Annotated in this window: 52 protein-coding genes, 1 pseudogene and 3 other annotated features (1 of these 56 only partly in view); of the genes and pseudogenes, 45 read left to right on the forward strand and 8 right to left on the reverse strand. The window is 36.0% G+C overall.

What is annotated here, in order from left to right; all coding sequences use genetic code 11:
* Positions 1-228: 228 nt before the first annotated feature.
* Entirely contained in the window at positions 229-1,323 is a 1,095-nt protein-coding gene (locus tag ABDZ63_RS04460) for a M24 family metallopeptidase (protein ID WP_343782056.1), read from the reverse strand.
* Positions 1,324-1,443: 120 nt separating this feature from the next.
* Between ABDZ63_RS04460 and ABDZ63_RS04465 the strand changes: the two genes are divergently transcribed.
* Positions 1,444-2,124, forward strand: a complete 681-nt coding sequence (locus tag ABDZ63_RS04465; protein WP_343782057.1) for a metal-dependent hydrolase — start codon at positions 1,444-1,446, stop codon at positions 2,122-2,124.
* A gap of 210 nt (positions 2,125-2,334) precedes the next feature.
* Positions 2,335-3,639, forward strand: coding sequence for a DRTGG domain-containing protein (locus tag ABDZ63_RS04470; protein ID WP_343782058.1), 1,305 nt, complete (start codon positions 2,335-2,337; stop codon positions 3,637-3,639).
* On the opposite strand, the gene ABDZ63_RS04475 is transcribed toward ABDZ63_RS04470, so the two are convergent.
* Positions 3,636-3,941, reverse strand: coding sequence for a YtpI family protein (locus tag ABDZ63_RS04475; protein WP_343782059.1), 306 nt, complete (start codon positions 3,939-3,941; stop codon positions 3,636-3,638). The genes ABDZ63_RS04470 and ABDZ63_RS04475 overlap by 4 nt on opposite strands.
* Before the next feature lie 93 nt (positions 3,942-4,034).
* On the opposite strand from ABDZ63_RS04475, the gene ABDZ63_RS04480 reads away from it, so the two are divergent.
* Positions 4,035-4,988 (forward strand): DHH family phosphoesterase, encoded by a 954-nt coding sequence (locus ABDZ63_RS04480; protein ID WP_343782060.1) that lies wholly within the window; start codon positions 4,035-4,037, stop codon positions 4,986-4,988.
* 145 nt (positions 4,989-5,133) lie between these two features.
* On the opposite strand, the gene ABDZ63_RS04485 is transcribed toward ABDZ63_RS04480, so the two are convergent.
* From ABDZ63_RS04485 to ytrH, 3 genes are all read right to left on the reverse strand, one after another.
* Positions 5,134-5,316, reverse strand: a complete 183-nt coding sequence (locus ABDZ63_RS04485; RefSeq protein ID WP_343782061.1) for a YtzJ family protein — start codon at positions 5,314-5,316, stop codon at positions 5,134-5,136.
* Between the two features lie 136 nt (positions 5,317-5,452).
* Positions 5,453-5,959: a sporulation membrane protein YtrI gene (gene ytrI / locus ABDZ63_RS04490; RefSeq protein WP_343782062.1), complete on the reverse strand. Its 507-nt coding sequence runs from the start codon at positions 5,957-5,959 to the stop codon at positions 5,453-5,455.
* Between the two features lies 1 nt (position 5,960).
* Complete coding sequence (gene ytrH / locus ABDZ63_RS04495) at positions 5,961-6,290, reverse strand: sporulation membrane protein YtrH (protein WP_343782063.1); 330 nt, start codon at positions 6,288-6,290, stop codon at positions 5,961-5,963.
* 148 nt (positions 6,291-6,438) lie between these two features.
* Between ytrH and dnaE the strand changes: the two genes are divergently transcribed.
* From dnaE to ABDZ63_RS04535, 8 genes are all read left to right on the forward strand, one after another.
* Positions 6,439-9,786 carry a DNA polymerase III subunit alpha gene (gene dnaE / locus ABDZ63_RS04500; protein ID WP_343782064.1) on the forward strand — a complete coding sequence of 1,116 codons (3,348 nt, stop codon included), beginning with the start codon at positions 6,439-6,441 and terminating at the stop codon, positions 9,784-9,786.
* Positions 9,787-9,908: 122 nt separating this feature from the next.
* Positions 9,909-11,147 (forward strand): NADP-dependent malic enzyme, encoded by a 1,239-nt coding sequence (gene ystJ, locus ABDZ63_RS04505; protein ID WP_343782066.1) that lies wholly within the window; start codon positions 9,909-9,911, stop codon positions 11,145-11,147.
* 26 nt (positions 11,148-11,173) lie between these two features.
* Entirely contained in the window at positions 11,174-11,779 is a 606-nt protein-coding gene (locus ABDZ63_RS04510) for a FadR/GntR family transcriptional regulator (protein WP_343782067.1), read from the forward strand.
* 91 nt (positions 11,780-11,870) lie between these two features.
* A complete protein-coding gene (gene accD / locus ABDZ63_RS04515; RefSeq protein WP_343782068.1) occupies positions 11,871-12,731 on the forward strand; it encodes an acetyl-CoA carboxylase, carboxyltransferase subunit beta in 861 nt (286 codons plus the stop codon).
* Positions 12,728-13,693, forward strand: a complete 966-nt coding sequence (accA, locus tag ABDZ63_RS04520; RefSeq protein ID WP_343782069.1) for an acetyl-CoA carboxylase carboxyl transferase subunit alpha — start codon at positions 12,728-12,730, stop codon at positions 13,691-13,693. The genes accD and accA overlap by 4 nt, the downstream gene beginning before the upstream one ends.
* Positions 13,694-14,730: 1,037 nt before the next feature.
* Positions 14,731-15,690: a 6-phosphofructokinase gene (pfkA, locus tag ABDZ63_RS04525; protein ID WP_343782070.1), complete on the forward strand. Its 960-nt coding sequence runs from the start codon at positions 14,731-14,733 to the stop codon at positions 15,688-15,690.
* 38 nt (positions 15,691-15,728) lie between these two features.
* Entirely contained in the window at positions 15,729-17,489 is a 1,761-nt protein-coding gene (gene pyk / locus ABDZ63_RS04530) for a pyruvate kinase (RefSeq protein WP_343782071.1), read from the forward strand.
* Between the two features lie 40 nt (positions 17,490-17,529).
* The gene (locus ABDZ63_RS04535; RefSeq protein WP_343782072.1) at positions 17,530-17,922 is read left to right on the forward strand and encodes an FxsA family protein; all 393 of its coding nucleotides are present in this window, start codon (positions 17,530-17,532) and stop codon (positions 17,920-17,922) included.
* A gap of 45 nt (positions 17,923-17,967) precedes the next feature.
* Here ABDZ63_RS04535 and ytvI read toward each other — a convergent pair whose 3' ends face one another.
* Positions 17,968-19,068 carry a sporulation integral membrane protein YtvI gene (gene ytvI / locus ABDZ63_RS04540; protein WP_343782073.1) on the reverse strand — a complete coding sequence of 367 codons (1,101 nt, stop codon included), beginning with the start codon at positions 19,066-19,068 and terminating at the stop codon, positions 17,968-17,970.
* Between the two features lie 54 nt (positions 19,069-19,122).
* Here ytvI and ABDZ63_RS04545 point away from each other — a divergent pair, with 54 nt between their 5' ends.
* The 25 genes and pseudogenes from ABDZ63_RS04545 to ABDZ63_RS04665 all read left to right on the forward strand — a co-directional run bounded on the left by ABDZ63_RS04545 (position 19,123) and on the right by ABDZ63_RS04665 (position 43,726).
* Complete coding sequence (locus ABDZ63_RS04545) at positions 19,123-19,596, forward strand: DUF441 domain-containing protein (protein ID WP_343782074.1); 474 nt, start codon at positions 19,123-19,125, stop codon at positions 19,594-19,596.
* A gap of 213 nt (positions 19,597-19,809) precedes the next feature.
* Positions 19,810-20,925, forward strand: a complete 1,116-nt coding sequence (gene citZ / locus ABDZ63_RS04550) for a citrate synthase (protein ID WP_343782075.1) — start codon at positions 19,810-19,812, stop codon at positions 20,923-20,925.
* Between the two features lie 87 nt (positions 20,926-21,012).
* A complete protein-coding gene (gene icd / locus ABDZ63_RS04555; RefSeq protein WP_343782076.1) occupies positions 21,013-22,284 on the forward strand; it encodes an NADP-dependent isocitrate dehydrogenase in 1,272 nt (423 codons plus the stop codon).
* 38 nt (positions 22,285-22,322) lie between these two features.
* Positions 22,323-23,273, forward strand: a complete 951-nt coding sequence (gene mdh / locus ABDZ63_RS04560; RefSeq protein WP_343782077.1) for a malate dehydrogenase — start codon at positions 22,323-22,325, stop codon at positions 23,271-23,273.
* A gap of 689 nt (positions 23,274-23,962) precedes the next feature.
* Positions 23,963-24,220: a transcriptional regulator SplA domain-containing protein gene (locus ABDZ63_RS04565; RefSeq protein WP_343782078.1), complete on the forward strand. Its 258-nt coding sequence runs from the start codon at positions 23,963-23,965 to the stop codon at positions 24,218-24,220.
* Positions 24,221-24,295: 75 nt separating this feature from the next.
* Positions 24,296-24,478, forward strand: a pseudogene (locus ABDZ63_RS04570) (spore photoproduct lyase family protein); the annotation flags it as partial.
* 339 nt (positions 24,479-24,817) lie between these two features.
* Positions 24,818-25,504, forward strand: coding sequence for a response regulator transcription factor (locus ABDZ63_RS04575; RefSeq protein ID WP_343782080.1), 687 nt, complete (start codon positions 24,818-24,820; stop codon positions 25,502-25,504).
* Positions 25,501-27,210 carry a two-component system histidine kinase PnpS gene (pnpS, locus tag ABDZ63_RS04580; RefSeq protein ID WP_343782082.1) on the forward strand — a complete coding sequence of 570 codons (1,710 nt, stop codon included), beginning with the start codon at positions 25,501-25,503 and terminating at the stop codon, positions 27,208-27,210. The genes ABDZ63_RS04575 and pnpS overlap by 4 nt, the downstream gene beginning before the upstream one ends.
* Positions 27,211-27,262: 52 nt before the next feature.
* On the forward strand, positions 27,263-29,887 hold the full coding sequence (gene polA, locus ABDZ63_RS04585; protein ID WP_343782083.1) for a DNA polymerase I: 2,625 nt from the start codon (positions 27,263-27,265) through the stop codon (positions 29,885-29,887).
* Positions 29,888-29,902: 15 nt separating this feature from the next.
* On the forward strand, positions 29,903-30,736 hold the full coding sequence (gene mutM, locus ABDZ63_RS04590) for a DNA-formamidopyrimidine glycosylase (RefSeq protein WP_343782084.1): 834 nt from the start codon (positions 29,903-29,905) through the stop codon (positions 30,734-30,736).
* A 61-nt stretch (positions 30,737-30,797) separates the two neighbouring features.
* On the forward strand, positions 30,798-31,430 hold the full coding sequence (gene ytaF, locus ABDZ63_RS04595) for a sporulation membrane protein YtaF (RefSeq protein ID WP_343782085.1): 633 nt from the start codon (positions 30,798-30,800) through the stop codon (positions 31,428-31,430).
* Between the two features lie 10 nt (positions 31,431-31,440).
* The gene (coaE, locus tag ABDZ63_RS04600; RefSeq protein WP_343782087.1) at positions 31,441-32,043 is read left to right on the forward strand and encodes a dephospho-CoA kinase; all 603 of its coding nucleotides are present in this window, start codon (positions 31,441-31,443) and stop codon (positions 32,041-32,043) included.
* 115 nt (positions 32,044-32,158) lie between these two features.
* Positions 32,159-33,178 carry a glyceraldehyde-3-phosphate dehydrogenase gene (locus ABDZ63_RS04605; RefSeq protein WP_343782088.1) on the forward strand — a complete coding sequence of 340 codons (1,020 nt, stop codon included), beginning with the start codon at positions 32,159-32,161 and terminating at the stop codon, positions 33,176-33,178.
* A gap of 286 nt (positions 33,179-33,464) precedes the next feature.
* Positions 33,465-33,929: a transcriptional regulator NrdR gene (nrdR, locus tag ABDZ63_RS04610; RefSeq protein ID WP_343782090.1), complete on the forward strand. Its 465-nt coding sequence runs from the start codon at positions 33,465-33,467 to the stop codon at positions 33,927-33,929.
* A 20-nt stretch (positions 33,930-33,949) separates the two neighbouring features.
* Positions 33,950-35,335: a replication initiation and membrane attachment family protein gene (locus tag ABDZ63_RS04615; protein ID WP_343782092.1), complete on the forward strand. Its 1,386-nt coding sequence runs from the start codon at positions 33,950-33,952 to the stop codon at positions 35,333-35,335.
* A 16-nt stretch (positions 35,336-35,351) separates the two neighbouring features.
* Positions 35,352-36,284, forward strand: a complete 933-nt coding sequence (gene dnaI, locus ABDZ63_RS04620; protein ID WP_343782093.1) for a primosomal protein DnaI — start codon at positions 35,352-35,354, stop codon at positions 36,282-36,284.
* Between the two features lie 78 nt (positions 36,285-36,362).
* Positions 36,363-37,178, forward strand: a complete 816-nt coding sequence (ytxC, locus tag ABDZ63_RS04625) for a sporulation protein YtxC (protein WP_343782096.1) — start codon at positions 36,363-36,365, stop codon at positions 37,176-37,178.
* A gap of 71 nt (positions 37,179-37,249) precedes the next feature.
* Positions 37,250-37,478 (forward strand) — a binding site (T-box leader).
* Between the two features lie 93 nt (positions 37,479-37,571).
* On the forward strand, positions 37,572-39,512 hold the full coding sequence (gene thrS / locus ABDZ63_RS04630; protein WP_343782097.1) for a threonine--tRNA ligase: 1,941 nt from the start codon (positions 37,572-37,574) through the stop codon (positions 39,510-39,512).
* A gap of 99 nt (positions 39,513-39,611) precedes the next feature.
* Positions 39,612-39,761, forward strand: a sequence feature (ribosomal protein L20 leader region).
* A gap of 73 nt (positions 39,762-39,834) precedes the next feature.
* Entirely contained in the window at positions 39,835-40,338 is a 504-nt protein-coding gene (gene infC / locus ABDZ63_RS04635) for a translation initiation factor IF-3 (RefSeq protein WP_343782098.1), read from the forward strand.
* Positions 40,339-40,373: 35 nt separating this feature from the next.
* Positions 40,374-40,571, forward strand: coding sequence for a 50S ribosomal protein L35 (gene rpmI / locus ABDZ63_RS04640; RefSeq protein WP_343782099.1), 198 nt, complete (start codon positions 40,374-40,376; stop codon positions 40,569-40,571).
* 44 nt (positions 40,572-40,615) lie between these two features.
* Entirely contained in the window at positions 40,616-40,972 is a 357-nt protein-coding gene (gene rplT, locus ABDZ63_RS04645; protein ID WP_343782100.1) for a 50S ribosomal protein L20, read from the forward strand.
* Between the two features lie 143 nt (positions 40,973-41,115).
* Positions 41,116-41,370 (forward strand): DUF1294 domain-containing protein, encoded by a 255-nt coding sequence (locus ABDZ63_RS04650; RefSeq protein ID WP_343782101.1) that lies wholly within the window; start codon positions 41,116-41,118, stop codon positions 41,368-41,370.
* A 72-nt stretch (positions 41,371-41,442) separates the two neighbouring features.
* Entirely contained in the window at positions 41,443-42,021 is a 579-nt protein-coding gene (locus ABDZ63_RS04655) for a TVP38/TMEM64 family protein (protein ID WP_343782102.1), read from the forward strand.
* 39 nt (positions 42,022-42,060) lie between these two features.
* The gene (locus tag ABDZ63_RS04660) at positions 42,061-42,549 is read left to right on the forward strand and encodes a dUTP diphosphatase (RefSeq protein ID WP_343782104.1); all 489 of its coding nucleotides are present in this window, start codon (positions 42,061-42,063) and stop codon (positions 42,547-42,549) included.
* A gap of 91 nt (positions 42,550-42,640) precedes the next feature.
* On the forward strand, positions 42,641-43,726 hold the full coding sequence (locus tag ABDZ63_RS04665; protein WP_343782105.1) for a M42 family metallopeptidase: 1,086 nt from the start codon (positions 42,641-42,643) through the stop codon (positions 43,724-43,726).
* A gap of 63 nt (positions 43,727-43,789) precedes the next feature.
* Here ABDZ63_RS04665 and sspI read toward each other — a convergent pair whose 3' ends face one another.
* Positions 43,790-44,002, reverse strand: a complete 213-nt coding sequence (sspI, locus tag ABDZ63_RS04670) for a small acid-soluble spore protein SspI (protein WP_343782107.1) — start codon at positions 44,000-44,002, stop codon at positions 43,790-43,792.
* 93 nt (positions 44,003-44,095) lie between these two features.
* Here sspI and ABDZ63_RS04675 point away from each other — a divergent pair, with 93 nt between their 5' ends.
* The 3 genes from ABDZ63_RS04675 to pheT all read left to right on the forward strand — a co-directional run bounded on the left by ABDZ63_RS04675 (position 44,096) and on the right by pheT (position 48,688).
* Positions 44,096-44,848, forward strand: coding sequence for a TrmH family RNA methyltransferase (locus ABDZ63_RS04675; protein WP_343782108.1), 753 nt, complete (start codon positions 44,096-44,098; stop codon positions 44,846-44,848).
* Between the two features lie 47 nt (positions 44,849-44,895).
* Positions 44,896-45,135: a binding site (T-box leader), on the forward strand.
* A 74-nt stretch (positions 45,136-45,209) separates the two neighbouring features.
* Positions 45,210-46,244, forward strand: a complete 1,035-nt coding sequence (pheS, locus tag ABDZ63_RS04680) for a phenylalanine--tRNA ligase subunit alpha (protein WP_343782110.1) — start codon at positions 45,210-45,212, stop codon at positions 46,242-46,244.
* A gap of 14 nt (positions 46,245-46,258) precedes the next feature.
* Entirely contained in the window at positions 46,259-48,688 is a 2,430-nt protein-coding gene (gene pheT, locus ABDZ63_RS04685; RefSeq protein ID WP_343782111.1) for a phenylalanine--tRNA ligase subunit beta, read from the forward strand.
* Positions 48,689-48,952: 264 nt separating this feature from the next.
* On the opposite strand, the gene rnhC is transcribed toward pheT, so the two are convergent.
* Positions 48,953-49,867: a ribonuclease HIII gene (rnhC, locus tag ABDZ63_RS04690; protein ID WP_343782112.1), complete on the reverse strand. Its 915-nt coding sequence runs from the start codon at positions 49,865-49,867 to the stop codon at positions 48,953-48,955.
* 138 nt (positions 49,868-50,005) lie between these two features.
* Between rnhC and zapA the strand changes: the two genes are divergently transcribed.
* From zapA to fadR, 6 genes are all read left to right on the forward strand, one after another.
* Positions 50,006-50,269, forward strand: coding sequence for a cell division protein ZapA (gene zapA, locus ABDZ63_RS04695; RefSeq protein WP_343782113.1), 264 nt, complete (start codon positions 50,006-50,008; stop codon positions 50,267-50,269).
* Positions 50,270-50,271: 2 nt separating this feature from the next.
* The gene (locus ABDZ63_RS04700) at positions 50,272-50,805 is read left to right on the forward strand and encodes a CvpA family protein (RefSeq protein WP_343782114.1); all 534 of its coding nucleotides are present in this window, start codon (positions 50,272-50,274) and stop codon (positions 50,803-50,805) included.
* Between the two features lie 77 nt (positions 50,806-50,882).
* Positions 50,883-52,604 carry a DNA polymerase/3'-5' exonuclease PolX gene (gene polX, locus ABDZ63_RS04705; RefSeq protein ID WP_343782115.1) on the forward strand — a complete coding sequence of 574 codons (1,722 nt, stop codon included), beginning with the start codon at positions 50,883-50,885 and terminating at the stop codon, positions 52,602-52,604.
* Entirely contained in the window at positions 52,597-54,954 is a 2,358-nt protein-coding gene (locus tag ABDZ63_RS04710; RefSeq protein ID WP_343782116.1) for an endonuclease MutS2, read from the forward strand. The genes polX and ABDZ63_RS04710 overlap by 8 nt, the downstream gene beginning before the upstream one ends.
* A gap of 352 nt (positions 54,955-55,306) precedes the next feature.
* Entirely contained in the window at positions 55,307-57,007 is a 1,701-nt protein-coding gene (locus ABDZ63_RS04715; RefSeq protein ID WP_343782117.1) for a long-chain-fatty-acid--CoA ligase, read from the forward strand.
* Between the two features lie 105 nt (positions 57,008-57,112).
* Positions 57,113-57,671: the 5' portion of a fatty acid metabolism transcriptional regulator FadR gene (gene fadR, locus ABDZ63_RS04720; protein ID WP_343782118.1), read on the forward strand. The gene runs 32 nt beyond the window's last position; only the first 559 of its 591 coding nucleotides appear in the window; the start codon lies at positions 57,113-57,115; the stop codon falls past the right edge of the window.

Genomic DNA, 57,671 nt, shown 5'->3' on the forward strand with positions numbered 1-57,671 from the left:
ATGCTTTTTAGACGAACCGGATTTCTCTAGTGTAGATGTAGACCAACAAAAGCAGATTTGAAGTGGATCTGTTTAATAGAGCCAATTATTTATAAACTGAGGATGGGATATAAACTTAAAGGAGTATAAAGACGAACGATTTACTAATTTTCAATGGTTGCTTAGCATTCATCAAATTTTAGTAGTTCGGATTTTATACCGATCCTTTTGTCCCATCCTCGTTGTTAATTAAAGCATTTTTAACTGTTTTGGATATTGAGTAAGCCTCCTTGGACCATCTTCAGTCATTAACACATCATCTTCAATTCTAACTCCACCAACTCCTGGTACGTATATTCCAGGTTCAATAGTAAAGGCCATTCCAACTTGTAGTGGGGCTTCATTATTAGAAGCCATTGACGGGAATTCATGAACGTCAATTCCAATACCGTGTCCAACCCGGTGTGTAAAGTATTCCCCGTAGCCAGCATCTTCAATCACTCGACGGCAAGCTTGGTCAATATGGCCGAGTGGTGTACCTACTTCACATACTTCAAGTGCCTTTTCTTGCGCTTTTAAAACAGTTTCATAAATTTCTTTATATTTATAATCGATGTTGCCGACAGCTACAGTACGTGTAATGTCTGAGCAGTAACCATTATAAACAACGCCGAGGTCCATTAAAACAAAGTCACCGTCTTCAATCACTTTAGTGCTTGGTGTACCATGTGGTGCTGAAGTTTTAGCACCTGATAAAACAAGAGTCGAGAATGACATATGTCTGATTCCTTTTTCTTTTAATGCGTATTCGACTTCAGCAATGATTTCTAGTTCTGTTTTACCAGGTTTAATATGGCTGAAAGCTGTCTCAATACCAAAGTCCGCAAAACGAGCCGCTTCTTCCAAAATTTTAGCTTCTTCCTCATCTTTGATGACTCTTAATTCATTTAATAGCTTCTGAGCGTGTACGACTTGTCCACTTCCCATTAAACTTTGAATCTGTTTAAAGCGTTCAACATTTAAATGGTCTTCTTCAACGGCGATGTTAAGAGGAATTCCATTGGCATCTTCTAACCATGTTCCAATTTTTACCCAAGGGTTTTCGTGATCAAAATAAGTAATCGTCTCATCTGTCCAACCAGCATTTTTAATATCTTCTAATTCTAAAGCAGGAGCAATAATTACCTTCCTTCCATGAACATCTATGTATAAAGCAATCAAACGTTCATGCGCTTCAGCATAGAGATTACTAAAGTAAAATACATTAGCTTTTGAAGTAATAAAAATCCCTTCAAAATCATTTTCCTTTAACCTTTCAATCAATCGATTAATTCTATTCTCCATAATTTTCACCCCTAAAAAGTTTATCCTATATGTGTTATCTTAACGGATAAAGGGAAATAAATGAATGATAGAGAAGTAATTACTTAAGAAAAATTTTAAAAATTCAGGAGGTTGATTGTGATGAAAGTATCTTTTCATGGCCATTCAGTAGTAAAAGTCGAAACACCGAACCATACGATTTTAATTGATCCATTTATTTCTGGAAATGATTCTTGTGATTTAGAGGTTGAGGGCTTAAAAGCTGATGTCATCTTATTAACTCACGGACATAATGACCACGTAGGTGATACAGAACAAATTGCTAAAAAGAACGATGCTCTAGTGGTTGCACCATTTGAATTAGCTACTTACTTAGGAAATAAAGGGTTAAATACTCACCCAATGCATATTGGAGGAGGTCATCAATTTGACTTCGGTCATGTGAAATTAACACAAGCTTTCCATGGCTCATCTTATGATGAAGAAGATGGTACTATCGTGTATACAGGTATGCCAGCTGGTATTCTATTAACTATTGAAGATAAAACAATATACCATGCCGGTGACACCGCATTATTCTCTGATATGAGATTAATTGGTGACTTAAATGAGATTAATTTAGCGTTCCTACCAATAGGAGACAACTTTACAATGGGTCCAGAAGATGCGAAATTAGCAGCTGATTGGATTAAAGCTGATAAAGTGGTACCCGTTCACTACAACACGTTCCCGTTAATAGACCAAGATGGTGAAGCGTTTGTTCATTCATTACAATCTGGTGTTGGTCATGTCATGAAGCCTGGTGATGAATTAGAGTTATAATACTTAGCCCATCTTTAAATTGAAGAATAAAACCGTTCGTGATGGTTTAACGTCGCGAATGGTTTTATTAATGAGGTTGGCTGTATCTACTCCATTATTGTTGTTTTCTTATTAATTTTTTTATCGTATAACAAAGGGAAATTGCTCAACTATATAACAGAAGGTATAATAGTAGCTATATATGAATGCGGAAGAAATTGGGTGATTCGGATGAGTACAAAGCATGAACAAATTTTGAATTACATAGAATCGCTGCCAGTTGGGATGAAAATCTCAGTCAGAGCAGTTGCAAAAGAGTTAGATGTTAGTGAAGGTACTGCTTACCGTGCGATTAAAGAAGCAGAGAATATTGGCTATGTTAGTACGATTGAGCGTGTAGGGACGATTCGAATTGAACAAAAACGAAAAGAAAACATTGAGAAACTTACTTTCGCTGAAGTGGTAAATATCATTGACGGCCAAGTATTAGGTGGAAGAAGCGGTTTGCATAAAACGTTAAATAAATTCGTCATTGGTGCTATGAAGCTAGAAGCAATGATGAAATATACCGAAAAAAGCTCGCTATTAATCGTTGGTAACCGTGTTAAGGCGCAAGAGAAAGCGTTAAATGCCGGAGCTGCAATATTAATTACAGGTGGTTTTGATACAACAGATTATGTCAAAGGCTTAGCCGATCGCTACGAATTACCGGTGATTTCTTGTTCATATGATACGTTTACAGTCGCTGCCATGATTAACCGGGCTATTTATGACCAATTAATCAAAAAAGAAATAGTGATCATTGATGACATTTATACACCAATTGATGAGACTCATGTCTTGTATGAAGATGATTTAGTTTCAACATGGCATGCATTAAACGACCAAACGAAACATAGCCGGTATCCTGTTGTCAATAAACAAAACCAGGTTGTGGGAGTTGTGACATCGAAGGATATCATTAATAAACGAATTGATTTGAAGATAGAAAAAGTTATGACAAAAAAGCCTATTGTTACTAAAGTAACGACTTCTTTAGCAAGTGCTGCGCATACTATGGTATGGCAAGGCATTGAAATGATGCCAGTAGTTGATGAGGGTTATACATTCCAAGGGGTAATTAGTCGCCAAGATGTCATTAAAGGTCTACAAAGTAGTCAACGCCAACCGCAAATTGGGGAAACAATTGATGATTTAATTCATAAGCAGCTATACTCTCATGGAGATCTAAATGAATTCTCAACCGAAATAACACCTCAAATGACAAATCAATTAGGAACATTGTCATATGGTGTTTTTGCCTCGTTAGTAACAGAGGCTTGTAATCAAACGATGAAAAAAGAAAAAACAGGTGACATGGTGATTGAAAACTTATCAATCTTCTTCATGAAACCTGTCCAAATTGGAAGTCAATTAAGTGTATTGCCAGAGATACTGGAACATGGTCGAAAGTTTGCTAAGATCGATGTTCAAGTATTGTCTGATAACGAATTGGTTGGAAAAGCAATGGTAATGACTCAGTTTATTAATCGTTAGCCTAGGTCACCTGCTGCCTCAGCTTTTAAAATTTCTTGACGATAATGTTTGAATATTTTATACCCATATACAATTTGAGCTACACCTAACGCTAAAAATATAATGGTAATAAATAGAGCAAATTGAGATTGATAATGAGCATATTGATTCATTCCAAAAGTAGAAATAAACAGCCCTAAGGCAATGCGTGCTTTACCATTGGTGTAGTGCATATATAATGGATTTTTATAATTTAAAATTCTTACTTTGAAATATAAATATAAAACAATGGATACGACAAAGATGCTAATTAATATTGGCAAAGTTAACTCTCCTTTATTGTTCTTCAGCTCGAATCTATTGTAACGATTTTTTATTTAAAATGCTAGTGTATTGCGATAGAAAGGATGCTTACTGTGAAAGAAAAAATTATCAATTCGATCAATCAATATCATACCATTATTATCCATAGACATGTTAGACCTGACCCAGATGCTTACGGTTCCCAAGTCGGGTTAGCTAAAATGATCGAAGCGACTTACCCAAATAAAAAGGTATACGTTGTTGGTGAAGAGGATCCTTCTTTAAATTACTTGGCACGTTTGGATGAAATGCCAGATGAGAAATACGAAGGTGCTCTTGTTATTGTTTGTGATACAGCCAATGAAGAAAGAATATGTGATCAACGTTATACACAAGGAGACAAATTAATTAAAATTGATCATCACCCAAACCGTGAACCGTATGGAGATTTAATGTGGGTGGATACAGAAGCTTCTTCAACAAGTGAAATGATTTATGAGTTATATTTAGAAGGTAAATCTGATGGATGGAAATTAAATAAAGAAGTAGCGAGGCTTTTATATGCGGGCATTGTTGGAGATACTGGCCGGTTTTTATTCCCAAGTACGACTGAGCGTACCTTTAATGCCGCACAAGAGTTAGTAACGTACAATTTTGATCGTAAAGCGTTGTATGACAATATGTATCAAGTATCTTTAAACATTGCTAAGTTTAAGGGTGAATTACTTAGTTCAATAGAGCCACGTGAAAGTGGTTTAGCTGTTTTTAAGTTACCCAAAGATTTACTTGATCGATATGAGGTTTCAGCAGATGAAACACATACTTTTGTCAGTATTGCTGGTGATATAAAAGGTATTCATGCGTGGGTGTTCTTCGTTGAGGAAGAAGGTGTAATTAGAGTCAGGTTAAGATCAAAAGGCCCTGTAATTAACGAGGTCGCGGCAAAGTTTAATGGCGGTGGTCACCCCATGGCCTCAGGTGCCAAAGTATTTAGTTGGGAAGAAGCGGATGAGATGGTTAAGGCTTTAGACCAAGTTTGCTTAAATTTTGAAAATAACCCTTCATGAAGGTTTTAATAAGTCCTCACTGAACGTGGCCAAAAGCAATGAACTTGATTAAAATAAGCATCCTATCTTAAGCTCTAAATTGTGTTGTGTTAGAGCTCAAAAACGAAGACACCACGCCTATGTGTGGTGTCTCCAATAAGTATTATTAGTTTCGTGGAATAAACCAGCAACCAATATCAGTTTGATCTTCATAAATATCTAGATTGTTAGAATAAATTCTGCGCTTCACTAATCGGATGAGTTCTTCAGTTTCTGCATAAGCAGAGTAGCCGTTCAAAAGTCGATCAACCTTCTCGTTTGCAACACGTGTTTTACAAACAACAAACATATAACACTCACCTCTTTTGTAAATCACCCACAAAAAAGTTAAATGGGTCTAACTATATTGTAACCCAATACTTTAGAAATATAGCTTTTTTGACAAAACTTTCATAAATACGTCAAAATATGTTGCTGAAATGTCGTTATGATCCTGTAATATGGGTATCAATTGTAATGATGAGTGTAGGAGAGATCGTGATATGCCTTACTTCTAATTCATATTGAATGTCTCTAATATCATAAACTTTGTTTTCGATTGTCCTCATTAATAACTCTCTTTGTTCAGATACTGACTCAATGTTTCTTCCCATTATAGTTTGTAGTTCTTGTAGGACGTTTTCATTTAATTCGTGTAAGGTGAAACGGTCGAGGTCAATTTCATCAGAGTTACTCCATTCTAACTCGATGTCTTGAATTGTCAATCGTCTTTCGTTTGCCCGGTTTAAATCATCCTTATCTTGCTTTAATAACTCATTTTCTTGTTGTACTTGGTTTAATTCATTCCGTATGGCTAAATTATCTTCAATCCACCTTTCTGTATGTTGACCATATACGTATAGGAAAAACATATACCCAATAACAACTCCAGTTAAGATCCCAATAAAGAAAGCTTGCCATTTTGTCTTTTTATAAAATGGGGGAATATGCATATTAAATGTCCCCTTGAGTAATCCAGCTTATTAACATGAGAGCAGATTTAACACCGCCCATAGCAGTGATGATTAGTAAAATTTGTCTGAATAAATCTACAGTAGATGCTTCAAATATACCTTTTTCAAAAGTTGAAATAGCATCAAATGTACCACCTATTGCAGCTACAATTGCCCAAATTCTTAACTTTTTCGCTGCTAATAGCATTTCAGAAATTGGTGGTTGTCCAGTTAAGTATGCACTTAAACTGCCAAATAATGCTCCACCTGTTAATACGCCAAAAGCTATGAAGAAACATTTGATAATTGAGGCTATAAATCGTTCTTCCATATGATCTACTACCTTTCAGTGTACAAGTTGTCTTATAAACTATATGTTTTTTGAAGCTTTTATATGTGAATGATTTCAACTTATATGTTTGTTAGATATAATAAAGTTATAGACTAAAATAGATTCACATGATTGAAGGTGAATATTGATGGACTTTGTTCATTTACAAGTACATAGTAGTTATACGTTAATGCAAAGTGCAGTTAATATAGAAAAGTTAGTAAAAAAGGCAAGTGAGAAGCAGTTTAAGGCGCTTGCTTTAACTGATGAAGAAGTGTTGCATGGTTCATATCAATTTGTGAAACTGTGTGAACAATACGGTATTAAGCCAATATTAGGCATGACTTGTTCTGTTTATTTGCCAGATGAACAACGCCCTGCTCGTTTTATCTTATTGGCTAAAGATGAAAAAGGGTATCAATCGTTAGTTCGTTTAACAAATGATTTACATGTTAATGGGAAAAAGCTAACTTTGAAAGATTTAGCTAATTTAGAAGATATCATTCCAATTATTTCTTTTTACAACACTTTTATGGAAGAATTAATATATTTATCTGAATTTAACCGGTTAGCTCAGTTAGTAGAGTTAGTCGATGAGTCTTTTGAACAGTGGTACATTAATGTTCAACCGAATCAACAAGGTCATGTTATAACATGGTTACATAATGAAGGATCACAATATCTTGACCACTCGGTTGTTACAGATGATGTCCGTTATGTTGAAGGTAAAGATCGAATTGGATATGACGCATTAAAAGCGATTAAGCATAATGCAACGATCCAACAAAATGCTTCAACAGCGGATTCAGCAACATATTTAAAGACACTAGAAGAATACGATCAGTCATTTACTCAAGAATGGAAAGAGGCTATTAAAAGAACAAATGATATTGCCTTTAAATGTCACATATCGATGTCACAAAAATGGTTCACATTACCGACATTTCCTAAAGAACAAGAGAACCAAACTTCTGTGGCCATGTTAAGTGACATTTGTTATAAAGCATTACAATTAAAATATGGTGACGAACAACAGAAAGCAGCGGAATCTCGCCTTCTCCACGAGCTTTCCATAATCAATAGCATGGAATTCGCTGATTACTTTTTAATTGTTTGGGATCTAGTTAAATATGCGAAACAATCTGATATATTAACAGGTCCTGGTCGTGGTTCAGCAGCTGGTTCTATCGTTGCTTATTTACTAAATATTACCGAGGTAGACCCAATTAAGCATGACTTATTATTTGAACGATTTTTAAATCCAGAAAGACAATCAATGCCTGATATTGATATTGACTTTTCTGATTATCGTCGAGATGAAGTATTACATTATGTCAAAAGAAAATATGGCCAAGACCATGTCGCTAAGATTATTACATTTGGGACTTTTCAGGCTAAGTCAGCGATTCGTGAATTAAGTAAAGTATTTCAGATTAAAAAAGAGCAATTAACATATTTATTAAAACAACTCCCTCAACAAATGACATCTCTTAAGCAAGTAGTCATAAATAATGAGGGTTTAAAGCAGTATATTAAACAATCCGATACATTAATTAAAATGTTTCAAGCTGCTATGGTAATAGAAGGCTTACCACGCCACCATTCTGTTCATGCAGCAGGGGTTATTATTAGTGATCAACCCCTTCTTGGGCGAGTGCCAATGTTTAATGGGGATGATGGTGTATTATTAACTCAACTTCCGATGAATGAATTAGAATCGCTAGGGCTTTTGAAGATGGACTTCCTAGGGTTAAGAAACTTAACACTAATCGAAAGAATGATGAAGCAAATTAATGAACGCGAGGGAAAGACCCTAACACTTAATCAAATCCCACAACAAGATCTAAAAACGTTTAAACTGTTACAGAAAGGGTTTACAACCGGTGTTTTCCAACTAGAATCTGATGGTATGAAAAGTGCATTGCGTTCAATCAAACCGACTACATTTGAGGATATTGTGGCTGTAATTTCACTTTATCGACCTGGTCCAATGCAATTTATCGAGACCTTCTCAGAACGCAAGCATGGTAAAAGTCCGACTGAATATGTTCATGACGATTTAAAACCTGTTTTAAAAGAAACATTTGGTGTATTAATATATCAAGAACAAATTATGCAAATTGCTAGTCGATTAGCAGGTTTTTCACTGAGTCAAGCTGATTTGTTACGGCGAGCTATAAGTAAAAAAGACCGAGGATCAATCGACAGGCTAAGAAGTGCTTTTATAAATGGTTCAACTAAAAGGGGATACGACCTAGCGGTATCAGAGCAGATCTTTGATTGGGTTGAACGGTTTGCTGATTATGGTTTTAACAAAAGTCACGCTGTTGCATACTCTATGATTTCATACCAGATCGCCTATTTTAAAGCTAATTTTCCGGCGTATTTTTATGCTGAACTCCTAACATCTATGATGCATGATTCAAATAAATTAGAACGATATATGAAAGAAGCTAGGCAAATTGGATTAAAAGTGCTCCCACCATCGATAAATGAAAGTTTTGGTAAATTTACTGTTAAAGATTCTAACACCATAAGGTTTGGATTATTAGCGGTTAAAGGGTTTGGTAAGCAGGCTTACGAAGAGATTATTCGTGCTAGAAAACAAAAGCAATTTAGAAGTTTGTTTGATTTGTGCCAGCGTGTCTCATTACAAGTCGTTAATCGACCGATCATAGAATCTTTAATTGTTGTAGGAGCTTTAGATGATATTCATCCGAATCGCGCTCAATTGTTAGCCTCGATCGTTCAGGCGATGGACCAGGGTGAATTATTTTCAGCTATGGATGACCAATTCAGCTGGGATGATGACTTATTTAATATCGAAGTAGAGTATACAGATGTAGATTCTTTCCCTATCTTAAAGGAGTTAAGTATGGAAAAGGAAGTTATGGGATTCCGAATTAGTGAGCACCCTTTAAGTCGTATTAGAAGAACTTTAACTAGACAAGGTAATCAAACTATAAGTCAAGTTGTAAAGCAAAAGTTAAAAAGTCAACATCAATTAATCGCTTCAATTAGTCGGTTAAAGCCAATACGCACTAAAAGAGGTGAGCAAATGGCGTTTTTAACATTAGAAGATGAGACGAGTGATATTGGCTGTGTCATCTTTCCTAAATTATACCGGGAAGTAGGGCGCGAATTATCTGAGGAACAAATGGTACAAGTTTATGGTAAAATCGATGAGAGGCAGGGAAGTAAACAAATTATTATTCAGTCGATCAAGCCGTTTGATTTTGAGTCAGTTCCTAAAGACAGTCATCAACAATTATTCATAAAGTTACTTCCAGGCGATGAAACAGAACAACTGAACTATATTAAAACGGTTAGTAATCAGTTTTCTGGTACATCACCCATTGCTGTTTACTCTTTAAGTTATAGAAAGGTTTTTAAGCTTTCACCTCAGTTTGATATTGTAATTAATGGGGAAAGCTTAGAGGTATTAAGGGATTATTTTGAAAAAGACCACGTCGTTGTTCGAAACCTCAGTATGTAAGGTGTTAGGGTTATAGATTGAATTATTGAGTGAAAACTAACACTTTACATGCAAATCCTATTTGTTATAATAAATTCGGTTAGTGGTCAGACCATTTTTTTAAATGCAAAGGAGCGGTATAAGTGGCTAACTTAAAAGCAGAAGCATTACACATTCATAAGGCAAATCAAGGAAAACTTGCAACACACTCTAAGGTTCCAATTAACAACGCGAGAGATTTAAGTTTAGCTTATTCACCAGGAGTTGCTGAGCCTTGTAAAGCAATTTACGATAATAAAGAATTAGTTTATGACTATACAATGAAAGGCAATATGGTAGGAGTAATAACTGATGGCTCTGCTGTATTGGGCTTAGGTAATATTGGCGCAGAAGCTTCTATACCTGTTATGGAAGGGAAATCAGCTTTGTTCAAAGGATTTGCAGGGGTTGATTCGTTCCCAATTGCATTAAATACACATGATGTTGATGAGTTTGTACAAGCAGTTAAATTAATGGAGCCGACATTTGGTGGCATTAATTTAGAAGACATTGCAGCACCAAACTGTTTCATTATAGAAGAACGTTTGAAAAAAGAAACTAACATACCTATTTTTCATGACGATCAACATGGTACAGCCATTGTAACAGTAGCAGGCTTAATCAATGCATTAAAGCTTTCGGGGAAAAGTTTTTCTGAGGTTAAAGTAGTAGCAAATGGAGCAGGCGCTGCGGGAATAGCGATTATTAAATTGCTCTATAACTTTGGTGTTCGAGACATGATTATGTGTGATTCAAAAGGTGCAATTTTTGAAGGTCGTACATATGGGATGAACGACGTAAAAGACGAAATTGCTAGAATGACAAACAAAGACCGAAAAGAAGGTTCGTTAGATGAAGTCATGAAAGATACTGATATCTTTATTGGTGTATCAGTAGGTGGTATTTTATCTAAAGAGATGGTTGAAAGCATGAATGATGATCCGGTTATTTTTGCAATGGCAAACCCAGACCCAGAAATTATGCCAGAAGACGCAAAAGAAGCAGGAGCAAGCGTCATTGGTACAGGACGTTCTGACTTTCCAAACCAAGTTAATAATGTTTTAGCATTCCCAGGTATTTTCCGCGGGGCATTAGATGTTCGTGCTACTCGTATAAACGAAAAAATGAAAGTAGCTGCAGCAGAAGCGATCGCTTCTCTAGTTACCGACCAAGAATTGTCACCTGACTATGTCATTCCTGAGCCATTTGATTCAAGGGTTGCGCCTTTCGTTGCTGGAGCAGTTGCTAAAGCTGCAATGGAATCAGGTGTTGCAAGAATCAATGTTGACCCAGAAGATGTTATTAGACATACAGAGCGATTAACAGATATTAATCAAAGCTAATTAACAGTTTGTTCGAGGTGCGTAAAATGACGAATCAATCTAAGGTAAAAGTTTATCAAGAAGTATTAAATAAAATTCGTCACTTCATAGAAGAGCATGAATTAACAGACGGTGATCGTTTACCATCAGAGCGTGAGTTGTCAGAGCAACTTAATGCTAGTCGAGCTTCAATACGAGAGGCCTTAAGAGCGATTGAGTTATTAGGGTTGATTGAAACGCGCCATGGTGAAGGGACTTTTTTACGCACCTATAAGCCTTATCATTCAGTTGAATTATTATCGACATTCGTACTAAGGGAAGTTAAAACAAAGCATGAATTGTTAGAGGTGAAATTTTTACTTGAACAACTCTGCTTAAACCAATTATTACTAAGTGAAAATTGGGACCCATCAAACTTAAGACAAGTTTTAGACGAATCTAATGATTTACATACTGATTTATTTTTACAACTGTTTCAAACTTATGGGAATCAATTGTTTTTGAAGATTTGGCATTTAGTAACCGGTTTTATTCAATCAATAGATACTTCAACTGTTAAAGAAACTCACTATATAGAATTAATCAATTTAATAAAGAGTGGCCAGATAAATCAAGCCATAGATTATCATGCTTCCATATACCGTCAGTTTTAGTAAGATTGTGTTAAGCCAATAAAATTTCGACAGTCTTTTTAGTTCTAATAAGTTATCATTTGAGAGTGTCCGGGCTAAAGGAGGAATCAGCTTGATAAAGGATATATTTAATAAGAAAAGAAAGTATGCCACAATTACGAAACAAGAAGAACATGAGGACGTTCCTGAAGGCCTAATGGTTAAGTGTCCTTCGTGCCGTAAAATCTATTACCGAAAAGAAATTGAAAAGAACCTGTTAACATGCCCAAACTGTGACTATCATCACCAAATGTCAGCACCGGAACGAATAGGTCATTTACTAGATGAAGGGTCATTTGAAGAGTGGGATCAAGATTTGGTTTCTGAAAACCCATTACAGTTCCCTGATTACCTAAAGAAGATTGAAAAAGACCAGAAGAAAACAGGAATTAACGAAGGTGTTGTGACAGGAAAAGGAACGATTAATGGTAACCTAACGGCAATTGCTGTGATGGATGCACGCTTTCGCATGGGAAGCATGGGGTCTGTTGTAGGAGAGAAAATAGCTCGTGCGATTGAACGCGCTAATGAACTACAAATACCATTAATATTATTTACAGCTTCTGGTGGAGCAAGGATGCAAGAAGGTGTTTTAAGCTTAATGCAAATGACTAAGACATCAGTTGCCTTAGAGCGGTTTGATCGTTCTGGTGGGTTGTTTATTTCTTATATGACCAATCCAACAACAGGTGGTGTATCAGCAAGCTTTGCCTCTTTAGGTGATTATAACTTTGCTGAACCTCAAGCATTAATCGGATTTGCAGGCCGGAGAATTATTGAACAAACCATACGCGAGAAACTTCCAGACGATTTCCAAACAGCTGAGTTCCTGTTTAAACATGGACAATTAGACCGCGTGATACCTCGTCATGAAATGAAGGGCACGCTCTCTACCATTTTAGAAATCCACCAAATTGGAGATGGAATTAAATGAAGCATGTATTACCATTCGAAAAACCCGTAGTTGAATTAAGACAAAAAATCGCTGAGTTAAAAAACTTTACTAGCGAAAGTGATGTTGATTTAACTGAAGAGATTGCTACATTAGAAAGTCGTTTAGAACGTTTAGAACAAGAAGTATATGGAAATATGACGCCATGGGATCGAGTACAAATGGCCCGCCATGCAGAGAGACCCACAACACTTGATTATATTAATCAAATCTTTACCGACTTTTTAGAAATGCATGGTGATCGTTATTATGGGGATGATGAAGCTATTGTTGGTGGTATTGCTAAATTTCAAGGTCAGCCAGTAACAGTTATCGGGCATCAACGCGGTAAAGATACAAAGGACAACTTACGTCGGAACTTTGGTATGCCTCACCCAGAAGGCTATCGTAAAGCGTTACGTTTAATGAAACAAGCAGAAAAATTTAACCGCCCTATTATTACGTTTATAGATACTAAAGGAGCTTATCCTGGTAAAGCCGCAGAAGAACGCGGACAAAGTGAAGCTATTGCCAAGAACTTAAGGGAAATGGCTGGATTAACCGTACCAGTTATTTGTGTTGTAATTGGCGAAGGAGGTAGTGGTGGCGCATTAGGTATTAGTGTCGGCGATCGCCTTTATATGCTTGAAAACTCCACATACTCTGTTATTTCACCAGAGGGTGCGGCTGCCTTACTATGGAAAGATTCTAACTTAGCTCAAAAGGCAGCAGAATCGATGAAAATCACTTCCTATGACCTAAAAGAATTAGAAGTGATTGATGAGGTGATTGATGAAATCCAAGGTGGGGCTCACCGAGATTTAGAAAAACAATCTGAATCAATCGCTTATTATATTAAACGTAGTTTAACAGAATTAAATGGATTAATGACTGACGAATTGTTAGACAAGCGTTGGGAAAAATATAAAAAGATTGGTGCTGTTACATCAGTTGTTCAATCATAAAGATGGAGCTGTTTATCAGCTCCGTTTTTTATTTCGGCTCTACAATATTTGTTGGGGTAGAGACACAATTCAGAGTGAGGTTTTGGATGGCGGCCGCCCGGCGTCAGGTGATCCGCTCTCGGTGGACGCTTGCACCCAAAGGGCACAAGTGCAACATCTGCTTAAACTTCCCTACGGTCGTTTGTCGCAGTGTTTTCTTTGCCGCAGCACGGCTCAGGGCCAAACAGCCTCATCGATTAGACATCGTAGTGTTTTGCACCGAGGAAGCTTACTTCGGAGCGTTACTAGCGAGACACGGGTGCATTCCTCGGAAGAAAAACATTTCCTTTAGGGGTCTCAGAGACGAGTGCTGTTCCCGTGACGACCCGGACGGTCTAATGTCGACGCCTGCCACAGGACGTACTTACACAGGATGTGGTGGCTTCCGCGTAGCAAACACGACGTTTTAAGATTTTAGCGGAAGGACCTAAATGTTAGTCGACCAGGCGTCGCCACCTACGGCTTCTCACCTGCCACAACTCAGCGGTTTGATAAGAAAAAAAAGCACGCAAACTCCTTATTTGTTATCCTTGTTTTATACCAACAAAACAAAAACAAAAGGAGTTGCGTGCATATGCATCATAACATAACATTACCAGGGTCGGAAAACTTACATGTGATCGATACAAGAGAAGAGAACGACCATTTATCATATTTATGCATAAAGCCCACGTGAGATGACATCATGCCCTATTTGTCAAACCCAAACGGAAAAGGTTCATGATCATCGTTGGCAAAAGTCTTATTGCATCATAAGTATAAACATGTACAAGGACACATGGCATAAATAAGGAGTGCCCTTAGCGGGTACCCCAACATTTGACTTAGAACCAACTTTTATAAGTGAGTTAAGTCTATTGTTTATCCTTTATTTTTTTGTATAATAGTGTTTCAAAAATCTTGTATAGTACTGATCACTATTTAAATGCGTGGCATTTCAAAACAATTTAATTTAAAATATATATTACGATTTAAAGATAGCAAATGAGGTGTATATGATGAAAGCAATAGGAGTATTAACAAGTGGCGGTGACGCTCCTGGTATGAATGCAGCAATCCGTTCTGTAGTCAGAAGTAGCATCTACCATAACATTAAAGTGTACGGTATTTATTATGGTTATCAAGGGCTTATTGACGGAAATATTGAAGAACTAACGATAGGTTCTGTTGGTGATATTATTCAAAAGGGCGGTACAATGTTATACTCTTCACGTTCAGAAGAATTTAAAACCTCAGAAGGTCAACAAAAAGCAATTGAACAGTTAAGAAAGCATGATATCGACGGACTTGTTGTTATAGGTGGTGACGGCTCTTTTAAAGGTGCCTCGAAACTAACTGAACAAGGATATCCGTGTATTGGTGTACCGGGGACAATTGATAACGATATACCAGGAACTGACTATACGATTGGGTTTGATACAGCACTAAACACGGTTATTCAAGCAGTGGATAAAATTAGAGATACTGCGACCTCACATGAGAGAATTTATGCTATTGAAGTGATGGGTCGTGATGCAGGTGATCTGGCATTATGGGCTGGGTTAGCTGGTGGTGCGGAAAGTATTTTAATTCCAGAACGAGACACGAATGTTGATGAAGTGTTGAAAAAGATTAAACGAGGTCATGATCGTGGAAAACGCCATAGCATCATTATTGTTGCTGAAGGGGTAGGTAGTGCAGTAGACTATGCTGAGAAGATTCAAGATGAACTTGATTTATCAACCCGTGTTACAGTATTAGGCCATACTCAACGTGGTGGTTCACCAACCGGAAATGATCGTGTATTAGCTAGTCGTTTAGGTGCTTTTGCTGTCGAATTATTGTTAGACAGTCAAGCTGGTCGAATGGTTGGTATTGAAAAAGGACAATTAGTTCACCATGATATTATTGAAACACTGCAAAAAGAACATAACATTGATGAAGATCTTTACCGATTATCCAATCAACTATCCATATAAGACAGATTTTATAAAACATTAGGAGGAAACAGTCCATTATGAAAAAAACTAAGATTGTATGTACAATTGGACCAGCATCTGAATCAATTGAAACATTAAAGCAGTTAATTGATGCTGGCATGAACGTTGCGAGGTTGAATTTTTCCCATGGTGATTATGATGAACATCGTGCAAGGATTCAAAATATTCGACAAGCAGCAAAAGAACTAGGAACTACTGTCGGGATCCTATTAGATACGAAAGGTCCTGAAATTAGAACAGGAACATTTGTTGAAGATGAAGTAGAATTACAAGAGGGTTCAACAGTTTACTTATCGATGGAAGAGGTAGAAGGAACGAAAGAGCGCTTTTCGGTTACTTACCCAGGGTTAATTGAAGATGTAGAACCAGGGAACACGATTCTTTTAGACGATGGTTTGATCGGCTTAGACGTTATTTCAATTGATCATAATAAACAAGAAATTGTAACTAAAGTGATGAATACTGGAATTATTAAAGATAAAAAAGGTGTAAACGTTCCGAATGTAAGTGTTAATCTGCCAGGTATTACTGAAAAAGATGCAAATGATATTACCTTTGGAATTGAAGAAGACATTGACTTTATCGCCGCTTCATTCGTAAGACGTCCATCAGATGTGTTAGAGATTAGAGAACTATTAGAAAAGCATCGAGCTGACCACATTCAAATTATCCCCAAAATAGAAAATCGTGAAGGGGTAGAGAATATTGAACAGGTGATTAAAGTAAGTGATGGTCTAATGGTTGCGCGTGGAGACTTAGGTGTTGAAATACCAGCAGAAGAAGTACCATTAGTACAAAAAGATCTAATCTATCAGTGTAATGTTGCTGGAAAGCCAGTCATTACAGCAACGCAAATGTTAGATTCAATGCAACGAAACCCTCGTCCAACAAGAGCAGAAGCAAGTGATGTTGCAAATGCGATCTTTGATGGAACAGATGCAATTATGCTTTCAGGGGAAACTGCAGCAGGTGATTACCCAGTCGAAGCGGTTAAAACAATGAATAACATTGCCGTTTATACAGAAAATTCTATAGACGAACAAGTATCTGTTAATGCGTACTTAGAACAATTAGATATGACGATTACTGATGCTATTAGCCATTCAGTTGCTAATTTAGCTGAAGACTTAAAGGTCAAAGCAATTGTAACAGCTACAGAAAGTGGTAATACAGCACGTACAGTTTCAAAGTATCGACCAAAGGCTAATATTGTAGCAGTAACATCTAAGGCATACGTTAACCGTCAACTAAGTTTAGTGTGGGGAGTTCACGCTATGCAAGGTGAACAAGTTGATTCGACAGATGAAATGTTAGCTCTAGCTGTAGAAAAAGGGTTAGAGTCTCAACTCTTCCAACATGGTGATCGGATCGTTATTACAGCTGGAGTACCAGTAGGTGAAAGTGGTACAACTAACTTAATTAAAGTCCATGTCGTTGGTGACATTGTTGCGAAAGGACAAGGTATTGGGAAAGTTGGAGCTGCAGGAAAAGCCGTTGTAGCAACCAATATTGCTCAATTAGACAAACATTTTAATGATGGTGATATTATCGTCTCTTATGGAACAGATAAAGAGATGATGCCGTATATTGAACGCTCTGGAGGAATTATAGCTGAAGAAGGTGGCTTAACTAGTCATGCGGCAGTAGTTGGGATCAATGTTGAAAAACCGGTTGTCGTTGGTGTTCAAAATGCAATGAGCTTAATTGAAAATGGTGAAGAAATAACTATTGATCCAACTAATGGTAATATTTATCAAGGTCGTACAACAGTACTGTAATGGAGTAGTTTGTGCTGACTAGCTCGAAAGGAGCATTTAGATGTTTCGTATATTATTCATATTAATAATAGTCACCTCAGCCATTGAGATTGCGTTATTTGTTTGGTTAGGTAACTTATTAAATATTTGGTTTGTATTGTTCGGGATTATTGCCACAGGTTTGTTAGGGGCAGCTTTAGCAAAAAAGCAAGGGTTAGAAACAATAAACAGAGCTAGGTTTGAAATGGAGAGTGGACGAGCCCCTAAAGAGGAGATCTTTGATGGAATTGCAATTTTATTAGGAGCTGTCGTATTATTCACTCCCGGTTTTTTAACAGATGCTTTTGGCTTCATATTATTAATCCCGATTACAAGGCAACCGATTAAACGGTGGGCTAGGCGGATTCTGTACGCGCTGATTAAAAAAGGCTCGGTTACAGTAATTAGAAGGTAAGCTTAAGCTTAGGAGTACACGTATTCTTGACATTCGTGTACTCCTTTAATTTGGTTGTTTGGTGACATAGTTTTTGATGTGGGATAGGACATTAGCCCTCAATAAAGCAACTAAAATAATCATGACTACAGGGCTTAGGAAGATACCAATAAATCCAAATGTACTAATTAATACAAACAGTAAAATAAGTACGAAAAACGGATGAGTTCCTAATTGGGCGCCGATTAACTTTGGCTCTAGTAAGTTACGGATGATAATGATGAATAGTAATAAAAGACTTAGCTGTACCGTTAAAGTGAACTGATCGGTCATAAATAAGTAAATAAGCCACGGAATAAACAAACCGCTAACACCAACTAAGGGAATCAAATCTAAAAACATAGCGACAAATGCTATCGCTAATGCATGTTGAACTGAGAAAAATAGTAGCCCAATATAGACTATTACCCCTGTTATAACAATTAAAAAAAATTGGGCTAATAAATATTTTTTTATTAGGTAAGTGATTTCATTTTTAGTCTCTGAGTAGATGTTTAAAGTATTTTGAGGTAAGTATTGAATAATCTGATGAAACCACTTAGGCCCGTCCTTACTAATGAAGTATGTACCAATTAAAACAAAAAATAATATATACCCACCTTGAACCATGTTGCTTAATTGCAACATTGCTGTTTGAAAGAAGTTAACAACCCATTCTTTGCTCAGTTCTTTCATGGAATTGGTCATATCAGAGAGTAAATTTTTCATCAATTGTTGTGAATCAGGGTGTATAGTTGAAGCAAAATTTTCGATTGTATCATAGACTTGTTCAACCGTGTTAGTCGTATAGTGTTCAAGTTGTTTGAATAAATCTTCTAAAATAGCAGGTGTAGTCATTGTTAAATGTTGTAGTAAATGAATAAACTCAACAATACTTAAAGAAATAATTGAAATAAAACTAATGAAGAAAAAGCATAATACGAATAAAACAGATAAAGCTCTGTTTTTAAATAATAATTGTGCCAAATTCACGATCGGATTAATTAAAAATGCTAAAATAATACTTAATAGGATTGGGAATAGGTAGGAGAAACCTAATGTGATTAAAAGAATTATACCAATTGAAACACCTATTAATTTAGATAAATTAACATAATTCATTTCCATGATAAGACTCCTAATAACCTATTTTAAAATAATAATCAAAGGCTGGTTTTAATTGTGTTATCATCATCGACTTTGTTCTTACTTATACTTTTAGCTCTTGGTTTTATCGCGAAAAACCAAGCCATACTTATAGCCGTTTATATATTGTTAGGAATTAAACTATTAAATCTAGAGGATCGTGTTTTACCGCTGTTTGAATCAAAGGGGATCTTCATAGGTGTTATTATTATTACCATTGCAGTGTTAGTTCCTATTGCTACAGGTGAAATCGGTTTTTCTGAACTGTTTGAAAGCATTAAATCTTACTATGCATGGATTGCAATAGCTGCAGGAGCCTTTGTAGCTTACGTTGCTAAAGACGGTGTTGATTTAATGGCAAGTGACCCACATATAACAGTAGCATTAATTGCTGGAACGATTTTAGGGGTTGTCCTATTTCAAGGTATAGCTGTAGGACCGGTAATTGGTGCTGGAATTGCCTATTTAGTTATGCAAGCTGTAGATGGTTTTATGAAGTTTTTCTCATAAGTTTAAATATGTTTAAATACACATTCTAAGGGAATATATAATAAGAGATATGCAAGATTATCAATATTTATGAATTTTGTATGCTTAAATAGTTTCACTTCCTTGGAATTTTGTTTATAATGGTCATTGGGATGTATAATCATAGCTATGTAAATAGAAGTGTATACATACACACATTTTGTTTTCATTATTTTATAAAGAAGGAGAGATTGTATGTCTAGCACTAAAGGTCTTGAAGGTATTGTTGCAACACAATCATCTATTAGCTCAATTATCGATGACAAGTTAACTTATGTTGGTTATGACATCGATGATTTAACGGAAAATTGTAGCTTTGAAGAGGTTGTTTACTTATTATGGAACCTTAAGCTACCAACACAAGAAGAATTAAATGGATTTAAACAAGAGATTGCTAATGATATGAAAGTGCCTCAAGGGATTATCGATCACTTAAAGGCTTATGATTTAAGTACAGTTCACCCTATGGCTGCATTAAGAACAGCCATTTCGATGTTAGGCTTATATGACGATGAAGCAGACGAAATGACAGAAGAAGCAAATCGTCGTAAAGCACTTCGTTTACAAGCTAAAATCTCGACTATTGTAACAGCATTTGCACGTATTCGTAACGGTAAAGAGCCTGTTGCACCTAAACAAGACTTAAGTTTTGCTGGTAACTTCTTATACATGCTGAAAGGTAAAGATCCTGAAGCTATTGAAGAAGAAGCATTCAACAAAGCACTTGTTTTACACGCAGATCATGAATTAAACGCTTCGACATTTACTTCGCGTGTATGTGTGGCAACATTATCTGATGTATATTCAGGTGTTACAGCAGCAATTGGTGCGTTAAAAGGACCGCTTCATGGTGGTGCGAATGAGCGCGTTATGAAGATGCTTGATGAAATTGGTGAAGAAGAGAACGCAATCCCATACATCAAGGATAAATTCGCTAATAAGGAAAAAATAATGGGTATGGGCCACCGTGTATATGAAAACGGAGACCCTCGTGCTAAGCACTTACAAGAAATGTCCCGTCAGTTAACTGAAATTACTGGTGAAACAAAATGGTATAACATGTCTGTTAAAATTGAAGATTTTATTAAAGAAGAAAAAGGCTTGCCTGCAAATGTTGATTTCTACTCAGCTTCTGTTTATCACAGCTTAGGTATTGATCATGATTTATTTACGCCGATCTTTGCAGTAAGTCGTGTGTCAGGTTGGTTAGCTCACATTTTAGAGCAATACGCTGATAACCGATTAATCCGTCCACGTGCAGAATACGTAGGACCTGGAAAACAACAGTTTGTTCCTGTTGAAGAAAGATAATGAATACTTAAAGCCGGGTAACCGGCTTTTGTGTTGTTCATTCCTTTAATATATAATGGCTTTAGAACATAATAGGAGGTTGTGACATTGACACAAGGTGAAAAAATTACAGTAGAAAATGGACAAATGAATGTTCCAAATCATGCAATTATCCCATTTATTGAAGGAGACGGTACAGGTCCTGACATCTGGGCTGCAGCGTCTCGTGTATTAGAAGCAGCAGTTGAAAAAGCGTATAATGGTGAAAAAGGGATCGAATGGAAAGAAGTATTAGCTGGTCAAAAAGCATTTGACAAAACTGGTGAGTGGTTACCAGATGAAACGCTAGATACAATTCGTGATTACAAGATTGCAATAAAAGGACCTCTAACAACGCCAATTGGTGGAGGGATCCGTTCATTAAACGTTGCTCTACGTCAAGAGCTAGACTTATTTACTTGCCTGCGTCCTGTACGTCATTTTAGTGGAGTACCATCCCCAGTTAAGCGTCCAGAAGACGTTGATATGCAAATCTTTCGCGAAAATACAGAAGATATTTATGCGGGTATTGAGTGGCAAGAAGGAACAGAAGAAGTTTCGAAAGTGGTTGACTTTATTCGTAATGAAATGGGAGTAGACAAGATCCGCTTCCCAGAAACTTCTGGTATTGGAATTAAACCAGTATCTAAAGAAGGTACAGAACGCCTAGTTCGCTCAGCAATTGAATATGCGTTAAATGAAGGTAAACAAAGTGTTACATTAGTACACAAAGGTAATATCATGAAGTTCACTGAAGGCTCTTTCAAAGCTTGGGGTTATGATTTAGCTGAACGTGAATATGGTGATAAAGTATTCACTTGGAAAGAATATGACCAAATTACAGAGGACAAAGGCCGTGAAGCTGCAGACCAAGCTGAAAAAGAAGCAGTTGAAGCTGGCAAGATTGTTGTAAAAGATGCGATCGCTGATATCTTCTTACAACAAATCCTAACGCGTCCAAAAGAGTTTGACGTTGTTGCAACAATGAACCTAAACGGTGACTACATTTCTGATGCACTAGCTGCACAAGTAGGTGGAATTGGTATTGCACCTGGTGCAAACATTAACTATGAGTCTGGTCATGCAATTTTTGAAGCAACTCATGGTACAGCTCCTAAGTATGCTTCTCAAGACAAAGTTAACCCATCATCAGTGGTTCTATCTGGCACATTAATGTTAGATCACTTAGGTTGGAGAGAAGCTAGTGAATTAATTCTTAAAGCAATGGACAAAACTATTGAAAGCAAGGTTGTCACATACGACTTCGCTCGCTTAATGGATGGTGCTACAGAAGTTAAATGTTCAGAGTTTGCTGATGAATTAATTAAGAACATGGACTAATTATATACATTTAAGTGGAATATTTGAGGAGGAGTGTAATGACGATTAAACGTAAGAAAGTATCTGTAATTGGTGCAGGCTTTACAGGTGCGACAACTGCACTTATGACCGCCCAAAAGGAACTGGCTGATGTTGTGTTAGTGGACATTCCTGACATGGAAGACCCAACTAAGGGTAAGGCGTTAGACATGCTAGAAGCTAGCCCAGTTCAGGGTTTTGATTCTAACATTGTAGGGACTTCAAATTATGAAGATACTGCTTTGTCTGATGTTGTTGTGATTACGGCAGGTATTGCTAGAAAACCTGGTATGAGCCGTGATGATTTAGTTGCAACAAACTCTAATATTATGAAACAAGTAACACAACAAGTGGTCAAATATTCTCCAGATTGTTTTATAATCGTTTTAACTAACCCAGTTGATGCCATGACATACTCTGTATTTAGAGAGTCAGGTTTGCCTAAAAATCGTGTTATTGGTCAATCTGGTGTGTTAGATACTGCACGTTTCCGTACGTTTGTAGCTCAAGAATTAAACGTATCAGTTAAAGATTTAACAGGATTTGTGCTTGGTGGTCATGGTGATGACATGGTACCAATGTTACGTTACTCATTTGCTGGTGGTATTCCACTTGAAAAATTAATTTCCAAAGAGCGTCTTGATGCGATCGTTGAGCGTACACGTAAAGGTGGCGGTGAAATCGTTGGTTTATTAGGGAATGGTTCAGCATACTATGCACCTGCAGCTTCGGTTACTGAAATGGTTGAAGCGATTCTAAAAGATCAACGCCGTATTTTACCATCGATTGCTTATTTAGAAGGTGAATATGGATACCATGATATGTATTTAGGTGTACCAACCATATTAGGTGGTAATGGAATCGAAGAAGTACTTGAGCTTGATTTAACTGAAGAGGAAAAATCACAGTTAGACAAGTCAGCTGATTCTGTTAAAAATGTTATGGAAGTTTTAGCTAAAAATGAAAATTAATGAAAAAGACTCGAGATTCTCTCGAGTCTTTTTACATCTTATTTAGATAATTTATGGTTAGTTTTCACTTTTGGCTCTAAAATATTTGTTGGGGTAGCTGAACAATTATTTACTGAAAAGGTTGCCGATTATCATTGGCAAAAAGTTAAACACAACCGATTAATCGGCCCACGATGGTCTGGTATCGTAATCGTTGCTAACAATGTCATCAGTCATTCTGTCGTAAGCAATTTGATGGATCGAATGCGCCGAAAAGTCTTATTACATCATAAGTATAAACATGTACAAGGACAAATGGCATAAATAAGGAGTGCTCTTAGATGAGCATCTCAACATTGACTTAAAAGCCACTTTTAGTGATCTGTTTAGTTAATATAGAAGGCGTCCGCATAAACAGTGTCTTCTTCTATGGTGTCTAACGAATGGAAAAAAATCAAAACATATAGGTTTAGGTTTACATACATATTCTACTTGATGCGTGCATCTACATTTGCAACAATCTTTAGTTTTGTGATGAAATTCATGATCGTATCCCATATCCTCTCCCTCCTTTTACCCCTTTAATATATTTTATAGTTTTACAATAGATTGATTTATATCAAGTGTCTATTTTATGAAATATTTTCTTATTATGTTTTGTGCTTTTATCATCATACTAAATGGTAAATGAAGTGGAAGGTGGTCAATTCATGTATTTCGAGCAGAACCATAATTTTGAGCCAGGCAATATTGTGTATGTATTATACCGCAATCCTCATGCTCAGGATGTTGCACAAGTACAAGAGGCTGCAGTAGTTGAGGACCCCGAGAATTCAGAAAAGCTGTGCCTATTTATGTATGACACATACTACCCAATAGATGAGGAACTTGCTATTTTTCCGACAGAAGTTGAAGCTATGCGCGCTTACAATTACCATTTTGGTGAAGATGGTAATTTGTATGGTTAAGCCTTTTTTTCAGAACTAGTGTACGTTGAACCCAAAGTACTTGAATATCCATTGGGTAAGCAATTAATAGACACAATCCAACAAAATTACCTAATGACGAAACTAGAATTAGATGAAGCAAAACGTAAAAAGAAGTTTGGTAAATACGGTATAAGTAAATACGTTTATCAAGATGAAGAACAGGAAGAAATGAAAAATATGATGCAAGAATATTTAAAACGTCATTTTCCTACAGCTAAGTTTGAATATTTTACTTAATAGTTAGAGTGTAGTGACAACCTCAGTTAGCGGATTAATTTAAGCGCTAACTGAGGGTTTTATTTATAAGTGAACTTAAGAGTGGAATGACAAACGGTTTTTTAAATAAATTGAATTGGACTACGAACTAATACATATCTATGAGATTATAGTAAATCACCGCTTAAATTGAAACGATCATTAGGAAGGTACATTCACGGTTGAGGGCGAATAATATTATATGAAGTTTTATATTTAATGTAAGCAAATTTCTTTTAATTGTTTACTTTGATTATATATTATGAAAGTATACTCTTACGTAATTCTCACTGATTGAATAAGTTATAGGGGTTGTTCTATGTGTCGATCAAAGTTCTAATTGTTGATGATGAAGAATCTATTACGACTTTAATCAAACACCATTTAGACCAAGCGGGTTTTGAATCGATTGTTGTTTATGATGGTGAAACGGCTATAAATAAATTACATAGTGAAAAGTTTGACCTAGTCGTGCTTGATTTAATGCTACCTAAAATTAGCGGAGTCGAGGTTTGTAAACAAATGCGCAATCTAGAGGATGAAACACCTGTTATTATGTTAACAGCTAAAGCTACAGAAGATGACAAAATTACAGGGCTCAATGTTGGAGCAGATGATTATTTAACTAAACCATTTAGCCCTAAAGAGTTGGTCGCACGAATTTATGCTGTTTTAAGAAGGTTTAAACAAACAAAAAGGGAAGATCAAAATAGTATAATAATTAAAGATATTGAAATTTTTGAAGATCGATATGAAGTGTATAAGAATGGTGGCCCTGTTAGTTTTACACGAAAAGAATTTGAGTTGTTGTTGTATTTAGCGAAACAAATTGGTAAGCCTGTTAAACGAGAACTTTTACTTAAAGATATTTGGGACTTTGAGTATGTTGGTGATACACGTATCGTAGATGTTCATATCAGTCATCTTCGTGAAAAACTAGAAGATACACCAAAAAAACCAACCCTGATTAAAACTGTAAGAGGTGTTGGTTACAAAATTGAGGGATGAAATTGAAAAATATTATTGAAAAAAGAACGGTTATTTTATATATCATTTTGAGTATATTATTTATCGTTGTGATTGGTGCGATTTTTAACCAAATTGCAAGGCATTATGTCATGAATTCATATGAAGATCAGTTGTTATCAGAAGGTGAGTACATTTCACAACAACTTGAGACGACTTCAGTTGAACATCTACAAAATGAAATGCGTTATTACCATAACCAATTTAACGTTGATTTATTTTACGAATCGGAAGTGGGAGAACAACTACTCCATACATTTGATTCAGCTGAAATCAATGTATTACAACAACTAAGAACTACTGGCGCTTATGTAGGTGAGGTTGTTTTAATAGATAACCGTCTAATGACAACTTATCAATTAAACGAAGGGGAATATATTACTGTCGCAACAGAAACATTGCCATTACCAGACCTTAGTGCGACTATATGGTGGAGTGTGTTTTTCTTCTCATTATTTGCAACAGTATTGCTTTGGAGGTTTGGAAACAGATTGTATGATAGTTATGTTAAGCCAGTAATGAAAGCAACAGAAACAACCAAAGAATTAGTGGATGGTAATTATCAAGCACGGATCCATGATGCGCCATATGGAATTGCTTCAAGCTTAAGTCATTCGATTAATCGATTAGGTCGTTATTTAGAGTACATTTCAACGAAGTATGAAAATCAAAACAGTCGACTAAAGACGGTTGTTAACAATATGGAAAGTGGTGTTCTATTAATAAATGAAAAAGGAGTTACAAGGCTAGTCAATGAATCTTTCTTACAACAATTTTCAATTGGTGACTCTCCATTTATCGGTGAAATATATTATGAAGTTATTAATCAGGAAGATTTAAATGAAGCTATCCAACAATCTGTATTTACAGAAACGAAACAACAAAAAACTATTGAATTAATAGACGGACGGTTTGTTGAGGTGTATTTAGCACCAATTAAAGGGCAAGATGGACAATGGAAAGGCGTAGTTATTGTTTCACATGAAATTACAGAAATTAAACGCTTAGAACGTGTGAGAAAAGACTTCGTTGCTAATGTATCACATGAATTAAGAACTCCAATCACGTCTATTCAAGGGTTTGCTGAGACGATTTTAGATGACGATCAAATAGACGAAGAAAAGCAAAAGCAATTCTTGAAGATTATTAAAAAGGAAAGTAAGCGCCTTAATATTCTCGTTCAAGATTTATTAGATTTATCAGTGTTAGAAAAAGAAGGTTATTCACTAAATCGTTCACTCTTTTCTGCTTCTAAATTAGCTAATGATATAAAAGTCATTGTAGAAGAACCAGCTAAGGAAAAGTCACTGAATTTAACACTTGATATTGAAGATGATTTAGAGGTAAGTGCTGATTACTACCGTTTATATCAATTAGCCTTAAATTTAATTACTAATTCAATTCAGTATACAAATGAAGGTGGCAATATCCGCTTGGCCATTAAACGTCAAGAAGATGAAATGGTTTTAGAAGTGAGTGATACTGGAATCGGAATAGCTGAAAAATTCCAGGCAAGAATTTTTGAACGTTTTTATCGTGTAGATAAGGCAAGAAGTCGCCATTCAGGTGGTACCGGTTTAGGATTATCTATTGTTAAACATATTGTAGAGGCTCATGGTGGCTATATCGAAATTAATAGTCAAGAAGGAGAAGGAACGACGATTCAAGTTCACATTCCACAAAAATAATTTGCTAAATTTGTTATAATAAAGTTAACAGTATATGAAGAGGTGTTTTAACGTGTCAAAAGAGTTAGTTCTAATTGATGGTAACAGCATTTTATATCGTTCGTTCTTTGCTTTACCTTTATTAAGCAATGACCAAGGTGTTCATACGAATGCGGTTTTCGGCTTCACTAGAATGTTATTGAAAGTTTTAGAAGACCATGACCCTTCTCACATTTTAGTTGCATTCGATGCTGGGAAAACGACATTTAGGCATGAAACTTATAAGGAGTATAAAGGCGGGAGACAAAAAACACCTCCTGAATTATCAGAGCAATTTCCGATTGTGCGTGAAATTTTAGATGCATTTGGAGTTAAATATTACGAATTAGACCAGTATGAAGCAGATGATATTATCGGTACAGTTGTGAAGGAGGCTGATCAAAATAAACAGTCGACAACAGTGTACTCAGGGGATAAAGATTTATTACAATTAGCATCTGATCATACTACAGTCTCTTTAACGAGAAAAGGAATTACAGAAATAGATCATTTCACCACTACAACTATAGAAGAGAAGATGGGGATTACTAAAGAGCAGATCATTGACCTTAAAGCGTTAATGGGGGATAAATCGGATAATATCCCTGGCGTTTCAGGTGTCGGTGAAAAAACAGCTATTAAGCTTTTAAAACAGTTTAATTCATTAGAAAATATATATGAAAATATTGATGACGTCAGTGGTAAGAAGTTAAAAGAGAATTTAATGAATAATAAAGATGAAGCCTTCATGAGTAGAGAACTCGTAACGATTAATCAGAACTCTCCAATTGAACTAACGCTTAATGACTTATTATATGAAGGGTATCAATCACGTGAATTAGTGACTGCTTTCAAATCTTATGGCTTTCAATCGTTAATGGGACAAGTTAAAGGTGAAGAATTTAAAGAAGACTATGAAGAGATTGATTATGAAGTACTGGATTATTTTGATTCATCTATAGTCGATGATAATGGAAACATGTTATTTGTTGAAATGTTAGATGATAACTATCATGAAGCGGATATGATCGGATTTAGTTTAGTTAATAATAAAGGTCACTATTTCTTGCCAACTGGTCTAATAAATGACGACTCATTTAAACAATGGTTGAGAGATCAGTCAAGTTCTAAAATTGTATTTAATAAAAAACAATTACAAGTGGCGATGAAGTGGCGTGGTATTCAAATTGAAGGTATTGAATTTGACCTTCAACTTGCTGCTTATATTGTTAATCCTCAAAGCCATGATGGTGACATGACTTCTATTGCTCATAGTTATGGGTTAACTGAAGTGTCATATGATGAAGAAATCTATGGTAAAGGTGCAAAACGTCAAATACCTAATGAGGAAACTTATCAAGAGCACATTGTTAGAAAAGGACTTGTTGGTCTTAAACTATATCCATTATTAATGGGTGAATTAAAAACAAACGAACAACAAGCGTTATATTATGACTTAGAAATGCCGTTATCATCTGTATTAGCTGATATGGAATATACAGGTGTAAAGTTAGACCTTGGTCGTTTAAATGAAATGAACAAAGACTTAGGTGAACGTTTGAATGATATTGAGGCTCATATTCATCAATTAGCAGGTGAAGAATTTAACATTAATTCACCTAAACAACTTGGGAAAGTATTGTTTGAAGACTTAGAGCTACCAGTAATTAAAAAAACAAAAACAGGATATTCGACCTCAGCTGATGTACTTGAGAAATTACAACATGAACATGAAATTGTTGAAGAAATCTTAAACTATAGACAGTTAGCGAAACTCCAATCAACCTATTTGGAAGGACTTTTAAAAGTAGTCCATCATGATACAGATAAAATTCATACACGATTTAACCAAGTATTAACACAAACTGGTCGATTAAGTTCAATAGAACCGAACTTACAAAATATCCCGATTAGATTAGAAGAAGGACGCCGTATAAGGCAAGCTTTTGTCCCATCAGAATCCGATTCAGTTATTTTAGCCGCTGACTATTCGCAGATTGAATTGCGTGTATTAGCTCATATTGCACAAGATGAAAAGTTAGTTGAAGCATTTAATAACGGAAAGGACATTCATTCGCAAACGGCTATGGATGTATTTAATGTTAAAGAAGATGAAATAACTGATTTGATGAGAAGGCAAGCAAAAGCTGTCAATTTCGGTATTGTGTATGGAATCAGTGATTATGGATTAAGTCAAAGTCTTGGGATCACACGAAAAGAGGCAGAACAATTTATTAATAAGTATCTTGAAAGTTATCCAGGGGTTAAATCATACATGGATGATATAGTAACCCAAGCAAAGCGTGATGGTTTTATAGAGACGATTATGAAGCGCAGAAGATATTTACCTGATATAAATAGTCGTAACTTTAATCGTCGTAGTTTTGCAGAGCGAACAGCGATGAATTCACCCATTCAAGGCAGTGCTGCTGATATTATTAAACAGGCAATGCTTGATGTAGTCGAGCAGCTGAAGAACCAAGACATTGAAGCTACGATGCTGCTACAAGTTCATGATGAGCTTATATTTGAAGTGAAGAAACAAGACGCCCAGAAGCTACAAATACTCATTAAAGAAGCAATGGAACAAACGATTGACTTACAAGTACCTTTGGTCGTTGATAGCTCTTATGGCGATACTTGGTATGATGCGAAGTAAAGAGGAGAACTAGACATGCCAGAATTACCAGAAGTTGAAACAGTAAGAAAAACATTAGAACCAATCATTACAGGATGCACGATTGAAGATGTTTATATTCACTATCCAGGGATTATTAAACAACCTGAAGACACAGAACAGTTTAAAGTTCAAATTAAAGGGCAACGATTCCAATCTATTAAAAGATTAGGGAAATTTTTGCTATTTTATTTAGAGGATGACGTTTTAATTTCACATTTGCGTATGGAAGGGAAGTACGGTGTTTTTGACAGTCATGAATCATTTGACCACCATACGCATGTTATTTTCAGATTGAATAATGGCAAAGAATTACGCTATAAAGATGTTCGCAAATTCGGAACGATGCACTTAAAGCCAATAGGTAATGAACTAGATACAGCCCCGCTTAACAAGCTAGGTCTAGAGCCATTTAGTGAAAACTTTTCACCTAATTATTTATTTGAACGATTACAAAAAACTTCACGCTTAATTAAGCCGACTTTACTTGACCAAACCATAGTGACGGGTTTAGGCAATATATATGTTGATGAAGCTTTATTTAAAAGCCATATTCATCCAGAAAGAGTTGCTTCAAGTTTAACGTTTGAAGAGTGCACAAAGCTACAGAAGAAAACTGTTGAAGTGTTGAGTAGTGCAGTTGAAAAAGGGGGTACCTCAATTCGGTCATACCTTAATTCCTTAGGTGAAATTGGTATGTTTCAGTTAGAGTTAACGGTATATGATCAAACAGGTGAACCATGTGTGACTTGTTTAACACCCATTGTTAAAACAAAAGTAGGAGGAAGAGGGACTCACTTTTGTCCAACATGTCAAATTATAGGCGATTAAACACAGTATATTAGCTCTTTTCATAAGATAATTTGAACCCTTATGGAAGGAGCTTTTACTGTTGCTTGATTTATTGATTCTGACGTTGTTACTTAGTTTCGCAGTCAGTTTTGACAGTTTCTTTTTTGGTTTAACGTATCGTGTCCGTTCGATTAGAGTGAAACCATACACGATTTTAATGGTTGGAGCCTTCACAGCTTGTAGTTTTTTACTTGGTGGTTGGATTGGTGAACTTGTCATGTTCATCATGCCATTTATTTCACAATTTTTAGGTGGGTTAATTTTCATTGCAATCGGTACATGGGTGCTTTGGCAATGGTTACAAGACCAAAAACAAAAAGTTAAATATTACAGTCGGGTTCAAGAAATGACTCTCAATTTGAAAACATTATGGGAAATACTAAAACGTCCACAAGTTGCTGACCGTGACCGTTCAGGTTCGATCACGGGTATGGAATCAGTCATCGTCGCAATAGCATTATCATTAGATTCTTTCGCTAGTGGTATTGGTGCAGCTTTCTTTGAAATTCCAGCATTCGTTGTCGCAGGCGTTGTAGGTTTAGCGTCAATGTTTTTCTTAATTTGTGGTATAGGTCTTGGTAAATGGATGCATCGTTTTGCTTGGGTACACCCGCTTTCATTTATACCAGGGTTAATTTTAATAAGCTTAGGGATTTGGAACTTTATAAGGTAGGGAATTGATTATGACATTAGTTATTGGATTAACAGGCAGTATTGCAACAGGTAAATCAACTATTTCAAACATGCTGATTGATTGGAGCTTTCCAGTAATCGATGCAGACACAATATCAAGAGAAGTCGTGCAAGTAGGTGAAGAAGCTTATGAACAAATCGTTGCGACTTTTGGAAGGCAAGTATTACAAGAAGATGGTTCTTTAAACAGGGAAGCTTTAGGTAATATCGTTTTTCAAGATGAATCAAAAAGAAAAAAGCTGAATCAAATTATGCATCCCAAAATCCGAAAGAGGATGTTAGAAAGACGTGATCAGTATGTCTCAAATAACGTGGAACTTGTAGTAATGGATATTCCGTTACTTTTTGAGAGTGATTTGTTTCATTATGTAGATAAGGTGCTAGTCGTCTATGTTGATCCTGATATACAGCTTGATCGACTGACTAAACGTGATGAAATTTCAGCTGAGAAAGCTTTAGAACGAATTAACGCACAAATCCCGATCACTGAAAAAAAGGACCTGGCTGATACTATTGTCAATAACGGTGGTTCTATAAAAGAAAGTGAAGATCAATTAAAAGACATTTTAAATACTTGGGGAATAGAGGTTTAAACTTAAATTTTGTCCATTTTTATAAAAAACTCCTCACATTTCTAACTTAATGTGTTATACTAATATCAATAAAACAACAAAAAGTATAACATAAAGTTATTGAGGGGGACTTTAAATGAGTGTAACAAAAATAGCAATAAATGGTTTTGGGCGAATAGGTAGAATGGTATTTCGCCGTGCGATGAAAGAACAACAAGTAGAAATTGTAGCAATTAATGCAAGCTATCCAACAGAAACGTTAGCTCATTTAATTAAATATGATTCAGTACACGGAGCGTATGAAGGCTCTGTTGAGGTTGTTAATGATGAATTAGTTGTAGATGGGCATAAAATTATGAAGGTTTCAAACCGTAATCCTGCTGAATTACCATGGGATGAATTAAATGTTGATGTTGTTGTTGAAGCAACAGGTAAATTTAATTCAAATGACAAAGCAGGAGCACATATAGAAGCAGGGGCTAAAAAGGTCGTACTTACTGCCCCAGGAAAACCAGCTGATCAAACGATTGTGATGGGGGTTAATGAAGAAACTTATGACCCTGAAAAGCACCATGTTATTTCAAATGCTTCGTGCACGACGAACTGTTTAGCACCAGTCGCTAAAGTATTGCATGAAAAATTCGGAATTGAAAATGGATTAATGACGACCGTTCACGCGTTTACAAATGATCAACAAAACTTAGATAATCCTCATAAAGATTTAAGAAGAGCTCGTGGATGTACACAATCAATCATCCCAACATCAACAGGAGCTGCTAAAGCGATTAATGAAGTTTTACCGAGCTTAACCGGAAAATTACACGGAATGGCATTACGTGTCCCGACTCCTAACGTTTCTTTAGTAGACCTAGTTGTTGACCTAGAACAAGATGTTACTGAAGAACAAGTTAATCAAGCATTCCATGATGCTGTGAATGGAGAATTAAATGATTATCTATCGATTAATGATGACCCGTTAGTTTCAATTGATTACACAACTTCACCTTATTCATCTATTGTAGATGGTTTATCAACGATCGTAATGGATGATCGTAAAGTAAAGGTCTTAGCATGGTATGATAATGAGTGGGGCTATTCATGTCGAGTAGTTGACTTAGTGAAATACGTAGGAAACCAATTATACGTTCATCAATAAAATATAATTTAAGCTTAATAAGCTGCTTCAACAGTTATAAACCTTTAACTATTGAAGCAGTTTTTTTATTTAGGTTATATACTCAAAAGTGGTTCGTCTGTTGTCTTTCAAAGAACCTAAATCACAATGAAGTCTAAGTTACCCATTTAAAATATTAATAAATACTTGGCGATGGTTTTTGTTTTTCTTTATAATGAAATAAGGCAGAACCCATTAAAATTATGAACTTTTTGTTATAATAAACAAAATAGTATTATTGAAAATATGTTTTTGAGGTGGCTAACATATGAGATGCCCAAATTGCGATGATAAAACCACAAAAGTTTTAGATTCAAGGCCAATTGATCAAGGTAAATCGATTAGACGTCGACGTGAATGTGATGATTGTCATTATCGATTTACAACTTTTGAGCGCGTTGAGGAAATTCCACTTATTGTCGTGAAAAAAGAAGGTACGAGAGAAGAGTTTAACCGAGAAAAGTTAAAGCGTGGTTTAATAAAATCTTGTGAGAAGCGACCCGTTTCATTAGAGCAAATCGAACAAGTCGCCTTTGATGTTGAGAAGGATTTAAGAGATCAAGGTAACTCAGAGATTTTAAGTCAAGATATTGGGGAATTGATAATGGGTCGGTTAGCTGAAGTTGATGAAGTGGCTTATGTTCGATTTGCTTCAGTTTATCGACAATTTAAAGACATTAATGTATTTATGAATGAGTTACATGATATGATTAACCGTACGAAGAATAGTTAGATAGAAACAAGAGGGGAGTGATGATCGTGCAAGAGCGGATGAAGCATTTATTACCTAATGATCAAATGCAAATAATTAAGCAAACAACGTTTTTTGAAGATGCGGATTCTGTTCTAACACTGCTTTATCAGCCGTTAATCGGCAAGGAGAGTGTGGCTTTATATCAAGCCTTGTGGCGCTCATCGACCTCCCAATTATCACAATCACAAATCTCGCATCATTATATGATGAGTCTTTTAAATATAACATTAGATGATCTATATGAAGCGCGTAAAAAGCTTGAAGGAATTGGGTTATTAAAGTCATTTAAAGAAGAGGATAGTTTCCGGACTTTTTATTATTTATTAAGACGGCCTGTTTCGGCTTTTCAATTTTTTGATCATCCAACTCTATCAGTTTTATTAGAACATCACGTTGGAAAAGAAGCGCATCAACAATTACAAAAGCGACTTGCACCAAAACCTTCAATATCATCAAACGTAGAAGATGTGACTCTTAGTTTTGATGATGTATTTACAACTGTCGCACATAAAAAACAGCCCCCTAAAAGAGAAGCTGATGAATCACTGGTTATTCAAACTGACTTGCCATTAGAATGGTTATACAAAATGCTAACTCAACAACAAATAGAACCGAAAAATATTCTAACGAATGCTAATTTGAATTACATGGAAAAAATAATCAAAATCTATGATGTTGACTATTTAGAGTTGGAGAAGGCATTGCTTTGGGCTGTAAATGAGGATGCAGGTTTTGACCGTCAAGAATTTCTTGATATGTGTAAAGATATTTATTATAAAAAGCATGGTACGGTCCCACCACGATTGTATACAAAAGGACAAGCACATAAAGTAGGTCAGGATGAGGTAGTAGAGGCAACGTCCAATGAACAACCTGAATCGAAACAGAACCAATTGATTCAACATTTTGACCAAATTACCCATCGTGAATTGCTAGAGGACCATTCAAGTTCTGGAATCGCTTCAATGAAAGAGATTGAAATGATTACGAATCTAATGGAAGAGCATGGATTATCCCAACCTGTTATGAATGTATTAGTTCACTACGTATTAAAGAAAAATGGGAATAAATTAAATCGTAATTATATGGATACAATAGCTGCCCATTGGAGTCGTGAAGGTGTAAATACAGCTAAAGCTGCAATGGATATGGCGAAGAAGGAACATCATATGTATCAAACGTGGCAACAAAAAAAGAAACAAAAACAGCAGAAATCTACAAGTAAATCTAAGGAAGTATTACCGAAATGGTTTAAAGAGCAAAAACAACAAAAAAACGAACCTCAAAAAACAGATGAAAATAAAAAACTAGAAGATTCAAAAATAGAAGATTCAAATGAGGATTTAGAAGCTTTCTTTAAAAGCTTTTCACAATCGAAACAATGAATGAAGGATGATTTTAATGGAACCCATTCAATCTACGCTCAAAAACTGGTTGAAAAATAACGATCATTTTCAAGCATCGATGAAAGAAATGCGAGATAAAGTGTTATCTTCAGAACGTGTCAAAAAGTTATTAAAAGAACACCCAGAACTAACTGAAAGCCAAATTGAGTCACAATTAATGAAGTTGTATGAATATGACGATCAATCACTTAACTGTGAGAAGTGTAAGTCATTACAAAGTTGTATTAATGTCATTCCAGGTTACGTTCCAGAAGCCCGAGTACAAAGCGGAAAAGTTAAGTTAATCTATCATGAATGCCAAAGAAAAGAAAAAGAACTTTATATGCAAAAGCAACGCTCTTTTGTTCAAAGCTTACACATGCCAAGAGAGATTCATGAAGCATCTTTCTCTCAAATAAAACTAGATGCTTACGGAAGAACAGAAGCCCTCCAAAAAGTACAGCAGTTTTATGAACGTGGGGATCAACTACCTAATAAAGGTTTATATTTGCATGGGAGTTTTGGAGTTGGAAAAACTTATTTATTAGCTGCTTTAGCTAATGAGTTAGCTAAAAAACAAATTGACACACTCTTAATTTTTATGCCTGAATTTGTTAGGGAAATGAAAGCATCGATTACAGACTCAACGATTAATCAAAAGATTGACAAATTTAAACGTGCATCAGTTTTAATTTTTGATGATATTGGTGCTGAATTTTTATCTCCGTGGTTTAGAGATGAAGTATTAGGTGCAATTTTACAGTTTCGAATGATGGAACGTCTTCCTGTATTTTTTACATCGAATTATGATTTAAATGAACTAGAGAAAATGTTAGCCAAAGCAGGACGAGGTGACGTTGAGGAACTTAAAGCGGCTCGTATTATGGAGCGAATTAGTCAAGTGAGTGAACCTGTACAAGTAACCGGAGCAAATCATCGCGACCAATAAATATTGGTCGCTTCTTTCATGTTTTCAAACTTGCTTTCATAAACTGTAATACCTTGTTCTATGAAAGAGGGATGTGGAGTGAAAGAAACAAGTTTAGTATTTAAAAATGAGTACGAAGCAAAACAGTTTTACTTGTACTTAATGACAGTTAACTTCAAAGGAAATGTACATGCTTACGAAAATACTGTTTGGTTGTCCAATAATTTATTTGTGAAGCGGACGAGCTTAGTTGATTTAATTTTTCCGTATATTTTAGATACTTATGTACCTAGAATTTCACAAAAGATTTTACGAGAGGCTTATTATTTTGATGATGATGAGATTGAGCAAATCATACCATTTGTCGTTTCATTAAGTACTGCTCCAAAAATGTTGCACAGTGAATTGAATGATTCACTGTATGAACGATTAGTTCATTATATTTTTAATCAAGAGAATACAACAAGTTTAGAAATGGAACATCTTTATGAACAACTCTTTTCTCAAGAAGGGGATTGGTATGAAATCGTTGGGTTTGGCATTGAAGAATGGCAAGGTGAGTTACATTTTCAAGATCGAATGGAGCAGTTGAGAAGCTTTATTGATGGTCAAGAGCCTTATTATGAGCATGTTATTGTTTATTACAAGCAAGATGCTATTTTGTTTGAAGGTAATGGTAAGTTAATTCAAGATCAGATTCTATCATCTGCGACAACTCCGTTTCAAGAAATTATGGACCAAACGAAAGTGATCGGTAAATTATTAGCGATTGCTCCGAATCGAGTGGATGTTTATGCTTCAAATGATCGCATTCATGAAATTTATAGTCTAATGAACATTTTCCAAGAAAGAGTTTGTCTATACCCGATTAATCAATTTCCGCATTATTTTGAAATGAATAATAAAAGACAATAAATAATCTGTGAAGTTAGCTCTTGATTTTCCTACTTAACATCGTTATAATACGTACATAATAAAGTAAATACGGTTATGCATTGAAGAGGACAAGAGCAATTTGATCCAACTTTACAGAAAAGAAAGCCTTGGCTGCGAGCTTTCAAGTATGACTTATTGTTTACCACCTCCGAGCATTCATTGTGAACTTGAACTTGTATACAATTCTAGCAATGAACGTCTATCGGCGATAACGATCTCTTGAGAGCTGCATGGTGCAGAATCAGGGTGGAACCACGGGTATAAACACTCGTCCCTTTTATATTAAGGGATGAGTGTTTTTTGTTTTATAAAACAGCTTTTGTACGAGTCACATCAGACGTCAAAGTAAATAAGTGGAAAGGTGGATGTAAAATGAGTGAAATGATTCAGATCAAGTTCCCAGATGGAAATGCTAAGGAGTTTCCAAAGGGTACGACGATAGAAAATATAGCAGGGGATATAAGCTCTGGGTTGAAAAAGCAGGCATTAGCCGGTAAATTCAACGGCGAAATGGTTGATTTAAGAACCGAACTTCATCAAGATGGAGACATTCAAATCATCACATACCGCGACGATGACGGCATCGACGTTTTAAGGCACTCAACTGCTCATTTAATGGCACAAGCAATTAAACGATTGTATGGCGATGTGAAATTAGGAGTAGGACCAGTCATTGAGGGTGGTTTCTATTATGATTTAGACATGGAAGATACAATTACACCTGAAGATCTACCAAAAATCGAAAAAGAAATGAAAAAAATAGTCGATGAAGCATTAGAAATTAGAAGGGTAGATGTATCTCGTGAAGAGGCTCAACAACGCTATCAAGAAATTGGTGATGATTTAAAGCTTGAATTAATCAATGATATTAAAGAAGGTGAACAAGTTTCGATCTATGAACAAGGTGAATTCTTTGACCTTTGCCGTGGAGTCCATGTGCCGCATACAGGTAAAATTAAAATATTTAAACTGTTATCAATCTCAGGTGCGTATTGGCGCGGTGATAGCGATAATAAAATGCTTCAACGTATTTACGGAACAGCGTTTGAGAAAAAAGGTCAATTAGAAGAACATTTACGTCTCCTTGAAGAAGCGAAAGAGCGTGATCACCGTAAATTAGGTAAAGAACTTGAAATCTTTACTGTTTCACAAAAAGTTGGCCAAGGTCTACCGTTATGGTTACCTAAAGGAGCAACAATTCGTCGTACAATTGAAAGGTACATTGTCGACATTGAAGAGCGTTTAGGTTATGACCATGTCTATACACCAGTGTTAGGTAGTGTTGATTTATATAAAACGAGTGGACATTGGGACCATTATCAAGATGATATGTTCCCAACTATGGAGATGGATAATGAAGACTTAGTGCTTCGACCAATGAACTGCCCACACCATATGATGGTATATAAAAATCAATTACACAGTTATCGTAATCTACCTGTTCGTATTGCTGAGCTTGGTACAATGCATCGTCATGAAATGTCAGGTGCATTGGCTGGTTTACAACGTGTACGTGGGATGACGTTAAATGATGCTCATATCTTTGCACGTCCTGATCAATTAAAAGATGAATTTACTCGAGTTGTACGGCTGATCCAAAACGTGTATAAAGATTTTGGAATTAATGATTATTACTTCCGCTTATCTTATCATGACAAAGACGATAAGGAGAAGTACGTGGATAACGATGAAATGTGGAATACAGCAGAAGCTTTATTAAAAGAAACAATGGAAGAGATGGAGTTAGATTATGTGGAAGCATCTGGAGAGGCGGCATTCTATGGTCCAAAGCTAGACGTTCAAGTTAAAACTGCCCTTGGCAAAGATGAGACTTTATCAACAGTTCAGCTTGACTTCCTTCAGCCAGAGCGCTTTGACTTAACTTATATCGGTGAAGACGGTAAAGAGCACCGCCCAGTTGTTATTCACCGTGGAGTTGTTTCAACAATGGAACGTTTCGTTGCATTCTTAATTGAAGAATATAAAGGCGCTTTCCCAACATGGTTATCACCAGAACAAGTCCGTATAATTCCTGTATCGTTAGAAGCGCATATGGATTATGCGAAAAAAGTTCAAGAGAAGTTACAGTATGAAGGCGTACGTGTTGAGCTAGATGTACGAGATGAAAAATTAGGTTATAAAATTCGTGAATCCCAGACACAAAAAATTCCATACTCACTTGTATTAGGTGATCATGAGATGAATGAAGAAGCGGTTAATATTCGTAAATATGGTGAGAAAGATAGTGAAACCATCTCATTAGATGAATTCACTCAATCTATTGTTGACGAAATAAATAATCGTAAGCTATAATTTTAAGGCAGTCTGCTTCTAGCATGGCTGCCTTATTTAGTACTTGACATTTATGTTTCACCTCGTTATACTAGATAAGGTAATTAAATAAGGCGAATTAAAGACAAGTAGAAGCACCCGCTTCTCACCTGATTGACGCATATAGCAGTTGACAGGTTTGATTAATTTTCTATTTTATACGTGAGATGCGTATAGATTAACGAAATTAGTGTGTGGGTGCAGTATGTGTACCGACACTTTTTTTATGGTTAATACAATAACACTTGTCAGTACGCCTTAATTTTCTAAGAATTTTTGGAGGTGGCTCACTATTAGCAAGGATATGAATGTTAATGAGGGCATTCGCGCGAAAGAATTGCGACTCATTGATGTGAATGGTGAACAATTAGGAGTAAAATCACGTCAAGAAGCATTGGACATTGCTGAAACGGCAAACTTAGACCTTGTCTTAGTTGCACCAAATGCAAAACCGCCAGTTGCTCGTATTATGGATTACGGTAAATACCGTTTTGAACAACAGAAGAAAGAAAAAGAGCAGCGTAAAAAGCAAAAAATTATTAACGTAAAAGAAGTACGTCTAACACCGCAGATTGAAGACCATGACTTTAACACAAAAGCTCGCAATGCTCAAAAGTTCCTTAAAAAAGGTGATAAAGTTAAAGTTAGCGTTCGTTTCCGTGGCCGTGCTATTACGCACAAAGAGTTAGGTCAACAAGTACTTGAGCGTTTTGCTGAGGCATGCAGTGATTTAAGCACAGTTGAGACAAAGCCTAAAATGGAAGGTCGTAACATGTTCTTAATGCTTGCTCCAACAAACGAAAAATAAGGTGAGCAACAACATCATTTAAGGAGGATTTCATTATGCCAAAAATGAAGACGCATAAAAGTTCACAAAAGCGTTTTAAGAAGACTGGTACAGGAAAGTTCAAGCGTTCTCACGCTTTCACAAGCCACTTATTCCGTAATAAGACAAAGGCTCAAAAGCGTCGCTTAGCTAAGAGCGGAATCGTTCATAAAAGTGACGAAGCTCGTTTAAACAAATTAATGCCTTATAAATAAGTTCGGATCAATAAATACTAAAAGGATTTACAGGAGGGATTACCATGCCACGTGTTAAAGGTGGAACAGTTACACGTCAGCGTCGTAAACGTACGTTGAAGTTAGCTAAAGGTTATTATGGTTCTAAAAGAACGTTATTCAAAACAGCAAAACAACAAGTGATGAAGTCAGGTCAGTATGCGTACCGTGACCGTCGTCAAAAGAAGCGTGACTTCCGTAAACTATGGATCGCTCGTATTAACGCAGCTGCACGTATGAACGACATTACGTATAGCCGTTTAATGCACGGGCTAAAGCTTGCTGGTGTTGAAGTTAACCGTAAAATGCTAGCAGACTTAGCTGTTAACGATGAAAAAGGCTTTGCTGAATTAGCTACTAAAGCAAAAACAGCTTTAAAATAATGAGATTAAAAGAGTTGCCTACTGATATTGGGCAACTCTTTTTTGGTATATAATAAAGTAAATAAGTGCTTGAAAAGGCTTTTGACTGCAATTTAAGGTTTGCTATTTGAAAAGGTATTTATATGAATGAAGAGGGATGAGGTATGGAAATATTTTTGTATATATTAGTCGGAATTGCAAGTATAATAGGTTTCTTCATGATGGGGCTTGATAAAAGTTATGCAAGAAAAAAGAAATGGCGTATTCCTGAAAGAACGTTTTGGGTAACGGCATTAGTTGGTGGTGCCCCTGGTGCTTGGTTTGGGATGATTTACTTTCGCCATAAAACTAAACATGTACTATTTCAGTATGGTATGCCGCTACTGACAATTGGTTGGATGTTAATCTTACTCTACTAATTCTATGTCATAAAGGCTCGTCTATTGTCATAAGGTATAGTGATCACATATAACATTGGAGGGGCCTAAGGAATGGAAAACATAATGACTTGGGTACAGCAAGTGGATCATCACGTTGCAATATTTGCTCCAGCAGTATTTATTATGTTCCACATCATACGCCCTTTTTTATTTATTCCTGTTGCATTTATCTGTATAACAGGTGGATTGTTCTTTGGCATTACATATGGTGCTATATACTCGTTAATTGGTGTTACCTTATCAAGTATAATGTTTTATTTCATGATGCAAAAAATGCCCATTCTCTGTAAGAGGTTAAGTCGTCTCCGTGAGCGGTTGTTTGGTCAGCACCAACAATTAAGTGTACCGCAAGTTGTCTTGTTAAGAATGACTCCTTTTATTCATTTTCATCTAATTTCATTGTTAATTATCGAGATGTCGAGAAATTTTAAAGAATATACTAAGCTTTCGATTTTATCAAACATTCCTTTAGCGGTGATTTATACAACGTTTGGAAATTGGATTCAATCACTACAATGGCAATATATAATAACCATCTTAATGGTTATTTTACTTTTCTTTTACTTACTTCGAAGAAAAGAAATTGTTTTGAAATGGGAAGATTTTTTTGCAACAACCCCACAAAGGTGACACAATAATTAAAACAAACAACAAAGGTGGTAAGTAATAATGGATTGGAATCGACTTTATGAACTTCAATTTGAACTGGATGAAAGAATTATGCAATCACTTTCTAAATCTCGAAGTGAAATTTATTTAGATAAAGTGTTAGCTTTAATGGTTGAGGTTGGAGAGTTAGCGAATGAAACACGTTGTTTTAAATATTGGAGTCAAAGAGCAGCTAGTAGCCGTGAAATTATTTTAGAAGAATATGTTGATGGTGTTCACTTTATATTATCTTTAGGGCTTGATTATGATTACCGCTATAATGAACATAAACTAGACTTACCCCGAGTTCAGTTATTAACAGAAGGGTTTCATTTAGTTTATAACCGAATTGAACAATTTAAACAAGCTCCCTTAGAAAGTCATTATCTACAACTTATGAATGCTTATCTAGCTTTAGGAGAGTTGTTATCTTTTTCAACAGATGAAGTTGTGAACGCTTACTTAGAAAAAAATGAAGAAAACCATCAAAGACAAGAACAGGGTTATTAAATAGGAAATACCTCAGAAATTTTGAGAATTTTTCATGAAAACGTTATAATGGACAAGGTGTCGAAAAATTTTTAAAAAAGGAGGATTCAGCATGGCAAAATTAGATGAACAATTAACAATGCTGAAAGATTTAACTGATGCAAAAGGGATCCCAGGTAATGAAAAAGAAGCACGTGAAGTAATGGAGAAATACATAAGCCCTTATGCAGATGAGGTAAAGACTGACCATCTTGGAAGTTTAATTGCGAAAAAAGTGGGCCAAGAAAACGGACCGAAAATTATGGTTGCTGGCCACTTAGATGAAGTAGGTTTTATGGTTACTCGTATTGATGACAAAGGGTTCTTATACTTCCAAACAGTTGGTGGATGGTGGAATCAGGTAATGCTTGCACAACGTGTTACAATTACAACACGTAAAGGTGATGTTACAGGTGTAATTGGTTCAAAACCACCACACATACTATCAGCAGAAGCGCGTAAAAAGCCAGTAGAGATCAAAGATATGTTTATTGATATTGGGGCTTCTAGTAAGGAAGAAGCAGCAGAATTTGGTGTCCGTCCAGGCGACTCAATCGTTCCTTATTTTGACTTTACTGTTATGAATAATGACAAACTTCTACTTGCTAAAGCATGGGATAACCGTATTGGTTGTGCGATTGCTATTGATGTATTAAAGCAATTACAAGGTGAAGACCACCCTAACGAAGTTTATGGGGTTGGAACAGTTCAAGAAGAAGTAGGCCTACGTGGTGCTCGTACATCTGCTCATGCGGTTAAGCCAGACATTGGCTTTGGCGTTGATGTTGGAATTGCTGGCGATATGCCAGGCGTATCTGATAAAGATGCTGCAGCTAAACTGGGCGATGGACCGCAAATCATTTTATATGATGCGTCTATGATTTCTCATAAAGGTGTACGTGATTTCGTTGTAGATACTGCAGAGGAACATGAGATCCCGTTCCAGTTTGATTCAATGGCTGGTGGTGGTACAGATTCAGGTGCAATCCATTTAACAGCTAATGGTGTACCTTCTTTATCTATTACTGTTCCAACACGTTATATCCATTCTCACGCAGCGATGTTACATCGTGATGATTATGAGAATGCTGTGAAATTAATTGTTGAAGTTATTAAAAAGCTAGACAGCAAAACAGTAGAAAATATTACGTTTAACTAAATCCTAAAACAAGTAACAGGCTGAAACGATTATTCAGCCTGTTACTTTTATGTGTGGTTGATGCTAAAGTTTTCCGACCTCTTCTTCGAGCTTATTTAAAACAGCTTCTTTCTCATCATTTGAAGCTTCCTGCCAATACATTTCGAATAATACGCCGAGTCCTGGTAACATTTTCTCTTCACCACTTTGTATCGCTTCAGAAATGGTCGCTTCTAATTGTTCTTCATCATGTCCTGCGACATTGTTTTTAACAGCTTGTCTTAGATTTAAATCCACATGAACACCTCTATTCTCACATTTATTTATAGTTTGACCAATTATAATAATAGTATGTATGATATATATACAAATTATAGAGGAGCATATGTCATGTTTATTGAATCAAGACAAAACCAACGTGTTAAAAGGTGGAAAAAACTACATAAGAAGAAATACCGTGACCAAGAACAATCGTTTTTAGTCGAAGGATGGCACCTTATTGAAGAAGTGCTTAATAGTGACTGGACACCTCAAGAGCTAATTGTATTAGAAGGTATAGAGTATCCAACTATATGGGAAAGATATCCAATATACACAGTTACCCAAGCGGTATTTGATGAGGTCTCTCAAACTGAATCTCATCAGGGTGTTTTAGCTGTTGTTTCTCAAAATGAGTCAGATCACAAACCCACTTATCATAAACTTTTATTAATTGATTCTGTACAAGACCCTGGAAATTTAGGAACGATTATTCGAAGTGCCGTAGCCTTTAATATTGATGCGGTCGTAGTAGGACAGGATTCTGTTGACCTATACAATGATAAAGTTGTTCGTTCGACTCAAGGTGCGTTGTTTCATTTACCAATTATAAGAGATGAGCTGTCACGTTGGCTTGATTATTGTCATAACCATAATATCAAAGTTTATGGAACTGCATTGGATGAGCAGGCGTTATCTCTATCTCAAGTTCAACCCTCAGAAAAATATGCAGTCATAGTTGGTAATGAGGGTTCTGGTGTAAGTGAAACATTATTAAATTCAGCTGATGAAACGGTTTATATCCCAATTGCGACAAAGAGTGAATCGTTAAATGTCGGTGTTGCCACAAGCATTGTTTTATATCATTTTTCTCAAGCGACTTGATAATTCTGAGGAATTTATCTATAATACATGTTTAGAAGATATGAAAAATAAAAGCTAAGAATGAGCCAAGTAATCGACCGATTGATACGTTTAAATAGGGACAGAAACCATCGACTGAAAGTTTCTGACTCGTACGGTTAGATGAATTTCACTCACGAGCTGGCACTTGGACCTTACACTTCTTGTAAGTAAAGGTAGCCCGGGGATTACCTCGTTAATAAAATGAAGTGGGTATATATAGGTATACCAACTAGGGTGGTAACACGGCATAACAACTCGTCCCTTAATTTTAAGGGGCGAGTTTTTTGTTTTTGTTTATAAAGAATATATTATATTGGCTTATGTAAAGGAGGACATTAGCATGAAAGAACGCTTAGAAACGTTAAAAGAAGAAGCGTTAGATCAAGTAAAATCAGTAACAGAACAACAGGCATTACAAGACATACGTATTCATTATTTAGGTAAGAAAGGTCAAATAACAGAAGTCCTTAAAGGAATGGGGAAGTTAGCTAAAGAAGAACGTCCGATCATTGGTCAAATAGCCAATGAAGTTAGGGATGTTATAACAGAAGCAATTGAGTCTAAAAAGGAAAAACTAGAACAAGAAGCAGTAGAAAACCAACTGCGAGAAGAAACCATTGACGTGACATTACCAGGAAAGTCAGCGCAAGTAGGTGGTTCTCACTTATTAATGAGCGTTATTCGTGACATTGAAGATTTGTTTACGAGTATGGGTTATCAAGTGGCTGAGGGCCCTGAGGTTGAAACTGATTATTACAACTTTGAAGCTTTGAATTTACCAAAAGGACACCCAGCTCGTGACATGCAAGACTCATTCTACATTACAGAAGAGTTATTAATGCGTACTCATACATCACCAGTTCAAGCTCGTACGATGAATAAACACGAAGGTAAAGGCCCAGTTAAAATTATTTGTCCAGGTAAAGTTTATCGTCGTGATACAGATGATGCGACGCACTCACATCAGTTTACTCAAATTGAAGGTTTATATGTGGATGAAAATATTCGTATGAGTGATTTAAAAGGGACATTAAATGCATTAGCTAAACATTTATTCGGTGAAGACCGCGAAATCCGCTTGCGCCCAAGTTTTTTCCCGTTTACAGAACCTTCTGTTGAAATGGATATTTCATGTAAAGTGTGCTCTGGTAAAGGTTGCTCAGTATGTAAGAAGACAGGGTGGATTGAAATTCTAGGAGCTGGATTAGTCCATCCGAATGTTCTTGAAATGGCAGGATTTGACCCACAGAAGTATTCAGGCTTTGCTTTTGGAATGGGTCCTGAACGCATAGCTATGCTGAAGTACGGTATTGAGGATATTCGTCATTTCTATACGAATGATGTTCGTTTCTTAAAACAATTCCATCGTGTTTAAAGGAGGATTTAGGTATGTTTATTTCAACGAATTGGTTAAAACAATATGTTGATCTTAGTCACGTATCAATTAATCAACTAGCTGAAGATATTACGAAAACAGGTGTCGAAGTAGAGCAAGTATTCCCACCAATTATGGATGATGATCATTTAGTAGTTGGCTACGTTAAGGAATGCAAAAAACACCCGAATGCAGATAAATTAAACTTATGCCAAGTAGATGTTGGTGCGGGTGAAGTGTCACAAATTGTTTGTGGTGCAGCGAATGTTAAGGAAGGTCAATACGTCATTGTTGCTAAACCAGGTGCTTTATTACCAGGAGATTTTAAAATTAAAAAAGCGAAGTTACGTGACGAAAAGTCTGAGGGAATGATTTGTTCACTTCAAGAACTAGGAGTAGATGAGAAATACATTGATGAAGCGTATAAAGATGGTATTTATGTGATTCATGAAGAGGTTGTAGCGGGTCAACCAGCAGCTCCTTTACTTAATTTAAATGATTCTATTATCGAGTTTGACCTAACGCCAAACCGTTCTGATTGCTTAAGCATGATTGGTATGGCATATGAAGTGGCTGCGATTTATAACAAAGACTTATCTCTTCCAAATGTTCAACTAGAAGAAGCAGAAGAGCAATCGAGTGATTATATTAGTGTTGAGATTGATGACCAACAAGCTAATCCATATTATGGTGCTTGGATTATTAAAGATTTACAAATTAAACCTTCACCATTATGGTTGCAAAATCGTTTAATTAGTTCAGGTATTCGCCCGATTAATAACGTTGTTGATGTGACGAACTATATATTACTTGAATATGGTCAACCACTTCACGCATTTGATTATGACCGTTTCGGTTCTAATAAGGTGGTCACGCGTTTAGCTCAAGAAGGCGAAACGATTAAAACATTAGATGGTGAAGAGCGTACATTAGCTAATCATCATTTAGTTATTACAAATGGTGAAGAAGCCCATGCGATTGCGGGTGTTATGGGTGGTGAGAAATCAGAAGTACAAGATGATACGACAACTGTATTATTAGAAGCAGCATATTTCAACCCCAAAACCATTAGACAAAGCTCTAAAGATCATGGTCTTCGAAGTGAAGCAAGCGTTCGTTTTGAAAAAGGAATAGACATAACACGGGTGAAAGAAGCAGCAAGTCGAGCTGCTCAATTGTTAGCTGAATTAGGAGGCGCACAAGTATTAGGGTCTATAGTTGAAGAAGGATCGACAGAATGGACGCATGAAAAAGTTACATTTAACCAAGATGAGATGGAGAACCGCATTGGTGTTAAAATCTCGATGGATCAATTGACATCGATTATTGAACGACTGCAATTTGATTATGAAACTGATGGAAAAACTATTACAGTCACAGCACCTCCGCGTCGTCAAGATATAAAAATTAAAGAAGATATGATTGAAGAAATTGCGCGATTGTATGGCTATGACAACATTCCTTACACTTTACCAACAGGTGAAATGAGTCAAGGTGGTTTAACAGAACGTCAAAAGCTATTACGAGAAGTACACGATTATCTACAATCAGCTGGTCTATATGAAGCGGTCACTTATTCATTAACAACGGAGAGTAAAGCATGTCGTTTTATAAGCCCTGATGTTGCAATGTTGAATGTAACACCAGTTAAATTAGCGATGCCAATGAGTGACTTACACAGCCATTTACGATTAAGCGCTATTCCAGAATTATTAACAAGCTTACAATACAATGTAGCACGTAACCAATACAACGTAGGGTTGTATGAGTTAGGGTCAATTTATACTCAAACAAATGGTGAAAAGACACAACCAGATGAACGAACTCGAATATCAGCAGCTATTACAGGACTGTGGGAAAATCACGCTTGGCAAGGTGTTCAAAAGCCAGTAGATTTCTTCGTTTTAAAGGGGATTTTAGAAGGTTTATTTGATTACTTAGCTATTGAAAATGTTGAATTTGAACAAGTGCAGTTAGAAGAGCTTCATCCTGGGCGTACTGCTCTTGTGAAGGTAGATGATGAAACGGTTGGTTATATTGGTCAAGTCCATCCAACAGTACAAAAGGAACATGACTTACAAGAAACATATGTCTTTGATTTAAACCTTGATGAGATCTTACAAGCGACAAATACACGTGAAGGTTATAAACCTATTACGAAGTACCCAGCTACTTCTCAAGACTTAGCGTTTGTTGTAAATCAAGAGGTTGCACAAGCCCAGCTAGAGAAAGCTATTATCGCCCAAGGACAACCACACCTTCAATCAGTTCGTGTCTTTGATGTTTATGAAGGTGAACATATGGAAAAAGGAAAGAAGTCGATCGCCTTTAACCTCATTTTCCAAAATAACGAACGTACGCTAAAAGATGAAGAGATAGAAGAGGCAAGAGGAGCAATTGTGAATCAATTAGAAAAAGAATTTGACGCCGTTTTAAGAGGGTAATAAGAGGTTGGGACAAAAGGGTTGAAGTGTGGTGAAAACCCGAACGTTTAGTATTTCACCTTAGTTGACCAGTTACTTAGCGGAATCAAAATGCGTAGACTCCTGCGGGTGCAAAAGGCAAGGGTGAGACCCCACAGTGCGTAGTACGAGTAGGCCCACCCGCCGCCTCGCGGAAAGCGAAGTGTTTTGATGGAGCGATGATTAGAAAACAAAACCCGAACGAAATTATAATTTCGTTCGGGTTTTGTGTATTCATGCTTAGTTTTATCTCAGTCTCTTTGCCTTTTGTGTATTTCCAAAGTGGACTTTACCTATTTCATTTAAATATGGCTCACCTTTAGAGTTAATAATTCGTTTAATTTGTTGATCTACTTTATTTGATGCCCCTTTTTGTAACTTAAAACCAACTAAAGATGAAAGCCTATCCATTTCTTGAACAAAGCGATAACGGGCTAACATCGATGCAGCAGCCACACACGTTGATTGACTTTCTGCTTTCGTTAAAAAGGTTATGTTTTGGTGAGGTGTATCATTTGATGCTTTAATGTTGTTGTAATAAACTTTAGGCTCACAAAATTGGTCGATCACAATACCGTTTGGTGTTGTCGTTTCTAATTTATTTAACACATGTTGAATGGCATGATGGTGCATCCAAGCTTTCATACGGACTTGTGACCATTTTTTTTCTTTTAATTGATTATATTTTTCGTTGTTTAATGTTACGGTACTATAAATGATCTCTGTTTTTAAAATATCTTTAACAATCGATGCAATTGTATTGTCATTCATGCTCTTAGAGTCTTTTACACCTAATTCTCTAAGAAGAGCTTGTTGGCGTTCAGTCGCATAGACAGCACTGACTGTAATTGGACCAAAGTAATCACCCGTACCTGCCTCATCTGAACCAATATGGTCTTGTTTGAGTACTTCTAATGATTGATTTGAATTCGTTTTTTGAGTTTTCTTAGGTTGTGGATTAACGTCCCATAGGCTAGCTTCCTCAGCGTGTGAAGAACCCTGAAACATGACTTTACCAGATTTGTACGCTGTAATGGTACATCCATTTTGTTTAGCGGCAAATACCGTATGTGGTGGCTGTTTATTCATTTTGTTAGCTTCGTAATGTTTTTTGATTTGATTTAAAGTTTGCTGGTTCACTTTAATGACAGTTTGTCCCATATTAAACTCCTTTTAGTATCTCAATCTCGATTAAGTATATCATTTGTATTTAGAGTCCGCACGTATGTTGAGCACTTTCCTAAATTGATGTAAACGTGTTACTATATTGTTTAGAATAACGGTGAGGAGGCTCCCTTGATGTCTGATTCTGAAAAAAATAAAATAACCGTAGAAATACATAACCGCAAATATACCGTTGTCGGCGAAGAATCACCAGAACAGATTAAAATGGTTGCGAGTTTAGTTGATCAAAAAATGGATGAGATTCAATATTCAAAACCTTCATTTGATACGACACAATTAGCTGTTTTAACAGCACTAAATACGATGAATGATTATTTGAAATTAAAACAAGACTATGAGGCATTACTACAAAAAGAGAGGAAAGAGGATCGTAAATAATTATGTTCGATATAATCCTATTAATACTATTAATATTCGGTTTTTTACTAGGCCTAAAACGAGGCTTTATATTACAATTAATGCATTTAGCAGGCTTTGTAGTAGCTTTTATTGTTGCGCGTCTTTATTATCAAGATTTAGCTGATTTAATTGAACTTTGGATTCCTAACCCGAATACAGCTGATGACCATTTTTGGGGAGCTTTAATGAGTGGTAGTGGAATGGTTGATGTATTTTATAATGGCGTTGCATTTATTATTATTTTTATCATTGTGAAAATATTAATGCAGGTACTTGCTAATATGTTAGATTTTGTGGCTAACATTCCTATTTTAAATAGCTTGAATAACTTCTTAGGTGCTATCATTGGGTTCATTGAAATGTATGTCATCATCTTTGTTCTACTTTTCTTATTATCTATAGTGTCTGTTGGGTTTGTTCAAGACTTAATACAAAATTCAGCAATTGCATCGTTTATGATTGAGAATACCCCCGTATTATCTGAACTGATTAAAAATACGTGGTTTGAAGATTAAGGTTTTAATTAGAGGTTACTCACAAGGGGCAACCTCTTTTCTTTTGTTAAGACCAAACGACAAAGGTGGTCATAATTATGGACAAAAAACAAGTTATTAAACATTTAGAAACAATCGCAATTTATTTAGAGTTAAAAGGTGAAAATGCTTTTAAAATATCTGCTTATCGAAAAGCAGCACAGGCGTTAGAAAGAGATGATCGTTCTTTGGGAGAAATAGATGATCTTGGCTCTTTACAAGGTGTGGGTAAAGGGACAAAAGCTGTTATTGAAGAATTTATTGAACAGGGTAAGACCAATACGTTAAATCAGTTAACTGAGGAGGTCCCAGCAGGTTTAATTCCTTTGTTAAAATTACAAGGGCTCGGTGGCAAGAAGCTTTCAAGGCTTTATCATGAGTTAGGTGTTGTTGATGAAGCGACTTTAAGAGAAGCTTGTGAAAGTGGACAAGTTGAAGTGCTAAGTGGATTCGGCAAGAAGTCAGTAGAAAAAATACTTAAAGCAATTGATGAATATGGCTCTAGACCTGAACGTCTACCTATTTCATCAGTCATTCCTCTTTATGAGGTCATTCGTACTCAACTTGAAACGACTGAAGGTGTCGAACGTTATGCTATTTCTGGTAGTTATCGACGCTTAAGAGAAGATGTTAAAGACTTAGATTTTATTATTGCAACGAAAAATCCAGAACAAGTAGCTAATCAATTAGTACAATTAGCTAATGTGAAAGAAGTTGTTTCAAAAGGTACAACTAAAGTAACCGTTGTGATTACAGGTGAATGGGATGTTTCTGTTGATTTTAGGTTGGTAGAACCAGACGCTTTTGTGACAACATTACACCATTTTACAGGGTCAAAAGATCATAATGTAGAGATGAGACGTTTAGCTAAACAACAAGGTTATAAAATTAGTGAGTATGGTGTTGAAGATAGTGAAACAGGACAATTGCATACCTTTGAAAGTGAGCAGCAGTTTTTTGAATTTTTAGGGTTAGATTATATCCCACCTGAATTACGCGAAACAGGCGAAGAAGTAGAATCTAAAATACCAGAACTAGTCGAACTAGCTGACATTAATGGTGACCTTCATATGCACACAACCTGGAGTGATGGAGCACAATCAGTTGAAGAGATGATTAATAAATCAAGAAGCTATGGTTATGAGATAATCGCTATTACAGACCATTCTAAATATTTACAAGTCGCTAATGGATTAAATGAAACGAGATTAAGAAAGCAGCGTGAGGTTATCCGTGAGATGAATGAGAAGTATGAAGATATAACCGTTTTAGCAGGTGTTGAAATGGATATATTGCCTAATGGTGATTTAGATTTCGACAATCAATTCTTAAGTGAAATGGACTTTGTCATTGCATCTATTCATTCGCACTTCAATCAAAGTGAAGAAGAAATTATGAACCGTTTAGAACAAGCAATTTCTAATCCTTATGTGGATATGATCGCTCATCCAACTGGTCGATTAATAGGTAGGCGGAAAGGGTATCCTGTCGATCTTAATAGGTTTATTGACCTAGCAGTTGAAAATAATACAATTATAGAATTAAATGCCAATCCAAATCGTTTGGATTTAACTTGGAGCTGGCTCAGAGCGGCTCAGGAAAAAGGAGCAACGATTGCAATTAATACTGATGCCCATAATTATAAAATGTTAGACGACATGAAAGTGGGTGTACAAGCAGCCAGGAAAGGTTGGATTGAAAAAGATACGGTGATCAATACTTGGTCAGCGAAAGAAATTCAACACTTTTTGAAAAAGAAAAAAGGTGAGTTAAGTGAATGATAAAATATTATATCAATTAGAATTCAAGAAGATTATTGAGCAATTAAGTGAGAAAGCTGAGACGAGTTTAGGTAAGGATTTTGCAACCAAGATCACGCCTTCTTCTAATTTATCTGAAGTTCAAAAATGGCATGATGAAACAGATGAAGGAGTACAGGTATTACGTATAAAAAACCATGTTCCTTTAGGAGGAATAACAGATATAAGGCCCCATATTAAGCGTGCGAGTATTGGCGGTATGTTAAAAGCATCTGAATGTTTAGAAGTGGCTAGTACGATTTATGGTTCAAAGCAAATTAAAAAGTTTGTTGAGGCTTTAGAAGAAGAAGAGATTCAAACCCCTATTTTAGTAGGTTGGTGTGAGCAAATCTCTAATTTGAATAATTTAGAACGCTCCATTAAAAATTGTATAGATGATTATGGTCAAGTGATGGACGGCGCTTCTAGTAAGTTAAGGACGATTCGTAGTCAAATTAGGTCATATGAGAGTAGAATTCGTGATCGCTTAGATGGTTATACGAAATCAAAGAGCCAAATGTTATCCGATGCAATCGTAACCATTCGTAATGACCGCTATGTCTTACCAGTAAAGGCAGAGTATCGAGGTAGTTTTGGTGGGATTGTCCATGACCAATCCTCATCAGGTCAGACACTGTTTATTGAGCCGCAATCTGTTGTTGATTTTAATAACAAACTTCAAGAATCACGTGTAGAAGAACAACATGAAATCGAGCGTATACTAGAATCATTATCGAGCTTAGTTTATGAAGATGCTGATTATTTACATGAGAATGTACGTGCTTTACAGCAAATTGATTTTATGTTTGCTAAAGCAAAATTATCGCGTAATATGAAAGCTTCTAAGCCGACTATGAATCAAGAAGGTCGTATTTTAATGAGGCAGGCGCGTCACCCTCTCATCTCTGATGATGAAGTCGTGAGTAACGACCTTGAGATAGGAGAAGATTTCACCGCAATTGTTATAACAGGTCCGAACACAGGTGGTAAGACAGTTACGTTAAAAATGGTCGGCTTATGTACATTAATGGCGCAATCTGGTTTACAAGTTCCTGCATTAGATGGTTGCGAGATGGCTGTTTTTGATCATGTGTTTGCCGATATTGGTGATGAACAATCAATTGAACAAAGTTTAAGCACATTTTCATCTCATATGACCAATATTGTTGATATACTAGATCGAATCAATAACAATTCATTAGTATTATTTGATGAATTAGGTGCCGGAACAGACCCACAAGAAGGCGCTGGATTAGCTATGTCTATTTTAGACTATGTTATTTCACATAATGCAAGGGTTATTGCAACAACACATTACCCAGAATTAAAAGCTTATGGATATAATCGTGATGAAGTGACAAATGCTTCAGTTGAATTTGATGTAGAGACATTAAAGCCAACATATAGGCTACTTTTAGGCGTGCCAGGGAGAAGTAATGCTTTTGATATTTCTAAGCGTCTAGGATTAAGTGATCAAGTCATTGACAAGGCGCAATCTATGGTTAGCGATGATTCAAGATCAGTTGAAAATATGATTGCTTCACTAGAAGAATCAAGGAATAAAGCGGAAAGAAATTATGATGAAGCGGCCAAAACGTTAGGTGAAGCAGAAGCTTATTTTGATTCACTTCAACATGAATATACCCAGTATTTAGCGAAAAAAGAACAATATGAACAGAAGGCGAAAGAAAAGGCACAAAGAATAATTGCAAATGCTGAAGAAGAAACAAAAGAGGTCATAGAAGAACTAAAGCAGTTGAAAAATCAAGAAAGTGTTAAAGAACACCATTTTATCGATGCACGTAAAAAGTTAGAACAACAAAAAGAAGGACTTCAAGACGCTAAACAGCCAAAACAATCAACAAAGAGTGCTTCAAAGAAAATTGAAAAGATATTGCCAGGTGATGAGGTACATGTTGCTACTTTTAATCAGTCAGGGCATATTGTCCAACAAGTCAACGAACAAGAATACGAAGTACAACTAGGAATTATGAAAATGAAAGTAGCGAAGGATCAACTTGAGTTTGTTAAACGTCCTGAGAAAGAAAAAACTAAACCTTTAGCTACAGTTAAAGGCCGCCAAGTACATGTAAAACCTGAGCTAGACTTAAGGGGACATCGGTTTGAAGAAGCGATTAACAAGTTAGAAAAGTATGTAGATGACGCCATTTTAGCAGGGTATCAACAAGTTTCAATTATCCACGGAAAAGGAACTGGCGCACTTATGAAAGGTGTACAGCAATTTGCTAAAGGGCATCGTTCAATCAAGAATTATGAATTTGGAAGTGCTAATGAAGGTGGTACAGGAGTTACAATCTTAAAGTTAAAATAAGTCTAAAACTACATGAATTGACATACTATGTTAGAAAGGGAATGATCATGGAAACATTAGCCAAAGTGTTGTGGGTTGTTGCTGCTCTATTTGTAATAGTCGGTATTATTTTCCTGATAGCCAATTAATATATAAAAAAATCGCTCTGTTATATGTCGCTTTGATTTTTATTTGTTTTTAACAACCAAAGAATCTAAGTTGTCAATGACAGGGCTTTTTTACATACACTTTTTGAACAAATTTTAGCGAAATAGTAAAAATAAGTTCAGATAATTTTAAATAATGTTTTTAATTTGACTATTTTTGTGTTTATAATATTTATAAATATAGTTTTAAAGGAGGATATCAGTTAATGGGGGTTGACGTAATGAAACCTTGGTTAGAGCATTACCCTGAAGAAATCCCACAAACTATTAATTATGACAACAGGACACTACAAAGCTATTTAGTAGAAAGTGCGGAAAATTACCCAAACAAAACGGCTATACATTTTATGGGGAAGGAGATTACATTTCAAGAACTGCACGACTCTGTTAAAAAATTCGCAAGCTATTTACAAGGACTAGGCTTAGAAAAAGGTGACAGAGTAGGTATTATGCTACCAAACACACCGCAAGCTGTAATAGCTTATTATGGTACATTACTAGCTGGTGGAGTAGTTGTTCAAACAAATCCGCTTTACACAGAACGTGAACTTGAATATCAAATGAGTGATTCTGGAGCTAAAGTACTCGTGTGCTTAGATATTTTACTCCCACGTGTAAACGCGATCAAAGATGAGACAAAATTAGAACATGTTGTTACAACTAGAATTAAAGATTATTTACCGTTTCCTAAAAATGTCGTTCAACCAATGTTACAAAAGCGTGAATATGGAATTGTAGTCAAGCCTGAACATGGTGGTGATACACACGTTTGGATTAACATGATGGAAGAGGCATCTAGTGAATATGAAGAACGTGATGTTGACCCACATGAAGATTTAGCATTATTACAGTACACTGGAGGTACAACAGGTTATCCTAAAGGTGTGATGTTGACACATCATAACCTAGTCGCAAATACTCAGATGTGTCAAAGATGGTTATATAAAACGGAGCATGCAAATGAAGTTGTTCTTGGGATTTTACCATTTTTCCATGTCTATGGTATGACGACAGTAATGAACTTATCGGTTATGATGGCTCAAAAAATGATTTTAATTCCAAAGTTTGATGTCGATAGTGTACTAAAAGCGATTCATAAAGAAAGACCGACTTTATTTCCTGGTGCACCAACGATCTATATTGGATTATTAAACCACCCTAAATTGAGTAAATTTGACTTATCATCAATAGAAGCTTGTATTAGTGGTTCAGCACCATTACCAGTCGAGGTACAAGAGCAATTTGAACAAATAACTGGTGGTCGTCTCGTTGAAGGCTATGGTCTTACTGAAACATCTCCAGTAACTCACGCTAACTTTGTATGGGAAAATAGAAGGTCAGGAACCATAGGTGTACCTTGGCCTGATACAGAAGCTAAAGTGTTTAACCCAGATACACAAGAAGAATTAGAAGCGGGTGAAGTAGGAGAAATTGTAGTGAAAGGACCACAAGTGATGAGAGGGTATTGGAATCGACCAGAAGAAACAGAACAATCTTTAAAAGATGGTTGGTTCTTCACTGGTGATATGGGTTATATGGATGAAGAAGGTTACTTTTATATTGTGGATCGTAAGAAGGATATGATTATTGCAGGTGGCTTTAATATTTATCCTAGAGAAGTAGAAGAAGTTCTTTATGAGCACGAAGGTATTCAAGAAACAGTTGTAGCTGGAATTCCTGATCCGTATCGAGGCGAAACGGTTAAAGCTTATATTGTACTTAAAGAAGATGCCAAGATGACTGAAGAAGACTTAGATCAATATTGTCGTGAAAATTTAGCCGCTTTTAAAGTGCCGAAGTTATATGAATTTAGAGAAGAACTGCCAAAAACAGCTGTCGGTAAGATCTTAAGAAGGAAGTTAGTCGATGAGGAAAAGGAAAAATCGCAAAATAATAAGACAGAATAATATAAAAAAGTTGACACTTCACTCATTTCTTTATATCATGATAAATGAATGACCATTCATTCACCAGAGTGTTTGGTCATTCATTAGAGTTACAGGAGCATAAATATGGAAAATAAAGCAAAGCCAAAGTACAAATTAATACTCGATGCAGCTGTTGAAGTCATTGCAGAGAATGGTTATCATCATTCACAAGTCTCTAAAATTGCGAAAAAAGCTGGCGTAGCAGATGGGACAATCTATCTTTATTTCAAAAACAAAGAAGACATATTAGTATCTTTGTTTGAAGAGAAGATGGGTCAATTTGTTTCAAAAATCAAAGAAGAGATTGAACGAATTGAGAAAGCTGATGAAAAGTTGTACAAGTTAATTGAAATGCATTTTCGTCAACTTTCTGAAGACCCAAGCTTAGCTATAGTGACTCAGCTTGAGTTAAGGCAATCTAATAAGCGTCTTAGGTTTGAAATCAACGAAGTTTTAAAAGATTACTTAGCGCTTATGGATGATATTTTAGAAGGTGGAATGAAAGATGGTACATTCCAAGCTCAGTTAAAAGTGAAACTTGTTAGACAAGTACTTTTTGGAACATTAGATGAAGTTGTCACAAACTGGGTAATGAAAGAACAGCGGTACGATTTAGTCGACCAAGCAAGAGATGTTCATTATT

The organism is Alkalibacillus silvisoli (assembly GCF_039521975.1).
Classification (GTDB): domain Bacteria; phylum Bacillota; class Bacilli; order Bacillales; family Alkalibacillaceae; genus Alkalibacillus; species Alkalibacillus silvisoli.

Excerpts from the sequence above, each read along its gene's own strand:
- ABDZ63_RS04535 (WP_343782072.1), top strand. The coding sequence starts at position 17,530 with ATGTTTCGTATATTATTCATATTAATAATAGTCACCTCAGCCATTGAG.
- ABDZ63_RS04715 (WP_343782117.1), top strand. The coding sequence starts at position 55,307 with ATGGGGGTTGACGTAATGAAACCTTGGTTAGAGCATTACCCTGAAGAA.
- ABDZ63_RS04700 (WP_343782114.1), top strand. The coding sequence starts at position 50,272 with ATGTTCGATATAATCCTATTAATACTATTAATATTCGGTTTTTTACTA.
- pyk (WP_343782071.1), top strand. The coding sequence starts at position 15,729 with ATGAAAAAAACTAAGATTGTATGTACAATTGGACCAGCATCTGAATCA.
- nrdR (WP_343782090.1), top strand. The coding sequence starts at position 33,465 with ATGAGATGCCCAAATTGCGATGATAAAACCACAAAAGTTTTAGATTCA.
- coaE (WP_343782087.1), top strand. The coding sequence starts at position 31,441 with ATGACATTAGTTATTGGATTAACAGGCAGTATTGCAACAGGTAAATCA.
- ABDZ63_RS04665 (WP_343782105.1), top strand. The coding sequence starts at position 42,641 with ATGGCAAAATTAGATGAACAATTAACAATGCTGAAAGATTTAACTGAT.
- thrS (WP_343782097.1), top strand. The coding sequence starts at position 37,572 with ATGAGTGAAATGATTCAGATCAAGTTCCCAGATGGAAATGCTAAGGAG.
- dnaE (WP_343782064.1), top strand. The coding sequence starts at position 6,439 with ATGGACTTTGTTCATTTACAAGTACATAGTAGTTATACGTTAATGCAA.
- polX (WP_343782115.1), top strand. The coding sequence starts at position 50,883 with ATGGACAAAAAACAAGTTATTAAACATTTAGAAACAATCGCAATTTAT.
- pfkA (WP_343782070.1), top strand. The coding sequence starts at position 14,731 with ATGAAAGCAATAGGAGTATTAACAAGTGGCGGTGACGCTCCTGGTATG.
- ABDZ63_RS04485 (WP_343782061.1), bottom strand. The coding sequence starts at position 5,316 with ATGTTTGTTGTTTGTAAAACACGTGTTGCAAACGAGAAGGTTGATCGA.
- ytrH (WP_343782063.1), bottom strand. The coding sequence starts at position 6,290 with ATGGAAGAACGATTTATAGCCTCAATTATCAAATGTTTCTTCATAGCT.
- mdh (WP_343782077.1), top strand. The coding sequence starts at position 22,323 with ATGACGATTAAACGTAAGAAAGTATCTGTAATTGGTGCAGGCTTTACA.
- citZ (WP_343782075.1), top strand. The coding sequence starts at position 19,810 with ATGTCTAGCACTAAAGGTCTTGAAGGTATTGTTGCAACACAATCATCT.
- zapA (WP_343782113.1), top strand. The coding sequence starts at position 50,006 with ATGTCTGATTCTGAAAAAAATAAAATAACCGTAGAAATACATAACCGC.
- pnpS (WP_343782082.1), top strand. The coding sequence starts at position 25,501 with ATGAAATTGAAAAATATTATTGAAAAAAGAACGGTTATTTTATATATC.
- rpmI (WP_343782099.1), top strand. The coding sequence starts at position 40,374 with ATGCCAAAAATGAAGACGCATAAAAGTTCACAAAAGCGTTTTAAGAAG.
- rnhC (WP_343782112.1), bottom strand. The coding sequence starts at position 49,867 with ATGGGACAAACTGTCATTAAAGTGAACCAGCAAACTTTAAATCAAATC.
- ABDZ63_RS04465 (WP_343782057.1), top strand. The coding sequence starts at position 1,444 with ATGAAAGTATCTTTTCATGGCCATTCAGTAGTAAAAGTCGAAACACCG.
- ABDZ63_RS04605 (WP_343782088.1), top strand. The coding sequence starts at position 32,159 with ATGAGTGTAACAAAAATAGCAATAAATGGTTTTGGGCGAATAGGTAGA.
- accA (WP_343782069.1), top strand. The coding sequence starts at position 12,728 with ATGAAGCATGTATTACCATTCGAAAAACCCGTAGTTGAATTAAGACAA.
- ytvI (WP_343782073.1), bottom strand. The coding sequence starts at position 19,068 with ATGGAAATGAATTATGTTAATTTATCTAAATTAATAGGTGTTTCAATT.
- ABDZ63_RS04460 (WP_343782056.1), bottom strand. The coding sequence starts at position 1,323 with ATGGAGAATAGAATTAATCGATTGATTGAAAGGTTAAAGGAAAATGAT.
- ABDZ63_RS04660 (WP_343782104.1), top strand. The coding sequence starts at position 42,061 with ATGGATTGGAATCGACTTTATGAACTTCAATTTGAACTGGATGAAAGA.
- ABDZ63_RS04615 (WP_343782092.1), top strand. The coding sequence starts at position 33,950 with ATGATCGTGCAAGAGCGGATGAAGCATTTATTACCTAATGATCAAATG.
- pheT (WP_343782111.1), top strand. The coding sequence starts at position 46,259 with ATGTTTATTTCAACGAATTGGTTAAAACAATATGTTGATCTTAGTCAC.
- ABDZ63_RS04655 (WP_343782102.1), top strand. The coding sequence starts at position 41,443 with ATGGAAAACATAATGACTTGGGTACAGCAAGTGGATCATCACGTTGCA.
- pheS (WP_343782110.1), top strand. The coding sequence starts at position 45,210 with ATGAAAGAACGCTTAGAAACGTTAAAAGAAGAAGCGTTAGATCAAGTA.
- ytrI (WP_343782062.1), bottom strand. The coding sequence starts at position 5,959 with ATGCATATTCCCCCATTTTATAAAAAGACAAAATGGCAAGCTTTCTTT.
- mutM (WP_343782084.1), top strand. The coding sequence starts at position 29,903 with ATGCCAGAATTACCAGAAGTTGAAACAGTAAGAAAAACATTAGAACCA.
- ABDZ63_RS04510 (WP_343782067.1), top strand. The coding sequence starts at position 11,174 with ATGACGAATCAATCTAAGGTAAAAGTTTATCAAGAAGTATTAAATAAA.
- ABDZ63_RS04650 (WP_343782101.1), top strand. The coding sequence starts at position 41,116 with ATGGAAATATTTTTGTATATATTAGTCGGAATTGCAAGTATAATAGGT.
- ABDZ63_RS04565 (WP_343782078.1), top strand. The coding sequence starts at position 23,963 with ATGTATTTCGAGCAGAACCATAATTTTGAGCCAGGCAATATTGTGTAT.
- ABDZ63_RS04675 (WP_343782108.1), top strand. The coding sequence starts at position 44,096 with ATGTTTATTGAATCAAGACAAAACCAACGTGTTAAAAGGTGGAAAAAA.
- dnaI (WP_343782093.1), top strand. The coding sequence starts at position 35,352 with ATGGAACCCATTCAATCTACGCTCAAAAACTGGTTGAAAAATAACGAT.
- infC (WP_343782098.1), top strand. The coding sequence starts at position 39,835 with ATGAATGTTAATGAGGGCATTCGCGCGAAAGAATTGCGACTCATTGAT.
- ABDZ63_RS04470 (WP_343782058.1), top strand. The coding sequence starts at position 2,335 with ATGAGTACAAAGCATGAACAAATTTTGAATTACATAGAATCGCTGCCA.
- rplT (WP_343782100.1), top strand. The coding sequence starts at position 40,616 with ATGCCACGTGTTAAAGGTGGAACAGTTACACGTCAGCGTCGTAAACGT.